Consider the following 55360-nt stretch of genomic DNA (forward strand, 5'->3'; position numbering starts at 1 on the left):
ATGGGCCCCCATCCAGGGCACGCCCAGGGGCAGCACGAGGGTGGCCGGAGTGCCCAGCATCCCCTGGACACCGAACACAAAAGCCGTCGCGGAGATGAGCGCGCTGGCGCCATAGACGAGGGGCCGGCCGAGGGGCGTGCGGGCCAGCGGCACGGCCAGCGCTGCCAGTGCGAACAGGGCGAGGATGCTCACCAGTGTGCCCGGCAGTGGGGCGATCAGGGGCCCGCCCATGGCTCAACCCTCCCGCTCCGGCGCCGGGCGCCGGGCGGTGAGCCGCACGCCGCGGCCGCCGCCGTCGCTGACGGTGCCTTCGCCGATCAGCTCGATGCCGGCGGTGCTGAGCGCGTCCACCAGCTTCATGAGGGAATCCACATTGCCGCGAATGACCTCCTCGCTGGCTTCCATGCGCTGGATGGTGGGCACCGAAAGGCTGGACAGCGCCGCGAGACCTTTCTGGTCGAGGCCGAGAAGGGCGCGGGCGGCACGGAGCTGGGCGGCGGTGATCACGAGCGGGGTGACCGGCATCAGGAGAGGATTGGTGAACGCTACGCCCCCTCTTCTCAGATTTCAACGACAAATAGTGATGTTTAAAACATCATGTGCCCGTCTGACGCAGGCGCCTGGGAGCCGCGAGCGGGCGGCGAAAGGCCGCCGCCCGCTCGCGGCTTTGTGTCCTGATACCGCCCTGGAGATTGAATGCCGGAGAGGAAGTGTGGTAGTCCCGGCCCTGCGGTCAGTGGGGCGACTGTTGAGCTAACCGAGCTCAACCTTAGGAGACGGTTCAGGCATGGGAGCCTGGCTCTTGCCATTCCTCCGACATCCCTTTGTGCAAGCATTCATCCGTTTCGTGATCTATGTCGGCATCATTTCTGGAATTTTTCTATTAATGTATGTCGACGCGATGACAACCAAGACGTTTGGTGAGACGTCTCTTGTCGAGATTTCTCAGTCGGTTATCTTAGTCGTGGTCACAGCGATTTTCGCGACCTGCGCGGTGCGGCTGCCGGCGTTGCGGGTGTCGGCGTGGCTTCTGGCCACCTTCACCGCAGCCTCGCTGATCCGCGAGAACGACGTCTGGCTCGACATGCTGCATGACGACGGCTGGCAGATCCTCGTCACGCCGGTCATTCTGGCCGGGCTCTTCTACACCTGGAAAAACCGCACGCGGTTTCTGGACGAGCAGGTCCACTATACCCAGACCAGCGCCTTCGGCCTTCTGATGGCAGCTTTGCTGACCACCTATGTCTTCGCGCGCTTCTACGGCATGGGGGCGTTCTGGAAGGCGGTGATGCAGGACGCTTACCTGCGGAATATCAAGGACATGAGCGAGGAATGCCTGGAACTGTTCGGCTATGGCATTCTGCTGTGCGCGGCCCTTGAGTTCGTGGTGGTGGCCCGGCGGCTGGTGCGCGGCACCGATCCGGCGGTGGCGGCCGGCGCCTGAAACGGCAGCGCCCCACCGATGTGCAATCGATGGGGCGCGAGCGTCGTACGGGTGAAGGGGCTTGGCCGCCTCAGGCGACGAGGCGATAGGCCGGCAGGGTGAGGAATTCGTCGAACGTGTCGGCCAGCGACATGTCGGCGAACAGGCCGATGGCCTCGGGGAAGCGGCCGGAATCATAGACGTCGGCGCCGAGCACGGTGCGCAGCTTGGCCATCTCGTCGTCCAGAAGCGCCTTGAACAGGTCGGCGGTCACGGTGCGGCCGTCGTCCAGCTGGGCGCCGAGGTGGATCCACTGCCACACCTGGGCGCGGCTGATCTCGGCGGTGGCCGCATCCTCCATGAGGTTGTAGAGCGGCACCGCGCCGCGACCGCGCAGCCACGCCTCGATATATTGCACGCCCACGCGGATGTTCTCCCGCAGGCCCGCCTCGGTGCGGGTGCCCTGGTGCACCTCCAGCAGATCGTCGCGGGTGACGTTGGCGGCGGGCTTCACCACATCACGCTGGTTGGCCGTGGGCATGAGGCGGTCGAACACTTCCATGGCCACCGGCACCAGATCGGGATGGGCGACCCAGGTGCCGTCGCAGCCGAGGCCCGCCTCGCGCTCCTTGTCCGCCTTCACCTTGGCGAAGGCGGCGGCGTTGGCGGCGGCATCGCCCTTCACCGGAATCTGCGCCGCCATGCCGCCCATGGCGAAGGCGTTGCGGCGGTGGCAGGTTTCCACCAGCAGCAGGCAATAGGCCTTCAGGAAGGCCTCGCTCATCACCATGCGGCTGCGGTCGGGGGTGAGGAAGCGGGCATTCTTGCCGAGCCGCTTGATGAACGAGAAGATGTAGTCCCAGCGGCCCATGTTGAGCCCGGCCATATGGTCCTTCAGCTCGAACAGGATTTCGTTCATCTCGAACACCGCCGGCAGGGTCTCGATGAGCACGGTGGCCTTGATGGTGCCGTGGGGGAGCCCCAGCTGCCGCTCGGTGAAGCTGAACACCTGGTCCCACAGCCGGGCTTCCAGGTGGCTCTCGGTCTTCGGCAGGTAGAAATAGGCGCCGGAGCCCTGCGCCAGCGCCGCCTTGGCGCAATGGAAGGCGTAAAGGCCGAAATCGAACAGCGCGCCGGACATTTCCGCCCCGTCCACCCGCACATGGGCTTCCGGCAGGTGCCAGCCGCGCGGGCGGATGATGAGCACGGCGGGGGTGGCGCCGAGCTTATAGGCCTTGCCGCTGGTGGCGTCGGTGAAGTCGATGACGCCGGCCCAGCGATCCTTCAGGTTCAGCTGGCCCTCGATCATGTTGGTCCAGGTGGGGGAGGAGGCATCCTCGAAATCCGCCATGAACACCTTCGCCCCCGAATTCAGGGCGTTGATGATCATCTTGCGGTCCACCGGGCCGGTGATCTCCACCCGGCGGTCCAGGAGGTCGGCGGGCAGGTCGGCGATGGTCCAGTCGCCCGCCCGCACGGCGGCGGTCTCGGGCAGGAAATCGGGCAGCTCACCGGCGTCGAAACGGACCTGGCGCTCGGCGCGACGGGCCAGCAGCGCCTCGCGGGTGCCATTGAAGCTGCGCTGCAGGCTGGCGACGAAGGCCAGCGCCTCGGGGGTCAGGATCTCCTCGAAGCGTGGGGCGAGCGCGCCGGTGATCTCGACGCCGGCGGGCAGCGCGGTGGGGGAAATGGATGCGGAAGCGACGGACGCGGACATGAGCGGCCTCCTTGAGCCGGATGAGACGGGAACGGAACGCCGGCGCATCGTGGCGCCGGAAAAGGGATCAGCGGGCGGCCGCGACGGCGGCGCGCAGGCGTTTGGCGGCCTCCGCGACGTCGTCCGCCGCGCACAGGGCCGAGACCACGGCGACGCCATCGGCGCCGGCACGGATCACCTGTGGAACCGCCGCGACGTCGATGCCGCCGATCGCCACCAAAGGCAGCGGCGTCAGGGCGCGGACCGCGGCGATGCCGGGCGCGCCGATGGCGGCGCCCGCATTCGCCTTGGTGCCGGTGGCCTTGACCGGGCCGACACCGAGATAGTCGACGCCGGTGAGGTCCGAGGCGGCATATTCCGCCGGATTTCCCACCGAGAGGCCGAGAATGCGGCCGGGCCCCAGCAGGCCCCGGGCATCGGCGGGGGCCATGTCGTCCTGGCCGAGGTGCACCCCATCCGCATCGGCCGCCACCGCCACATCCACCCGATCATTGATGATCAGGGGAATGCCGAGGGGGGCGAGCAGGGCCTTCAGCGCCCGTGCCTGCTCCACCAGGGCGCGGCCGTGGGCCTGCGGGTCCCGCAGCTGCACCAGGGTGGCGCCGCCCTTCACCGCCGCATCCACCGTCGCCACAAGGCCGCGCGCCGCGGTGAGGCGCGGGTCGGTGACGAGATAGAGGGTCAGATCGAAGGCGGGAGCCATGGCGCGACCGGGGTTGGAGCGGCGCGGCGGCAGCCGCCGCGTGTTGCTGCAGTGGTACCCTTGCGCGCGGGGGAAGTCTAACCCCCGCCCGGCAATGGACTTTCGCATTGCCGGCAACAATGGGTGCCGGCTCAGGCCGCGGCCTCGGCGAGGGCGCCGGGGCGGGGGCCGCCGGTGGCCCAGTCGAGCAGCTCCACCGTGTGCACCACGGGCAGCGCCGTGCCGGAGGCGATCTGGGTGAGGCAGCCGATGTTGCCGGCGGCGATCATCTGCGGCCGCAGGGCCTCCAGCGTGTCCACCTTGCGGGTCTTCAGCGCGTCCGCGAGCTCGGATTGCAGCATGTTGTAGGTGCCGGCCGAGCCGCAGCACAGGTGCGGGTCGAACGGCTCCACCACCTCGAACCCGGCCTGCCGCAGCAGCGCCACCGGCGGGCTTTTCACCTTCTGCCCATGCTGCAGCGAGCAGGCGGAATGATAGGCCACCCGCCCGCCGGGCCCGTGCGCCGCCGGCAGGTCCTGGGCGGCGAGGAATTCGGTGATGTCCCGCACCTTGCCGGCAAGCGCGGCCGCACGCCCGGCGAAGGTAGGATCGCCGGCCAGCATGTGGCCATAGTCCTTGAGGGTGGTGCCGCAGCCGGAGGCGGTGACCAACAGCGCATCGAGCGGGCCCGCCGTCTCGAACGCCCTGACATTGGCGCGGGCAAAGGCCCGGGCCTCCTCGGAGCGGCCCATGTGGTGGGGCAGGGCCCCGCAGCAGCCCTGACCGGCCACCCGCACCACCTCCACCCCCATGCGGTTGAGAAGGCGGATGGCGGCGGCGTCGATGGCCGGTTGCAGCACCTGCTGGGCGCAGCCCGCGAGCAGCGCCACCCGCGCCTTTCGCGGCCCCGCCGGGGCATGCACACCGCCATCCCGCGCTGCCGGCGGCACCTTGTGGGGCGCCAGGCGCAGCATGGCGGCGAGGGGGGCGAGCCCCGCCCGCTCCAGCAGGCCGGCGAACGGTCGCCCCAGGGCCGCCGCCTTCAAGGCCAGGCGGAAGCGGCGCGGATAGGGCAGCACCCGGGCGATGAGGGCGCGCACCAGCCGTTCGGAGCGCGGCCGCGCATAGGTTTCCTCGATATGAGCGCGGGCGTGATCGACGAGGTGCATATAGTCCACGCCCGAAGGGCAGGTGCTGGTGCAGGAGAGGCACGACAGGCAGCGGTCGATGGGCCCCACCTCCTCGGCGGTGGCGGGCCGGCCATTCTCCAGCATGTCCTTGATGAGATAGATGCGCCCGCGCGGACTGTCGCGCTCGTCCCCTTTCAGCACATAGGTGGGACAGGTGGCGGTGCAGAACCCGCAATGGACGCAGGCCCGCAGGATCCGGTCCACCTCGGCAAGCCGCGGATCAAGGAGCTGCGCGGGCGAAAAATGGGTCTGCATGGCTCAGCGTCCGGGGCGGGCGGGGAAGGGCGGGAGCGCACGGGATGGCATGTCACCAGCCCTCGTGCATGCGGCCGCGGTTGAGGAGGCCGGCCGGGTCGAAGCTGGATTTCACCCGGGCCGTCAGGGCGGCGAGTGGCTCGTCGAGGGGCTGGAACACGGCGGTCCGTGCCCGCTCCTCAGCTGTGGCGCGCAGGAGTGTGGCATGACCGCCTGAGGCTGCAAGGGCCGTCCGCACCGTGTCCGCTTCCGATCGCGGGCCCGGCAGCGCCAGCCAGATGAGGCCGCCGCCCCAGTCGCAGAAGGCTTCGGCATCGAGGGTGGCGCAGAGCCGCGCGGCCAGGGCGGGGCCGGCCATGGGGGCCGTGGAGAGGCGCCACAGGGCGCGCTCGGGAGTGCCGACGAAGGGCGCCACGTCCCGCACCGCGCTCCAGAGCGCCGCCGAGGGTGTTTCGCGCATCACCGTGCAGGGACCGAAGGGGATGAGGACGCGGGCCAGCATATCCCGCCGGGCCCGCACCGAGGGGCCGAAGCCCTCCAGCCGCAGCAGCACCGTCGCCGTATCCGGGCATCCCGGCAGCCGCGCCGCCACCGGGGCCGGGGCATAAGCGGCGCCGGAGACCTCGCAGGAGGAGCCCAGCGCCGCGCTCATGGCCGCCGCCGCCGCCTCCGGCGAGAGGCCCTCGAGCCGCACCGTCTCCTGGGTTTCGGGGCGCGGCAGCACCTTGAGGGTGATCTCGGTGGCGACGCCCAGGGTGCCGAAGGCGCCGGCGAACAGGCGCGGCAGGTCGTAGCCGGTGACGTTCTTCACCACCCGCCCGCCGGACTTGAACAGCTCGCCGCGCCCCGACACTGCCTTGAGGCCCAAAGTATGGTCGCGCACGGCGCCGGCGCTGATGCGGCGGGGGCCGGCGAGATTGGTGGCGACAAGCCCGCCGAGGCTGCCCGCCCGCGCCGCGCCGCCGAACAGGGGGGCAAGGTCCGCCGGCTCGAAGGCCAGCATCTGGCCGCTTTGGGCCAGCATGTCCTCGATGTCCCGGCGCGGCGTACCGCAGCGGGCGGAGAGCACCAGCTCTTCCGGCTCGTAGAGGGTGATGCCGGAGAGGGCGGAGAGGTCCAGCACCGTGTCGGCCACCACCGGGCGGCCGAGCGCCGTGAGGCTGCCGGTGCCGCGGATCTCCAGGGTGCGGCCGTTCGCACCGGCGGCGGTGACGGCGTCGACCACATCCTGCGGATCGCGGGCGAGGAGGGTTTGCGGCATCGTCACCTCAGAACCGCGGCAGGTCGGGGAAGGGCAGGGCGCCGCCGCTCACATGCATGCGGCCCATCTCGGCGCAGCGGTGGAGGGTGGGGAACACCTTGCCGGGATTGAGCAGGTTCTGGTCGTCGAACGCGCATTTGAGACGCAGCTGCTGGGCGAGATCCACCGCGTCGAACATCTCCGGCATGAGGTCGCGCTTCTCGATGCCGACCCCGTGCTCGCCGGTGAGCACGCCGCCCACCTCCACGCACAATCGCAGGATGTCGGCGCCGAACGCCTCGGCCGCCTCCAGCTCTCCGGGCGCATTGGCGTCATACCGAATGAGCGGGTGCAGATTGCCGTCGCCCGCATGGAATACATTGGCCACCCGCAGCCCGTGCCGGTGCGACAGCTCGCGCATGCGGGCCAGAACGAAGGGCAGCTGGCGGCGGGGAATGGTGCCGTCCATGCACAGATAGTCCGGGGAAATGCGCCCCACCGCGGGGAACGCCGCCTTGCGCCCGGCCCAGAAGCCGAGCCGCTCCTCTTCGCTCTGGGACACCCGCAGCGTGGTGGCGCCGCAGGCCTGCGCATGGGCGGTGACCGCATCGAGCAGATGGGCGCACTCGGCTTCCGGCCCGTCCAGCTCGATGATGAGCAGGGCCTCCACATCCAGCGGATAGCCCACGTTCACGAACGCCTCGGCGGCGGCGATGGCGTCCTTGTCCATCATCTCGATGCCGGCGGGGATGATGCCGGCGGCGATGATCTGCGCCACGCAGTCGCCGGCGCTCTCGGAGGTGGGAAAGCCCACCAGCACCGCCCGCGCCGTATCCGGCTTCTTGAGCAGGCGCACGGTGACTTCGGTCACCACCCCCAGCAGGCCTTCCGAGCCGATGATGACGGAGAGGAGGTCGAGCCCGCCGGCGTCCAGGTGCTTGCCGCCCAGGCGCACGATCTCGCCGGTGATGAGGGCCAGCTCCACCCCCAGCACATTGTTGGTGGTGAGGCCGTATTTGAGGCAGTGCACGCCGCCGGAATTCTCCGCCACATTGCCGCCGATGGTGCAGGCGATCTGCGAGGAGGGATCGGGGGCATAATAGAAGCCCAGGTGCTCCACCGCCTTGGTGATGCCGAGGTTGGTCACCCCCGGCTCCACCACGGCGCAGCGGTTGGCGGTGTCGATCTCGCGGATGCGGGTGAACTTGGCCATGCCCAGCAGCACCGCATCGGCCAGCGGCAGGGCGCCGCCCGAAAGGGAGGTGCCGGCGCCGCGCGGCACCACGCGGATGGCGTTGTCGTGGCAATATTTCAGCACCGCCGCCACCTCGTCCGTGGTGGCCGGCAGCACCACCACCAGGGGCAATTGCCTGTGGGCGGTGAGGGCATCGGATTCATAGGGGCGCATGGCCCGCTCGTGGGCGATCACGCTGTCCGCGCCCACCAGACGCGCCAGATCGGCGACGATCTGGTCCCGCCGCGCCAGCACCGCCGCATCGGGCGCGGGCATGACGAGGCGGGAGCCATCATGTGACCCGTCATGCATGCGCTGCTGAGCGCTTTCCTCCGCGCTTTCCTCCGCGCTTTCCTCCGCTGTTGCCGCCGTGCTCTCCTGCGGTCCGCCGTGCGGCCGCGCGCCCGCGTCTCCCATGCCGGCTCCCCCGCTCCATTCTGTTTGGTGCAATTATAATCGGTTCCGCGGAAAAGGTGGTCGCCGATTATTGCGCTGTCGGATAAAGTGAGTTGGAAAAACGGAATAATTGCCGGGCGACGCCGCGCCGATGATCGACAACCTCGCCGACCTTGAGATCTTCTCCCGCATCGTCACCGCCGGCAGCCTGTCGGCGGCCGGCCGCGAGATGGGCCTGTCGCCGCCGGTGGTGTCGAAGCGGGTGCAGCGGCTGGAGGAGCGGCTGGGCACGCGGCTGTTCCAGCGCACCACCCGCAAGGTCACGCTCACTGAAGCCGGGGAAGGCTTCTACGAGCGGGTGGTGGCAATCCTGGCGGCGGTGGAAGAGGCGGAGGACGCGCTGGCCCATGGCTCGGCCGATGCGCGCGGCCTTTTGCGGGTGTCGGCGCCCACCTCGTTCGGCCGCATGCACATCGCCCCCCATATCGGACCTCTGCTCAAGGCCAACCCCGGCCTGACCGTGGACCTCGAGCTCACCGACGCCTTCGTGGACATCGTCGGCGAAGGGTTCGACCTTGCCATTCGCATTGCCGATCTCGACGATTCCAGCCTGGTGGCGCGCCGCCTCGCTCCGGTGCACCGGGTGCTGTGCGCCACCCCCGATTATCTCGCGCGGGCGGGCACGCCCAGAGATATCGAGGCGCTCTCCGGCCATGTGCTGCTGGCCACCCATTCCCAGGATCCATGGCGACTGGAGGGGCCGGAGGGACCGGTGACCCTGCGGATCGCGGCGCCGCTGCGCACCAATTCCAACGAGGTGGTGCGCGCCGCCGTTCTCGCCTCTGTCGGCATCGCCCTGCGCTCCACCTGGGACGTGGGGCCGGAGCTGCGGTCCGGGGCGCTCCAGGTGGTGCTGCCGCAGTGGCATGCCTCCCGCCGGGTGGGGGTGTTCGCGGTCTATCCCAGCCGGCGGTTCCTGCCGCTGAAGGTGCGGCTGTTCATCGATCACCTGGCCGCCCGCTTCGGGCCGCTGCCGCCGTGGGACGAGGGATTGGGCGGCCTTTTGGCCGGCACCGCCAGCACAGCGTGAAAACGGGTTGGCCGCGCCGGGCATGTGCGCCATAAGGGCCGCATCCCTCCCAATTGGCCCCCATGCCCCAGACCTCACATTCCCCCACCACGTTCACCCTGGCCGGCACCGCCGAAGGGCTGCGCGCCATGATGCCCCTCATTCCGGGGCTGTTCGTGTTCGCCATGGCGTTCGGCGCGGCGGCGGCCCAGAAGGGGCTGACCCTCGTGGAGGCCAGCCTGTTCAGCGCCATGGTGTTCGCCGGCCTCGCCCAGATGGTGGCGCTGGAGGGCTGGACCCAGCATTGGTCGGTGACCGCCTTGCTCACCCTCGGCCTTTTGACCATGGCGGTGAACACGCGCCACGTGCTGATGGCGGCGGCCCTGCGGCCCTGGTTCGCGCCACTGCCGGCCTGGCAATCCTATGGCGCGCTGCTGCTGCTGGCCGATAACAATTGGGCGCTGGCCATGCGCTATCGGACCCAGGGCGGGTCGGACGCGGGCTATTTCGTCGGCGCCGGCTTCATCACCTGGCTGTTCTGGGTGATCGGCACCGCCGCCGGCCATGTGGTGGGCGGCGGCATTCCCGATCCCAAGCAGGTGGGGATCGACGTGGTGGTGCCGGCCTTTTTCATCGCCATCCTCATTCCCAATTGGAAGGGCCGGCGCGAGGCGGTGGGCTGGGGCGTCGCCGCCGCTGTCGCCATCGGCGTGTCGTTCGTGCTGCCGGGCTGGTGGTTCATCGTCATCGGCGCGCTGGCAGGCGCCCTGGCGGGGGGATTCACCGATGAGCGCTGAGCTTGGCACCCTGCTCGCCATCTCGGTGATGGCGCTGGCCACGGTCTTCAACCGGGCGGCGGGCTTCTTCCTCATGCGGCTGGTGCCCATCACCCCACGGGTGCGCCGGGTGCTGGATGCCCTGCCGGGCGCCCTGCTGGTGGCGCTGCTCGCCCCCGGGGCCGTGCGCGGTGATCGCGGCATGATCGCCGGGCTGGTGGCGGCGGTGCTGGTGGCCCGCTTCCTGCGCAGCGACATTCTGGCGGTGGTGGCCGCCATGGTGGCGGCGGCGGCGGTGCGCTTCTTCTGGCCCTGAGCCCGCGCGCCGAAGCGGGGTGGATTGACGGTCTGTCTTGCAGATCTGGGGCCATCCCGCCCCTGTGCTCCTTCCCCACCCGGAAAGACGAAGGCCGCGGATCCAGGGGGGCCGCGGCCTTCGTCTGATCTGAGGACCTCCCGTGCGGGTGGCCCGAGCGGCGTTCACATCGCCTTCTTGTCGCTGGTGGTGGCGGCCTGGCTGCCCGGCGCCGGCGTGGGGGCCGCGGGCTGGGACGGCTTGGCCACCGGCCGCGGCTTGGGCTTGCGCCGCACGCCGAGGGCGCGCACCTGGCTCACCACTTCCGAATGCAGCTGCGGCGACTTCTCGATGTTGAAATGATCGATGGCCGCCACCTGGTCGAGGTTGCGGTTGATCAGCTTGCCACGGAAGCCGGGGCCGGCGGTGAGCCGCTTTCCGTAGCCGTTATTGGACTGGTAGTAGTTCACGAAGCGCCCGGAGGCGGCACCCACGGTGTTCACGCCCACCGGATCGAAGGTGACCACAAGAGTGGGCGGGGTGCCGAGAGCGGTGAGGCGCTCGGCCATCTGGATGGCGGCATCGGCGCCCAGGGAGTGGCCGACCACCACGATGGGGAAGCGGCCCTTGGCGCGGCTTTCCGCAGAGGCCATGTCGGCCAGGGACTGCCATTGGCCATATTCATACACGGTGGCGGGAATGCCGCGGGCATTGAGCTTGGCCGCGAGGTCGTCCAGACCATAGGAAAACACATTGGCCAGGCCCCGCATGAGGTAGACATGCGGGGTGCCCTGGGCGGCGGCGGGCCGCACGGCGATGGTCAGGAACAGCGCTGCGAACAGCGCCACAGCGAAGCGCAAGCGGGACAACATAGGCACACCATCAATCGTGATCGCTGACTTCTGCCGTCAATTTGGCCGAGCGGCAACCCAAGTTTGGGGAATGGCCGCCGGCAGACCCGGCGCAAGGGGCGTTTTGTGTCAGGTCCGTGACCTCGCTGCATCAGCGCGGGGCCATCTGCCGCAAGGTCTGACGTTGGGACACTTCCGGCGGGGGCGCGCCAGCGGGGCCGGCCTCAGCTCGGTGCGCCCACCAGCAGCACGTGCAGGCTGCGCGGGCCATGGGCGCCCAGCAGCAGGGTCTGCTCGATGTCGGCGGAGCGCGACGGGCCGGTGATCATGTTGATGGCCCGCGGCAGCTGGCCATCGGGGAACTGCGCGCGCACCCGGGCCCAGGCGGTTTCATAGTCCGCCACCACGTCCTTCGCCTCCAGCACCACCAGGTGGTGGTCGGGCAGGAAATTGAGGGTGGTCGGGTTGTCGGCGCCGGAGAACAGCACCAGCGTGCCGGATTCGGCGATGCCGGCGAAGGCGTGGGACAGGCCCACCGGCTGGCGGCCGTCGGACGGGCCGATCCACACGTCGATCTGCGGCGCGCTGCTCCAGGGCAGAGCCGCAAGGCGGGGATCGGCGCCGCGCAGCAGCTTCAGGGGCAGGTCGCGGGTGGAGAGGTAGGCGGCGATGGCGCCGGGCACCTCGGCGGCGGAGGCCAGGTGATCGAGCGAGCTGGCGGCGCCGAGCGCCATGGCCTTGAACAGCTCCAGCCGTTCCGCCGGCGGCAGCTGGGCGCGGGCGGGGATGACGCCGGCCGGGTGGCTGGCGAGCCGCGCCTCCACCTCCTGGCGCCGCGGCGCCTCGCGGGAGGTGACGCCCAGGGCCCGCCGGACCGACGCCAGCACCGTATCGCGGGAAGACGGCGTTGATGTCATGGGGCGGGGCTCCGGCTGGTGGTCCCGGCGGCCTTGCGGGCGCGCCACTGGGCCTGGAAGGTGTCGCCCTCGGGGGCGGGGAAATCGCGGGTGGCGGTCCAGCCGCCGGCCAGGGGCATTGATGCGAAGCGGCCCTTGTCGCGGCCGAACAGCGACAGCGCCCGCATGGCGAGGCGGGTGGCGGGGCGATAGAGCCAGCCGTTGCGGGCGAGGAACGCCCACAGCTTCAGCCCATAGCGCTGGGGCGCCGGGGTGAGGTGGCGCTCGAACTCCTGCTGGCGCCAGTGCCGCAGCAGCTTGGGCAGGGGAATGCGCACCGGGCACACCTCCTCGCACCGGCCGCAGAAGGTGGAGGCGTTGGGCAGGTTGGCGCCCTTGTCGATGCCGATCATCGCCGGGGTGAGCACCGAGCCCATGGGGCCGGGATAGACCCAGCCATAGGCGTGGCCACCCACCGACTGGTAGACCGGGCAATGGTTCATGCAGGCCCCGCAGCGGATGCAGCGCAGCATCTCCTTCAAGGTGCCGCCCAGCATGGCGGAGCGGCCGTTGTCCAAAAGCACCACATGGAATTCGCCGGGCCCATCGGGATCGAGGGCGCGGCGCGGGCCGCAGGCGAAGGTGGTGTAGACGCTCATGTCCTGACCGCTGGCGGAGCGCGCCAGCACCCGCAGCAGCTGGTGGGCATCTTCCAGGGTGGGCACCAGCTTCTCGATGGAGGCCAGCACGATGTGCGCCTTGGGCAGGGTCTGGGTGAGGTCGGCGTTGCCCTCATTGGTGACGATCACCGCGGCGCCGGTCTCCGCCACCAGCACATTGGCGCCGGTGAGGCCCACGTCGGCGGCGAGGAAGCGCTGGCGCAGCTCGCCCCGCGCCTCCGCCAGCAGCGCGGTGGGCTCCACCAGGTCGCGATCCGCCGGCAGATCGGTGTGCACCCGGCGGAAGTCGGCTTCCACCTGATCCTTGTTGAGGTGGATGGCGGGGGCAATGATGTGGGAGGGGGATTCCCCGCGGATCTGGATGATGTACTCGCCGAGATCGGTCTCCACCGGGGTGATGCCGGCGGCGGCGAGGTGATCGTTGATGCCGATCTCTTCCGAGACCATGCTCTTGCTCTTGGTCACCGTGCGCGCGTCGAGACGCTGGCAGATGCCGGTGATGATCTCGCGGGCCTCCGCCGCATCCACGGCGAAATGCACCTGGCCGCCGGCCTCGCGGACCTTCTCCTCGAAGCGTTCGAGATAGAGGTCGAGATGGGCCAGGGTGTGGTTCTTGATGTCGCGCACGCTGTCGCGCAGGGCATCGAATTCCGGCAGCTTGGCGATGGCGTCCCGCCGCTTGCCGACGAAGCCCGGCCCGGCCTTGGCGAGGGCCGCCTGCAGCTGCGGATCGGCCAGGGCCTCGGTGGCGTTCTGCTTGAACTCGGGGGAGGTGATGGCGACGCTCATGGCCTCAACCCTTCTTGGCGGGCGCCGGCGCGCCGATGGCGGGGCCATCGCCCATGCCGGCCAGCACCTCGGCCACATGGCGCACCGCCACATCGCGGCCCTGGCGCTGCAGCTTGCCGGCCATGTTCATGAGGCAGCCGAGATCACCGGCCAGCAGCGTATCGGCGCCGCTGGCGAGGATGTTGTCGGCCTTCTTGCCGACGATGGCGTCGGAGACCATGGGATATTTCACGCAGAAGGTGCCGCCGAAGCCGCAGCAGGTATCGGAATCCGCGAGTTCCGTGAGCGCGAGCCCCTCGACGCTGGCCAGGAGCTGGCGCGGCTGCGCCTTCACCTGCAGCTCGCGCAGGCCCGAGCAACTGTCGTGATAGGTGACGGTGCCGTCATAGCGGGCCTCCACCCTGGTGACGCCCAGCACGTCCACCAGGAAGGAGGTGAGCTCGAACACCTTGGCGCAGAAGCGCTCCACCCGCCCCGACCAGTCGGGCTCGCCGACGAACAATTCGGGATAATGGGTCTTGATCATGCCGGCGCAGGAGCCGGAGGGGGCGACCACATAATCGAAGCTCTCGAAGGCGGCGATGGTCTTTTCCGCCAGGGCGCGGGTGGTGACCCGATCGCCGGAATTGAAGGCCGGCTGGCCGCAGCAGGTCTGGCGCGGCACGTCCACATCGCAGCCGGCATCCTCCAGGAGCTTCACCGCCGCGAACCCCACCGAGGGACGGATCGTATCCACGAGGCAGGTGACGAACAGCCCCACCCGGGGCGGACGGGACGAGGCGGCGTCGGACGCGGAAGAGGCGGTCATGGCAGCTCGGCTATGGGCGCGCCGGGCATAAAGCGCCGGCGCGCGGGGAAGGCCCGGTGGAACGGGGCGTCACTCATTTTGGAATGATCCTATATCACCTCGCTGATGCAGGTAAAATGGCGCCCGCGGACCCAGGGCGCGGCTTGACGGGGCCGGCGTCTTGGGTCCATGGGCCGGATATTCGGTGCGCGGGTGATGCGCGGGCGGTGGCCCGCCGGGAGGGGCCCCTTGTTCGTGAAATGGTCGGAACTCTCCACCACGGCGGTGGCGGCGCTCGACATGTCGCGGCTGGTGGCGGTGCTGCCCGTGGCGGCGGTGGAGCAGCACGGGCCCCATCTGCCCCTCGGCACCGACACCTTCATCGCCGAGGGCTATATCGCGCGCATCGCACCGCTGGTGCCGGATGGTCTCGCGGTGGCGATGCTGCCGGTGCAGAGCATCGGCAAGTCCGATGAGCACCAGAACTTCGCCGGCACCCTCACCTTGTCGCCCACCACCGCCATCACCGCCTGGGGCGAGATCGGCGCCTGCCTCGCCCGCGCCGGGGTGCGCCGGCTGGTGATCATGAACACCCATGGCGGCAATGTGCCGGTGATCGACCTCGTGGCCCGCACCCTGCGGCTCGACCACGGCATGCTGGTGGCGATGTCGTCCATGCACCGCTACGGCTATCCGCCCGGCCTGTTCAGCGATGCCGAGCGGGCCCATGGCATCCATGGGGGCGAGGTAGAAACGTCGCTGATGCTGGTGTTTCGCCCGGATCTGGTGGACATGGCCCAGGCGGCCGATTTCGCCCCCTATTCCATCGCCATGGAACATGACTTCAAGCGCCTCAGGGCCAACCACCCGGTGGGCTTCGCCTGGGCCAGCGAGGATCTGAGCGCGGCCGGCGCCATGGGCGATGCCCGCGGCGCCACGGCGGAGAAGGGGGAGGCGGCGGCGCAGTTCGGCGCCCGCGCCTTCGTGGAGCTGCTGGAGGATCTGGCGGCGTTCGACCTCGACCGGCTCGGCTGAGCTCAACCGTCGAGCAGGGCCGGCAGCCGCGCCCGGTTGAGAGCGAGCCACTGCAGGGCGATGATCAGATAGCCATTGGCGCAGCGCCCGGCCGCCAGCATGGCGAGGGCCTCGTCCACCGACAGCACCAGGGGACGGATGACTTCCGTCTCCTCCGCAAGGCCGGTGTGCGCGGGCACGGCAGCCGCGTCCACCTCGGCCAGGAACAGGGTGGCCTGCTCATCGGTGATGCCCGAGGTGGGCATGAACTGGAGAAAGGGCACCATGCGGCCGGGGGCGACGCCGATTTCCTCCAGGCATTCGCGGCGGGCGGCGGCCTCTTCCGGCTCGCCCTCCTCCACGCCGCCGGCGACGATCTCAACGAGCTCGCTGCGCGCCGGCCCCAGGGCGAGATAGGCCGGCAGGCGGAACTGGCGCACCAGCACCACCTGGTCGCGCACCGGATCATAGGCGAGCACCCCGACCACGCAGCCGCCACGCAGGATGTCGCGGGTCTGGCTCACCACCGTCCCGTCATCGGCGAGATGGGCGGTGTAGCGCTCATAGGGGCGGTAGCCATTGCCGAGGGGGGTGGGCCCCTCCACCGTGACGTCAGCGGGCCCGTCACCGGGCAGGGGCTTCAAGGGGGCGGTCATTGGCGCACCACGCCGGAGGTGTCGGTTTCCAGGGAGAAGGCGGCGGCGAACAGGGCGCGGGTGTAATCCTCCCGCGGCTGCTCGAACACCGTGCGGGCCGGGCCTTCCTCCACCATCCTGCCGTTGCGCATCACCAGGATGCGGCTCGCCAGCGCCGACACCACCCGCAGATCATGGGAGATGAACATGAAGGTGAGGTCGCGCTTCCGCTGCAGCGCCCGCAGCAGCTCGACGATCTGTGCCTGCACGATCATGTCGAGGGCGCTGGTGGGCTCGTCCAGCACCACGAAGGAGGGTTCGAGCGCCATGGCGCGGGCGATGGAGATGCGCTGGCGCTGGCCGCCGGAGAATTCATGGGGGTAGCGGTGGCGGGTCTCCGGGTCGAGCCCCACATCCGCCAGCGCCGCGATCACCCGCGCCTCCCGTTGGTCCGCATCGAGCTGGCGCTGGTGCACCAGAAGGCCTTCGGCGACGATCTCGCTCACCGACATGCGTGGCGACAAGGAGCCGTAGGGATCCTGAAACACGATCTGCATGTCGGCCCGGAGCGGCCGCAGGGCCTTGAAGCCGAGGCCGTCGATGCGCCGGCCGAGGAAGGTGACCGGCCCCGCCGAGGAGATGAGGCGCAGCAAGGCGAGGCCCAGCGTGGTCTTGCCGGAGCCGCTCTCACCCACCACGCCCAAGGTTTCGCCGCGGCGGATGGCGATGGTGATGCCGTCCACCGCCTTCACATGGCCGATGGTCTTGCGGAACACGCCGCGCTTGATGGGGAAATGCACCTTGAGATCGGTGGCCTCCACCACGATGGGCGCATCCGCCGCCACCGGTGCCGGATCGGGCTTCGGCTCGGCGCTCAACAGCGCCTGGGTATAGGGATGGCGGGGGGTGAGGAAGGTTTCCTCGGCGCCGCCCTGCTCGACGATCTCGCCTTTCTGCATCACGCACACCCGATCGGCGATCTTGCGCACGATGTTGAGATCGTGGGTGATGAACAGCATGGCCATGCCGAGCCGGGCCTGCAGATCCTTCAAGAGCTTGAGGATCTGCGCCTGCACCGTGACATCGAGGGCGGTGGTGGGCTCGTCGGCGATCAGGAGGTCGGGTTCGTTGGCGAGCGCCATGGCGATCATGACGCGCTGGCGCTGGCCGCCGGACAATTGGTGCGGATAAGCGGAGAGCCGGGCGGCGGGATCGGGAATGCCCACCTCGGCGAGCAGCTCCAGGGTGCGGGCGCGGGCGGCATTGGCGGAAAGGCCGCGGTGCAGAATGAGCATTTCGCCCACCTGCTGCTCGATGGTGTGCAGCGGGTTCAGGGAGCTCATGGGTTCCTGGAACACCATGGTGATCTTGTTGCCGCGCACCCCGCGCAGCTCGCGCTCGGACACCTGCAAGAGGTCGCGGCCCTGGAACAGGATCTCGCCGGTGGGGTGGCTGGCGGCGGGATAGTTCAGGAGTTTCAGCACCGACAACGCGGTGACCGACTTGCCGGAGCCGCTTTCGCCCACCAGGGCCAGGGTCTCGCCCTTGGTGATGTCGAACGACACGCCCTTCACCGCCAGCGCCTGGGTGCCCTCGCGGCGAAAGGCGACGGAAAGGTTGCGAACGGAGAGGAGGGGATCAGTCATCGGCGTTTCTCGATGAAGGTCGCAAAGTCGAAATCCGCTGGATCAGTCAGCTGAATGGCGGTCGCGTCGCGCCACCGTCTGTCGGCCGTGATGATCGCATCGCACGCGGCGTGTTCGGCAGTGGCGATATGGATGGCATCGGGCAGCTTGGTGCTCGGCTTCCTGTTTGGCACCCGGGCCGCCCGCCCGAGGATGTCGCGGGACACCGGATGCGCCTCGATCTGCCCGGCGGTGCCGCCGGCAAGAAGGCTATTGTAGCCGATGACGAGGTGCAGGTCCTGATCCCGCAGCGGCTTGACCAGGAGCTCCGCCAGCGACAGCTCGCTGGTGACGACCACTGCGCCGGTCTGACGGCCGCCGGCCAGCAGACCTGCGAAGCGATCCAGCGAGGCGCCCGGTCCCTCGACCAGCTCAATGATGGTGTTCACGTCGAAATAGAGGCGCACCGGCGGTCAATCCCACTCGTCTCGAAGGGCGCGGATGCGGGCGACGGCCTCCTCGGAGGTGACGTTGCGGGGGCCGACCAGTGCGCGGATTTCCTGGATCGTCATGGGTTGCGGATGGGCGAGGATGTCGGCGACCAAAGCGTCGAATGCGTCGCGATCGAGCTTCGTCTCCTCCTCCACCGTGATGGTGACGGTCTGGCCGGCCGTGAGGCCCTGCCGCAGGTCCTCCGGCAGCTTGTCCACCGGGTAATGCTCGCGCACGATCTTGTTCATCTCGTCACCCGAATAGCGTCACCTGCCTGCCCAACCCGCGCCAGTCTACCACAGCCCGGCCGAAGGTCGGGTCACTCGAACGTTTTGCGCGGGTCGAAGGCGTCGCGCACCGCTTCGCCGATGAAGATGAGCAGGCTCAGCATCAGCGCCACGGTGAAGAAGCCGGTGAGGCCGAGCCAGGGGGCCTGGATGTTGTTCTTGCCCTGGGACAACAGCTCGCCGAGGGACGGCGAGCCGGGGGGCAGGCCGAAGCCGAGGAAATCCAGGGCGGTGAGCGTCATCACCGAGGAGGAGAGGATGAAGGGCAGCATGGTCAGCGTCGCCACCATGGCGTTGGGCAGGATATGCCGCGTCATGAGCGTGAAATTGCCCACCCCGAGGGCCCGGGCCGCCTGCACATATTCAAAGTTGCGCGCCCGCAGGAATTCCGCCCGCACCAGCCCCACCAGCGACACCCAGGAGAACAGCAGCAGGATGCCGAGCAGCACCCAGAAGCCCGGCACCAGGATGGAGGAGATGATGAGCAGCAGATAGAGCGAGGGAATGGCCGTCCAGATCTCGATGAAGCGCTGGAACAAGAGATCCACCCAGCCGCCGAAATAGCCCTGCACCGCCCCTGCCGCGACGCCGATGATGGACGAGATGACGGTGAGCGCCAGGCCGAACAGCACGGAGATGCGGAAGCCGTAGATGAGCCGGGCCAGCACGTCGCGACCCTGGTCGTCGGTGCCGAGCCAGTTCCATTCAAGGCCCGCGCAGCCGGACACGCCCTTCTTTTCGGCCACCGCCTTGCACTGGTCCTCGGTGAGCATCCAGGTGGGCGGCGAGGGGGCCGGGGTGGGCAGGTCCAGATTGTGGGTGGAATAGGAATAGCGGATGGGCGGCCACACCATCCAGCCGCCCTTCTCGGCGATCAGCTTCTGCAGATAGGGGTCGCGATAGTCGGCGTCGGTCTCGAAGTCGCCGCCGAAGGCGGTCTCCGGATAGGCGTGCACCACCGGGAAATAATAATGCCCCTCGTAGGAGACGAGGATGGGCTTGTCGTTGGCGATGAACTCGGCGCCGAGCGACAGCACGAACAGCACCGAGAACAGGATGAACGAGCCATAGCCGCGCCCGTTGCGGCGGAAATTGGCGAGCCGCCGCCGGTTGAGGGGTGAGAGGGCGAAGCGGCTGTGGCGCCGGGTTTCGCCCGGCGGCGGCAGCGCGCCATGGGGCAGTTCGCGGGCGGCGGGCATGTCGGTGGGTTCGCCCGGCTGGAGCAGCGGCACGTTCTCCATGGCCTCACACCTCCCGCGTCTCGAAGTCGATGCGCGGATCGACCAGCATGTAGGTGAGGTCGGAGACGAGGCCGACGATGAGGCCGGCGAGGGAGAAGATGTAGAGGGTGGCGAACACCACCGGATAATCCCGGTTCAAGACGCTCTCGAACGACAGGAGGCCGAGCCCGTCCAGGGAGAAGATGGTCTCGATCAGCAGCGAGCCGGTGAAGAAGGCGGAGATGAAGGCGCCGGGAAAGCCGGCAATGACGATCAGCATGGCATTGCGGAACACGTGGCCATAGAGCACCCGGTTTTCGGTGAGGCCCTTCATGCGCGCGGTGGTCACGTATTGCTTGCGGATCTCTTCCAGGAACGAATTCTTGGTGAGCAGCGTCATGGTGGCGAAGGCGCCGAGCACCATGGAGGTGAGCGGCAGCACCAGGTGCCAGGCATAATCGGCGATGCGTTCCGGCCAGCTCATCTGCCAGAAATTGTCGGAGACCAGCCCGCGCAGGGGGAACAGGTCCAGGAACGAGCCGCCGGCGAACAGGATGATGAGCAGGATGGCGAACAGGAAGGAGGGGATGGCATAGCCGACGATCACCACCGCCGAGGTCCACATGTCGAACTTCGAGCCGTCGCGCATGGCCTTGGCGATGCCCAGCGGAATGGAGATGGCGTAGGTGATCAGCGTCATCCACAGGCCCAGCGAGATGGAGACGGGCATCTTCTCGGCGATGAGGTCGATCACCGAGATGTCGCGGAAATAGGAACGGCCGAAATCGAAGGTGGCGTAATCGGCGATCATCTTGAAGAAGCGCTCGTGCGGCGGCTTGTCGAAGCCGAACTGCTTCTCCAGCTGCTTGATGAAGGCCGGGTCGAGCCCCTGGGCGCCGCGATATTTGGAGGAGACGGCATCGGCCGTTCCCGCCGCCTGGGCGGCCGCCGCGCCGCCGGAGAAATCGCCGCCGCCACCGGAAACGCGGGAGGTGGCGGACACGTCGTCGCCGGTCAGTTGGGCGATCACCCGTTCCACCGGCCCGCCGGGGGCGAACTGGATGACCACGAACGACACCAGCATGATGCCGAGAATGGTCGGCACCATGAGGGCAATGCGGCGGATGATGTAAGCGAGCATCCCGTCTCCCGATCCAGCCGTGCGGCGGTCCCCAGTCTAGAGCATTCGCGCCGGGTGGACACTGGTGCGCGCGGGGAAAATGCGTGAACTCAAGACTCTAGCGACGCTCAGCCGCCATGCGTCGTCTCCGGGGTGGTGCTCCACCAGGTGTCGAGGACGCCGAGTTCGTAGCGCGGCTTGGTCTGCGGCCGGTCGAACACGTTCCAATAGGCGATGCGGTGCTCGCCCGAATACCATTGCGGCACCCAATAATGGCCGGCCCGCAGCACCCGGTCGAGGGCGCGGCAGCAGGTGGTGAGGGCCGCGGCATCCTGGGCCGCCAGCGCCTGGGCGATGAGGGCGTCCACCACCGGATCGGCGATGCCGGCCACATTGTAGGAGCCCGGCGTGCGGGCCGCCTCGGTGGAGAAATAGGCCCTCAGCTCGTCTCCCGGATAGGGCGCGAAGCTGTAGCGCCGCACCACCACATCGAAATCGAACGTCTGCAGCCGGGCCTGGAACTGGGCCGGATCGACGATGCGGAAGGTGGCGTCGATGCCCACCTTTTTCAGGTGGCCGATGAAGCGGGCGTGGTGGCGCTCCATGGCGCCGTCGTCGTCCAGGAACTCGATGGTGATGGTCTCGCCCTTCGGCCCCACCAGTTTGCCCTGGCGAAAGCCGTAGCCGGCCTCCTTCAGCAGCGCCACGGCTTTCAGCCGCAAGGCGCGGTCCTCGCCGGAGCCGTCGGAGACGGGGGGCACATAGGGTTCGCCGAACACCTCTTCCGGAACCTTGTCGCGGAACGGCACCAGGAGCTTCAGCTCGGCGGGGGAGGGCAGGCCTTCCGCCATCATGTCCGAATTCTGGAAGAAGGAGACGGTGCGGTGGTAGGAATCATACATCAGATTCCGCCGCGTCCAGTCGAAGTCGAACAACAGGCCAATGGCCTCGCGCACCCGCCGGTCAAAGAATTGCGGGCGCCGGGTGTTGAGGAACCAGCCCTGCACGCCGGAGAAGGATTCATCCGGCAGGGTCTCGGTCTTCACCCGGCCGTCATGCACCGCCGGGAAGTCATATTGTGTCGCCCATTCGCGGGCGGTGAATTCCTCACGGAACAGATAGACCTTGGCCTTGAAGCCTTCGAGGCCGGCGATGCGGTCGCGGAAATATTCGTAGCGCACCGTATCGAAATTGAAGCGGCCCTTCAGCGTCGGGAGGTTCTGGCCCCAATAGTCCTTCACCCGTTCGTATTCGATATAGCGGCCCTGCTCCAGCCGGGAGACCTTGTAGGGGCCGGATCCCAGCGGCGGCTCCAGGGACGATTGGTTGAACGGATGCCTGGCCAGAAATGCCTTGGAGAAGATGGGCATGCCGGCGGCGGTCAGCGGTACGTCGCGGGCCCGCCCGGCCTTGAAGCGCATCACCACGGCGTGGTCGCCATCGGCCTCCACCTCAATGAGGTCGCGCAGGGCCATGCGGATAGTCTCGTAGCCGTCCGCCTTCAGCGCCTCGAAGGTGGCGACCACATCGGCGGAGGTGAGCGCCGTACCGTCGTGGAAGCGGGCTTCGGGGCGCAGGGGAAAGCGATAGGTCAGCCCGTCGTCGCTGATCTCGGCGCCGGTGGCGAGGCGCGGATACAGCGCGCTCTTCTCGTCGCCGGCGGCGGTCATCAGCGTATCGTAGATGAGCTCGATGCCCTGGGCGCCGTTGCCCCGCTGGTTATAGGGGTTCAGCGTGTCGAAGGTGGTCAGCGACTGGTTGTAGAAGGTGGTCCGCCCCATCTGCGAGAACGGGCCGCCCTTGGGGGCGTCCGGGTTCACATAGTCGAAATGGGTGAAGTCGGCGGGATATTTCAGGTCGCCGAAGAAGGAGAGGCCGTGCTGCTTGAGGACGGCGGTGGGGCTGCCGCCCTCGTCGGCCGCCGCCGCCAGGGGCGATGGCCCCTCGGCGCGGGCGAGACGGGGGGCGAGCGCCGGTGCCAGCAGGCCCGCGCCGACGCCGATCCGCAACAGGGCACGACGGCTCAGGCTCATTTGCCGCCTCCGATCTTGGCCGCCTTGGCGGCATCGAACCACCAGATGTCGGGGAAGGCGAAGGAATAGGCCGGCAGCGGCGCGGGGTGGGAGAAGCGATCCCAGCGGGCGGTGCGGGTGTAGTTCAAGGTCCAGGCGGGAATGACGAACTCGTTCCACATCAGCACCCGGTCGAGGGCGTGGGTGGCGGCCACCAGATCGGCCCGGTCGGTGGCGTAGATCACCTTGTCGATGAGCGCGTCCACCGCCGCATCCTTGATGCCGGCATAGTTGCGCGAGCCTTCCCGATCCGCCGCCTGGGCGCCGAAGAAATCGCGCTGTTCGTTGCCGGGCGAGAGCGACTGGCCCCAGCCGGACACGATCATGTCGAAGTCACGCGCCCGCAGCCGGTTGATATATTGGGAAGAATCCACCATGCGGACGGTGACGGTGATGCCGAGCCGCTCCAGCGCCGGCTTGTAGAACACCGCCACCCGCTCCATGGCCGGGCTCGCCAGCAGGATCTCGATGGTGAAGGGCTCGCCGGCGGCATTCACCAGCTTGCGGTTCTTCACCTCGTATCCGGCGTCCTTGAGGAGCCGCGCCGCCTCGCGCAGGTTGGCGCGGCGCGCCTCCTCATTGCCGCTGACGGGGTTGGTGTAGGCGGTGGTGAACACCTCCTGCGGCACCTGGCCCTTCACCGTGTTGAGAATCTCCAGCTCGCGCCCCTCGGGCAGGCCGGAAAAGGCGAGCTCTGTGCCGGAGAAGAAGGAGGAGATGCGCGTGTATTGGTCGAAGAACAAGGTGTGGTTCATGCCCTCGAAATCCAGGGCATAGTTCAGGGCGCGCCGCACCCGCCGATCCTGGAACTTGGCGCGTCGCAGGTTGGGAATGAAGGCCTGCATGACGCCGGAGGCCCGGTTCTCGAACATTTCGAGGATCACCTTGCCGTCCTTGCGGGCGGGGAAGTCATACGCGGTGGCCCAGTTCTTGGCCGAGCTTTCCACCCGGAAATCGTACTGGTCCGCCTTGAAGGCCTCGAGCATCACCGTGTCGTCGCGGAAATACTCGTAGCGGATCTCGTCGAAATTGTTCCGGCCCACGTTCACCGGCAGATCCTTGCCCCAATAATCGGCGACGCGCTCGTAGACGATGGTGCGGCCGGGGGCCATGCTCTTGATGCGATAGGCGCCCGAGCCCAGCGGCGTCTCGAGGGTGCCCTGGGTGACGTCGCGCGGCTTGCCCGAAGCGTCCTGGCCGGTCCACCAGTGCTTGGGCAGCACGATGAACTGGCCGACGATCTGCGGCAGCTCCCGGTTGCCGGCCTGGTCGAAGGTGAAGGTCACGTCACGCGGGCCGGTCTGCTCGGCCTTCACCACGTGGCTGTAGTAGAAGCGCTGGTTGGGGTTGTTGGCCACCAGCGTCTCGAACGACCACACCACGTCCGCCGGGGTGATGGGGGTGCCGTCGTGCCAGCGGGCGTTTTCGCGCAGGCGATAGGTGACCTGCGAGAAATCCGGTGGATAGCTGACGCCCTCGGCCAGCAGGCCATATTCGCTCGCCACCTCGTCGAAAGCCGAGGTCATGAGCGTGTCGTAGATCAGGCTGAGGCCGGCGGCGGGGGTGCCGCGGGGCACCACGAAATTGAGCGAATCAAAGGTGCCGTCCTCGGCGAGCCGCAGCAGGCCACCCTTGGGGGCCTGCGGGTTCACATAATCGAAATGGGCAAAGCCGGCCGGATATTTGGGTTCGCCCATCAGCGAGACGCCGGTGCGGAACACCGGCGCGCCGCCGGCGGGCGCATCGGTGGTGGCCGGCGCGCTTTGTGCCGCGGCCCCGCGTGCCGCAAGGGCCGGCGCCAAGGCGGCGGCGAGGGCGAAGGTACGGCGGGTCATCAGCACAGGCATCGTCGACTCCGAGGAACAGGTCCGCTGCAGATCGGGATACCTGATTATGGCGCCGATCGCGACCGGGGGAAGATGGCGCCCCGGCTGGGCGCGAACGGTGGCGCTCGGCTGCGGCAACAAAAAGGGCCGGTCCGCGTGGACCAGCCCTTTTTCCATTCCGATGCCTGACAAATGCGTGAGGCGAGGTGCCGCTTCCGGTCTCAGCCCAACGGCCCGCGGCCGTCGCCGGCACTCCCCTCAACATCCGCGCCTCACACTCAGGCGCCTCACACTTACTTTGCGGCCTTACCTGGCGGCCTCACTTGGCAGCCTCACTTGGCGGCGGCCGCAGTGGGCAGCGGCTGCGGATTGTGCGACAGCGAGTTCAAATAGGCGATCATGTTGGCCCGATCCACGCCCTTGGGCAGGCCGGCAAAGCCCATGGCCGTGCCCGGCACCGCCTTCTTCGGCGCGGTGAGGAATTCGTTGAGCGCCTCGGGGGTCCATTCGCCGCCCTTGGCCTTCATGGCGTCCGAATACGAGAAGCCCTCGGTGCTGGCCACCTTGCGGCCCACAACGCCGTAGAGGTCGGGGCCCACCTTGGGGCCGGCGCCTTCGGCGAAGTTGTGGCAGGCGGCGCACTTCTTGGCGACGGTGGCGCCCTTTTCCACGGAGGCGGAGGCGAACAGCTCCTCGATGGGGGGCTCGGCCACCTTGGCCACCGCCGCGCCACCTTCGGTGATGACGATATCGTACCCGGGCTTGGCCGGAGCTTCCGGCGTGAACAGGACCTGCGACACCACGCCGATGCCCACGGCGAACGCCAGCGCGCCCAGCGTCGCACCTGCGATTTTGTTCAATTCAAAGAAGGTCATCGGCGCTTTGCCCCTCGAAGCCCTTTTTTCGGCGCACCCGGCCGCGAAATGGGCAGCGCGCGGCAGGATGCATCCAATCCCAACGACGGCGCGGACACACGCCGCGCATTCGTGGCGACACTAAGCACTTTGATTGGGGCCGCGCAACCCGTATTAAAGCGCGCGCCACTGCCCTTCTGCGCGCTCCGCCCGCAGCCCGCAGCACCGATCGAGGTCGTCATGTCCGGCGCTCAAACCGTTGTTCTCATTCCGGCCCGCATGGCCGCCACCCGCCTGCCGGGCAAGCCCCTGGCCGACGTGGGCGGGCGACCCATGATCGTCGAGGTGGCGCGTCGCGCCGCCGCAGCCGAAATCGGCCGCGTGGTGGTGGCGACCGACAGTCCGCAGGTGGCGGAGGCGGTCATCGCCGCCGGCTTCGAGGCGGCGATGACCCGGGAGGATCATCCCTCGGGATCCGATCGCATCTTCGAGGCGCTGTGCACCCTGGAGGACGCCGGCACCATCGAGACGGTGGTGAATGTCCAGGGGGATATCCCCACCATCGACCCCGCCAGCATCCGCCGCGCGCTGGAGCCCCTGCGCGACCCCGCGGTGGACATCGCCACCCTGGCGGCGGAAATCGTGCGCGCGGAAGAGAAGACCGACCCCAACGTGGTGAAGGTGGTGGGCTCGCCCATTGGCGAGGGGCTTATGCGGGCGCTTTATTTCACCCGCGCCACGGCCCCCACCGGCGAGGGGCCGCTCTACCACCACATCGGCCTTTACGCCTATCGACGGGCGGCCCTGACGCGGTTCGTGGCGCTGCCGCCCTCGCCGCTGGAGGTGCGCGAGAAGCTGGAGCAGCTCCGGGCGCTGGAAGCCGGCATGCGAATCGACGTCGCGGTGGTGGACACCGTGCCCCTGGGGGTGGATACCCCGGCCCATCTGGAACGGGCCCGCCAGCTGCTGGCCGCTGAGGCGGCCGGCCGCTGAAACCCGCGTGAGATCGAAAGCAGACCGAAAGCACCATGCAGCGCATCACCTTTCAGGGCGAGCCCGGCGCCAATTCCCACATCGCCTGCCGCGAGGCTTTCCCCGACTATGAGGCGGTGCCCTGCGCCACCTTCGAGGATGCGTTCGCCGCCGTGGAGAACGGCACCGCGGCGCTGGCCATGATCCCCATCGAGAATTCGGTGGCCGGCCGGGTGGCCGACATCCACAGCCTGATGCCGCAGTCGCGGCTCAACATCATCGGCGAATATTTCCTGCCCCTGTCGCACCAGCTCATGGCGGTGCCCGGGGCCAGCCTCGACACCCTCAAGACGGTGCAGAGCCATGTCATGGCGCTCGGGCAGTGCCGCAAGGCCATCCGCGCCCACGGGCTCACCCCGCTGATCGGCGCCGACACCGCCGGCTCCGCCCGCGAGATCGCCGAGGCCCACGACATCAGCCGCGCCGCCATCGCTTCGCGGCTGGCGGCGGAGATCTATGGGCTGGAGATCCTGGCCGAGAATATCGAGGATGAAGCCCACAACACCACCCGCTTCGTGGTGCTGGCGCGCAATGGCGAATGGGCGCCGGCGGACCAGGGGCCGGTGGTCACCACCTTCGTGTTCCGGGTGCGCAACGTGCCGGCGGCCCTCTACAAGGCGCTGGGGGGCTTCGCCACCAACGGCGTCAACATGACCAAGCTCGAATCCTACCAGATGGACGGCCACTTCACCGCCACCCAATTCTATGCGGACGTGGACGGCCACCCGGACGAGCGCGCGCTGAAGCTGGCGCTGGAGGAACTGGCCTTCTTCTCCCGCGAGATGCGCATTCTCGGCGTCTATCCCGCCCATGCTTATCGGCTGAAGCTGCGGGCCGAGGAAGCCGCGGAATAGGCGTCCGGCGTCTCAGTGGTCGAAGCGGAGCGCGATGCGGGCGCGCCCGCCGGAGCGGCCGAAGCGCACATGGTCGGACAGGCGCTGCAGCATATAGGCGGCGAAGGCCGCCACCTCCTTGGCATCGCCCAGCAGCGCCTCGGGAGAGGGCTGCTCCTTGGGCGGTTCCACCACTTCCCCGTCATAGAGCAGGAAGACGTCGAGATGGGTCTCGTCGAAACGGGCCCGCAGCTCGATGGGCCCTTCGGCAAGGCCGCTGTCGGTCACCAGCTCCAGCGCCTGAGCCACGGTGGGGATGGCGGCGGCGATCACGTCGCGCCGCGCCCCCCAGGCATCGCCCTGCTGCTCCAGGAAATCGCGCGCGAAGGGAAAGGCGTGGGCGTGCACCGGCACCAGCTGCCCCACCTCCCGCGAGATGCCGATGCGGAACAGCATGTTGAGCAGGATCGCGGTGCAGGCGGCGACGGTCAGCGGCGTGGAGAACAAAGGCTGCAGCGCCACCGGCAACTGTCCCTTCAGCGGCAGCAGCGCCACCGACAGGCCGGCCAGCACCGACAGGCCGACCAAGAACACCCGCCGCTCCGATAGCCGGCGGGAGGTGATCAGATCCATGCCGGCCACCACCAGATAGGCGGCGGTGTAGAGCAGGATGCCACCGATCACCGGTGAGGGGATCATGGTCAGGGCAACGATGGCCTTCGGGAAGAAGGCGGTGGCACAGATGAGGACGCCGGCGGTGATGCCGATCACCCGGGCGGTGGCCTGGGTGGCGAAGGCAAGGCCCACCGAGGAGGACGACAGGCCGGACTGGAAGCCGCCGGTGAGCCCGTTCAGCACGTTGCCGAGGCCGCAGGCGGTCACCGCGCGCTGCACCGCGCCCATGTCGGCCCGCCGCCAGTCCGCATCGTTCATCTTCTCCAGCGAAACGGTGACGGAGAGCACATCCACCAGATTCATCACCACAAGCAAGGCCATCAGCGGGAACAGGCTGGAGTCGAAGCGGAGGGGGGGCAGGCTCAGCTGTGGCCAGGCGAGGAGGGGCGCGGCGGCAATGGCATCGCCCGTGCCCGGATGGCCGGTGCCCAGGATCACCGCCAGCCCCCAGCCGAGCGCGGCGCCGGAGAAGACCGCGAACAGCTTCAGCCGGCGGGGGGCGAACACGGTGATGGCGACGATCGTTCCCAAGGTCGCTGCGCTGGTCAGCAAGGCATGCCCGCCGATGGTGAAGTCGGAGGTTTCGACGATGCCGAGGGCGCGGCGCAGGGCGGGTCCCGCCAGCGAGACGCCGAGCATGGTCACTGCGACCCCCGACACTTCCGGTGGCAGCAGCACCCGAAGGGGGCGCGCCAGGCGGGCGGCAAACAGCTGGCACAGGCCCACCAGAATGGTGCTCATGGCCATCAGCCCGATCCCGCCCAGGCTGATGGCCTGTACCGCCAGGGGAATCGCCGCGGGCGCGGGAATGTGGACGCAGAGATAGCCGCTGCCGAAGCGGCTGCGCAGGCATTGCAGAATGGTCGCAATGCCGATGCTGAGGGCGCAGGCCGACAGCAGGGCGGAGATCTGCCCGGCCGACAGCCCGGCTTCGGTGGCGGCGAGCAGCGGGTAGATGAGGAAGGTCACCGCCAGCATGGCGTGCTGGGTGGCCAGCGCCAGCAGCGGCCCCCGCGGCACCGGATCATTTAGCCCATAGACCAGGGTGGCGGGCCGGCGCGGCGTGCGGCCGAAGCCGCTGGGCGGGGGAAAGGCGAGGTCCAGAAGCCGGCGGAGCCGTTTGCGGAGCACCGGTGGGGGAGACATCGCCTCAGCCACGCGCGCCCTCCACGAAAGCCCGCATCAGATGGTGGGCGATGGCCGCCGGCGCTGGCGCGAACAAGCCGTCGGGATGGGTGTGGGCGATCAGTGCCGCCACTTCGTCGCGCCCGAACCAGCGCACGGCTTCGAGCTCGCCCGGATCCATGGTGATGGCGTCGCTGGTGGCCTCGGCAAAGCAGCCGATCATCAGCGACATGGGGAAGGGCCAGGGCTGGCAGCGGTGGTAATGGACGGCGCCCACATGGATTCCCGCCTCTTCCAGGGTTTCGCGGCGCACCGCGTCCTCGAAGGTCTCGCCGGGCTCCACGAAGCCGGCGAGGCAGGACCACATCCCCGGGGCGAACTGGGGCTGGCGGCCGAGCAGGCAGCGGTCGCCTCGGGTCACCAGCATGATCACCACCGGATCGGTGCGCGGGAAATGCTGGGCGCCGCAGGCGGGGCAATCGCGCCGCCATCCGGCGTCGACGATGCGCGAGGCGCCGCCGCAATTGGAGCAGAAGCGATGCCGCTGATGCCAGCCGAACAGCGCCTTGGCGCAGGCGAAGGCGCCCAGATCCGTCGGCGCCACCAGCCCGCCGGAGGCCACCGAGCGCAGGTCGGTGACGGCAAAACCCGCCGCTTCCATCTCCTCCCGCCGGCCGGGATCGAACGGGGTGGCAAAGCGCGGCGCGTCGGCCTCAAGCCCGAGGAACAGCGGTTCGCCACTGGCCCAGGGGGTGGCGGCGGCGCGGGAAAACAGGGCCGCGTGCGGCGGGCCGAGGGGCGCCAGGGCCACCAATTCCCCGCCCAGCAGGTAAGTGCGCGCCTCCGGATGGTCTCGCAAGGCGTCCGCCTGTGGCCGCACATGGCCGGCGCGGTCGATACGGGTCTCGACATAGCCGAGCGGCGGCGGCGCGCCGAGGGAAGGGCGGGGCGGAACGAACATGGCGGGCAGCGGCACCTGAGGTCTGCGGCGCAGGCCCGGGACGGTGGCACGGGGACCGAACCGAGGCAAGCCTGTTGACCTGATTGCGCCTGCTCCCGTGGCGAGAAAGAGGCGCGCGCAAAAGGCCGTGGTGCCCTAGGCGGGCGGCGCCAGGCGCTGCCGCAGGGCGGTGAGCCGCGCGTCCCGGGTGGCGGCGTCCAGCAGCACGCGGGTGCCGACGCCGAACACCGGGCCCGGCCAGGCGGCATCGCCGGGATTGCGGCCGACCACGTGCACGTGGAGCTGCGCCACCACATTGCCCAAGGCCGCCACATTGATCTTGGCGCAGCCGGAGGCGGCCTGCACCGCCGCCGCCACCACCGCGATCTCCTCCATCAGCACCGCCCGTTCCGCAGCGGCAAGGTCGGTGATCTCCACCAGGCCGGCGCGGCGCGGCACCAGCACGCCCCAGAAGAAGCGGGCATCGTTCACCAGCCGCAGGTGGCACAAGGGCAGGTCGAGGACGAAGGGCCCATCGCCTTCGAGGCGCGGGTCGAGGGCGAAGGGGGTGGGCGAGCTGGGATCGGACATGGCGCGGAGCGCTCCTGGCGGGCCGGCCGGGGGCCGGTGGCGCCCTGTCATGCCCCATGGGGGCGATCGCGGACAAGTCTGTCGCGGGCGGGGGCGAGGTGGCGCGATGGCGAACCCGCCTCCGGAACGCGACGAGGTTGCCCCCGCCGCCGCGAGCCGCTATGGAGGCGCCGCAATGCGCCGCGCTTTCCTGTCCGGCGGCGCGCATAAGGTTTTCGGGGATGGTCCGCAACGTCACTTCCGCCCGCTCGTTCTGGTGCGCCCTCTCGCGCCCGGGAGCGTCGAAACGTCGAAAATGACGCTGCGCTGACGGCGCCGGTGGCGCGCCGACCTGACGTTTCCCCTGTTCAGATCGAAGAAAGGCACGAGCGATGGCTCGGCTGGTGATGAAGTTCGGCGGCACCTCGGTCGCCAATATCGAGCGTATCCGCAATGTGGCGCGTCACGTGGCGCGCGAGGTGAAGGCCGGCCACCAGGTGGCGGTGGTGGTTTCCGCCATGGCCGGCAAGACCAATGAGCTGGTGGCCTGGTGCAAGGAGGCCGCGCCCCTCTACGATCCGCGCGAGTATGACGCGGTGGTGGCCTCCGGCGAGCAGGTGACCTCGGGGCTGCTCGCCATCGCTCTGCAGCAGATCGGCATTCCCGCCCGCTCCTGGCAGGGCTGGCAGATCCCGCTTCTGACCGACGATGCCCACGGCTCGGCCCGCATCATGGAGGTCGACGGCACCCGGCTCGGCGCCGCCATCGACGGCGGCGAGGTGGCGGTGATCGCCGGCTTCCAGGGCATCCATGCGGAGAGCGGGCGTATCACCACCCTGGGGCGCGGCGGCTCCGACACCAGCGCGGTGGCCATTGCCGCCGGCCTGAAGGCCGAGCGCTGCGACATCTATACCGACGTGGACGGGGTCTACACCACCGATCCGCGAGTGGTGCCCAAGGCCCGGCGGCTGGACCGCGTGGCCTTCGAGGAAATGCTGGAAATGGCGTCGCTGGGCGCCAAGGTGCTGCAGGTGCGCTCGGTGGAGCTCGCCATGGTGCACAATGTGCGCACCTTCGTGCGCTCCAGCCTGGTGGATCCCGATGCGCCGGAGATGGCCAACGTGGAGAAGGCCGGAACGCTCATCTGCGACGAGGAGGAGATCGTGGCAAACCAGATGGAAATGCAGGTGGTCACCGGCATCGCCTTCTCCAAGGACGAGGCCCAAGTGTCCATCCGCCGGGTGGCGGACAAGCCGGGCATCGCGGCCTCGGTGTTCGGCCCGCTGGCGGATGCCCACATCAATGTGGACATGATCGTGCAGAACGTGTCTGCCGATGGCTTCACCGACATCACCTTCACCGTGCCCACTGCCGATTACGAGCGGGCCAAGGCGGTGATCGAGACCGCCCAGCCGGTGATCGGCCACCAGATCGTGGAGGGGGCCACCGACGTCACCAAGGTGTCGGTGATCGGCATCGGCATGCGCTCACACGCGGGCGTTGCAGCCCAGGCGTTCGAGGCGCTGGCGGCCAAGGGTATCAATATCCGCGCCATCACCACCTCGGAGATCAAGATCTCCTTCCTCATCGATGCGGCATACACCGAACTTGCGGTTCGGACTCTGCATTCGCTATACGGGCTCGACAACTGACGGTGGACCTTTCAGGATCCCCCTTGGGATACCTTTGTTCGCCGTTGGCTCCGCGGGTGTGAAACCCGCACAATCTAAGGATGCGGCCGATGCGTGGCGCGCTCGGCGGTCCCCGCGTGCTGTTGCGCCGGCTCCGCGAAGTGATGGCGGAGCAGGTCAGCGCGCAGGATCGCCTCGACAAGATCGTGGTGCTGATCGCCGCCAACATGGTCGCGGAGGTCTGCTCGGTCTACGTGTTGCGCGTCGATCAGACCCTTGAGCTCTATGCCACCGAGGGCCTGAATCGCGACGCGGTTCACCAGACGGTGATGAGCGTGGAGGAAGGTCTCGTCGGCCATGTGGCCCGCGAGGCCGAGCCGCTGGCCCTGTCCGACGCCCAGGCCCATCCTGAATTCTCCTACCGTCCGGAGACGGGGGAAGAGGTCTACAATTCCTTCCTCGGCGTGCCGATCCTGCGGGCCGGCAACACCCTTGGTGTGCTGGTGGTGCAGAACCGCGCCCGGCGCACCTATACGGAAGAAGAGATCGAGGCGCTGCAGACCACCGCCATGGTGCTGGCGGAGATGATCGCCTCCGGCGAGCTCACCGCGCTCGCCCGCCCCGGCGCCGAGCCGGCGGTGCGCCGGCCGCTGCACCTCCAGGGCGTGGCGTTGGCCGATGGCCTCGGCCTCGGCCATGTGGTGCTGCACGAGCCGCGGGTGAAGGTGACCAACGTCATCGCCGACGACGTGCCGCGGGAAACCCACCGGCTGGATGCCGCCATCGGCAAGCTGCGCCACTCCATCGACATGCTCCTGGAGGACGACGGCCTCGCCAAGTCCGGCGAGCACCGGGACATTCTCGAAGCCTACCGCATGTTCGCCCACGACCGGGGCTGGATGCACAAGATGCGCGAGGCGGTGCTGTCCGGCCTCACCGCCGAGGGCGCGGTGGAGCGGGTGCAGTCGGATACCCGCGCCCGCATGATGCGCGCCTCCGACCCCTATCTGCGCGAGCGGCTGCACGACCTCGACGACCTCGCCAACCGGCTGCTGCGGGAACTGACCGGCCGTGGCCGCGGCGGTGGCCTGCTGGAGCGCGAGGCGCTGCCGGAAAACGCCATCCTGGTGGCGCGCAACATGAGCCCGGCGGCGCTGCTGGACTATGACCGCACCCGCATCCGCGCCCTGGTGCTGGAAGAGGGCGGCACCACCAGCCACGTGGCCATCGTCGCCCGCGCCCTGGGCATCGCCGCCGTGGGCCAGGTGGAGAATGTCACCGGCCTTGCCGATTCCGGCGATCCGGTGATCGTCGATGGCCAGGCGGGGGAGGTGCATCTGCGGCCCCCCGGCGACGTGGAAGAGGCCTATGCGGAGAAGGTGCGCTTCCGCGCACGCCGGCAGGCCCAGTATGCGGCGCTGCGCACCCGCCCGTCGGTGACCAAGGACGGGGTGCATATCAATCTGCACCTCAATGCCGGCCTGCTGGTGGATCTGCCCCATATCGCCGAGACCGGGGCGGCGGGCATCGGCCTGTTCCGCACCGAACTGCAGTTCATGATCGCCTCGGCCTTCCCGCGCATTTCGGAGCAGTTGAAGCTCTATCGCGCGGTCCTGGACGCCGCCGGCGAGCGGCCGGTGACCTTCCGCACCCTCGACATCGGCGGCGACAAGGTGCTGCCCTACATGCGGGCGGTGGAGGAAGAGAATCCGGCGCTGGGCTGGCGCGCCATCCGCCTCGGCCTCGACCGGCCGGGGCTGCTGCGCTCCCAGGTGCGGGCGCTGCTGCGCGCCGGCGCCGGGCGGGATCTGCGCCTCATGTTCCCCATGGTGGCGGCGGTGGACGAGTTCGATTCCGCCCGCGCCATCGTCGAGCGCGAATTGACCCATCTGCGCAAGCACGGCCATGGCCTGCCGGAGCGGGTCTATGTGGGCGCCATGGTCGAGGTGCCCTCGCTCCTGTTCCAATTGGACGAGATCCTGGCCCGGGCCGATTTCCTCTCGGTGGGGTCCAACGATCTGGTGCAGTTCCTGTTCGCCGCCGACCGCGCCAATGTGCGGGTGGCCGATCGCTTCGATCCGCTCTCGCCGCCGGCCCTGCGGGCCTTCCGCATGGTGGCCGAGGCCGGCGCCCGCCACGGCAAGCCGGTGACCCTGTGCGGCGAGTTGGCGGCCAGGCCGCTGGAAGCGGTGGCGCTGGCGGCGCTGGGCTATCGCGCCCTGTCGGTGTCGCCGGCCTCCATCGGCCCGGTGAAGGCGACGCTCTTGGAGCTGGACGTGTCCGCCGCCCGCAAGGTGCTGCTGCCGCTGCTGGACGACCATTCGGGAACCGCCGACATCCGCCGGGCCCTGCGCGGCTTCGCGGAAGCCACCGGCGTGCCGTTGTAGCGGGCGCGGCTCAACGGGCGTGATCGCCCCGCGCGCTCCGGTGGCGTGAACCGGAGGCCCCTTGCTCATCGGTTCAGGTTCCCATGTCGTCCTCCCTGCCCCTTGCCAAGCTCGACCAGCTGGTCGCGCGCCATGCCGAAATCGAGGCCGCCCTCGCCCATGGCGCCGAAGGCGACGAATATGTGCGCCTCGGCCGCGAGTTCGCCGATCTCGCGCCGGTGGTGGAGCAGGTCCGGGCCCTGAAACAGGCCGAGCAGGACCGCGCCGGCGCCGAGGAACTGCTCACCGAGGCCGCCGGCGACCCGGAGATGCGGGCCCTGGCGGAGAGCGAGGTGGAGCGGCTCGATGGGCGTATCGAGGAATTGACCCATCTGGTGCGGCTGGCGCTGCTGCCCAAGGACGCCATGGACGAGCGCGGCGTGATCCTGGAGATCCGCGCCGGCACCGGTGGCGACGAGGCGGCGCTGTTCGCCGGCGACCTCTACCGCATGTACACCCGCTACGCCGCCGAGCGCGGCTGGAGCGTGGAGGTGCTCTCCGAGAGCGAGGGCACCGTGGGCGGCTACAAGGAGATCATCGCCGCCGTGCACGGGCGCGGCGCCTATGCCCGCCTCAAGTTCGAGAGCGGCGTCCATAGGGTGCAGCGGGTGCCGCAGACCGAGAGCGGCGGGCGCATCCATACCTCGGCCGCCACCGTCGCCGTGCTGCCGGAGGCGGAAGAGGTGGATGTGGACATCAACGAGGCGGACCTGCGCATCGATGTGTTCCGTGCCCAGGGCGCCGGCGGCCAGCACGTGAACAAGACCGAGAGCGCGGTGCGCATCACCCATCTGCCCACGGGCACGGTGGTGGCGGTGCAGGACGAGCGCTCCCAGCACCGCAACAAGGCGCGCGCCATGGCGCTGCTGCGGGCCCGCCTTTTGGACGAGGAACGCACCCGCGCCGCCGCCGGCCGCGCCGCCGAGCGCAAGGGCCAGGTGGGCTCCGGCGACCGCTCCGAGCGCATCCGCACCTATAATTTTCCGCAGGGACGGGTGACCGACCACCGCATCAACCTCACCCTCTACAAGCTTGAGGAGGTGATGGCGGGTACCGCTCTTGACGACATTCTTGATGCATTGCTCACCGAACACCACGCGGCGTTGCTGGCGGCGGCGGATGAAGCCTGAAACACTTACAACCCGTCCTTGACCCACGCGCGGCGCGCGTGTGGCCACCAGCCCCAAGCAGATGATGATCGACGCCCGGCCTTTCACGGTTTGGAATTTCAGTCGGCAGATGGCTGCCGAGCTCTCTGTTTCCGGTGTCAGCGCGCCGGAGCTGGAGGCCGGCCTGCTGCTGGCCCATGTGCTGGGTTGCGCGCGTTCCGCCCTGCTGGCCCGCCGCGATGAGCCCATCTCTCCAGAGGTGGAGCGCCAGGCCCTGGCGCTGCTGGTGCGGCGCATTTCCGGCGAGCCGGTGGCGCGGATTCTGGGCCATCGCGAATTCTGGAGCCTCGATTTCCGCCTTTCGCCCGATACTCTGGTGCCGCGCCCTGATACGGAAACGGTGGTGGAGGAGGCTCTGGCGCTGTTTCCCGATCGCGCGGCGCCGCTGCGCATTCTCGATCTGGGCACCGGCTCGGGCGCCATTCTGGCGGCCCTGCTCAGTGAGCGGCCGCTGGCCATCGGCCTCGGGGTGGATCGCGCGGAGGGGGCGGCGCGCACCGCGCGCGACAATCTGGCGCACGCCGGGGTTGCGGATCGCAGCGCCGTGATGGTGGGGGATTGGGGGGCGGCCTTGTCCGGCGGCTTTGACCTGGTGGTGTCGAACCCGCCCTATATCGCCCACGGGGCGCTCGCCAACCTGCCGCGGGAGGTGCGCCTGCACGATCCGTCGTTGGCCCTGGACGGCGGCGCGGACGGCTTCGATGCCTACCGGGCCATCGCCGCGGACCTCGGGCGGCTGCTGGTGCCCGGTGGCGCGGTGGTGCTGGAACTGGGGGCCGGACAGGACAGCCAGGTGCGCGACATCCTGCGCGATGCGGGCCTTAAGGAGACCGGGCCCACCCGCCGTGATCTTGCCGGCATCGCCCGCGCGCTCAGTGCCCGCCGACCGTGAGGCCGGGGGCCGGCGCGATGGCGGGGGCTGAAAAAATCGCTTGGAAGGCGGCAGGGAACTGAGTAGTGTCCTTGCCAGGAATCGAACCGGGGCACCAGCCGAAGCGGCTGGTCCGGGTTTCCGCAAACTCCGGTTTCGGATGCTCGCGGAGCGGTGCGTGGCGGCGCGCAAGAGTGCAGCGCTCCCGTCAGCCTCCAAACGGAGCGATCGAATCACCAGGTTGCAGGCACTTCCGCTTTCTTGGGGTGCGGCGGGTTGGAATAGCCGTTTCCGGTGACCCCGGGCGGCGGTCCGCAGGCGTTCAGTTCCGAACCATGCAGATCCAAGCCAGAGCCTGGGTTGATATTGCCATCAGCAGCGCCCGATGCAGGCGGGCCTTGCGGGGAAGAGTTTCATCATCCTGCGATGAGAGACACGGTCGCTGATACCGAATTTTCGGTCTCCCGAGGGTCAGAGGATCCCACAGGATCAATGCATCCAGGGGCTTGGCGCACCGGACGCAAGCGGCGGCTTGAACGCCGAGCGAGTAGAGAACGATCCAGATGAGAAATGGTCAGCAGAAGCGTATGCGCGGCCGGAACAACAACCGCCGCAGCACGAATCCCCTGACGCGGGTCTACGAATCGAACGGTCCGGACGTCAAGGTGCGCGGCACCGCCCACCACATCGCCGAGAAATATCAGCAACTGGCGCGGGATGCCCAGTCGTCGGGCGACCCGGTGGCGGCTGAGAATTATCTCCAGCACGCCGAACATTATCTGCGCCTGATCGCCTCCCTGCAGGGCCAGTTCGCGCCCCAGACCGGGTTCGGTCGCGATGATGAGGGCGACGAGGACGATTTCGACGACGTCTCGGCGCTGGATGCGCCGCAGCCGTTCGGCCGGGCCGAGACGCCCTATCCGGCGCGTGAGGCCCGCGAACCGCGCGAGGCGCGGGAAAGCCGTGAGCCCCGCGAGGGACGCGAGCCGCGGGAAGGCCGTGAGCCGCGTGAGAATCGTGAGCCTCGAGAGGGGCGTAGCGAGGGGCGCGGGGACGGACGCTCGTCCCGCGACAATCGCCAGAACTACCGCCGCAATCGCGATGAGGATGGCGGCGACTATCGCAGCAATCGCAATCGTGACGACGCCGAGGGCGCCAGCGCCCCCCGGCCGGCGCGGGCGCCGCGCAGCAGCGAGGAGGGCGAGAGCCCGCGCCCGAGCCGAGCCAGCGCGCGCAGCTCGGCTGATGCCGAGGACCTGGGGCTGCCGTCCTTCATCACCGGCGCGCCGAGCGTCGCCAAGGTGAGCGTCGAGGCCAAGGCTGAGCCCAAGGCCGACACCAAGATCGAAGCGAAGAGCGAGACCAAGGCTGAAGCGAAGGCGAAGAGCGAGCCGGAAGCCAAGGCTGATCTGGAGGCCGCGCCGCCGGCCGGTGAGGATGACGCCGCTGCCGAGGGGCGCACCCCCACGCGCCGTCGCCGTCGGCTGCGCACCACCCGCACCGATCGCGCGGATGAGGCGTCCGCTGGCGGTGAGGCCGCGGGCGGCGAGCCGGAGCAGACCGCGCTGTTCGGCGAGTGAGCCGGCGCGGCGCTTCGCGATCCTGAGACACGACAACGCCCGGAGCGGTCCGCTCCGGGCGTTGTCGTGTCTGGACCCTATTGGCGCCGCTTCTGTCGATCCGCAGCCTGCGGCTCAGAGCCGGCGCAGGCTCACCTCCGCCACCTCATGGTCGCCGGCCTTGCGCAGGATCAGGTCGGCCCGTTGCCGGGTGGGCAGGATGTTGTCCTGGAGGTTGGGCAGGTTGATGGTGCGCCAGATGGACAGCGCCCGCTCCGTGGCCGCCTCTTCGGTCAGCTGCGAATAGCGGTGGAAGTAGGAGAGCGGATCCATGAAGGCGGTGGAGCGCAGCCGCATGAAGCGGTCCACGTACCACTCTTCCAGCACCTCCTCTTCGGCATCGATATAGATGGAGAAGTCGAAGAAGTCGGAGACGAAGGGGATGGCCTTGCCGTCCTTCGGCGGCCGCGTGGTCTGCAGCACGTTCAGCCCCTCGACGATGAGGATGTCCGGACGGTCCACCTCCACCATCTGGTCGGGCATGACATCATAGAAGAAGTGGGAGTAGAGCGGCGCCCGCACCGGCCGGCGGCCGGCCTTGATGTCGGTGAGGAAGCGCAGCATCAGCGGCAGGTCGTAGCTTTCGGGAAAGCCCTTCTTCTCCATCAGTCCTTCGCGCTTCAGCACCGCGTTGGGATAGAGGAAGCCGTCGGTGGTGATGAGGTCCACCTTCGGCGTGTTGGGCCAGCGTGCCAGCAGCGCCTGCAGCACGCGGGCGGTGGTTGACTTGCCCACCGCCACCGAGCCAGCGATGCCGATGATATAAGGCATCTTGCCCTCGCCGGGCCGTTCCACGTCCTTCTGGTCGAGGAAGTAGCTCATGGCGCGGAACAGCTTCTGGGTCGCCGCCACGTAGAGCGAGAGCAGCCGCGAGAGCGGCAGATAGATCTCTTCCACCTCGCGGATGGAGAGATGGGCGTTGAGGCCTTCCAGGCGCGCGATCTCGTCGGGCCGAAGGGTCATGGGCGTGTCGCGGCGCAACGTGGCCCAGGCTTCGCGCGAGAAGGTGCGATAGGGGGAGAGGCTGGCGTCGATACGGCGGTCCATCCGGTCCCTCGCCTCCGTGTCAGCCCTTGGCCCGGCTGGCTTTTTCTTCCAGTCCGGAACGGCCGGTGCGGCGCGCCAGCTCGGCATGCACCTCATTGAGGCTGATGCCGCGGGCGTTCAGCACCACCAGCAGATGGTAGAGCAGGTCCGAGCTTTCCGCGATCAGCTCTTCGCTGGGACCAGACACCGCCGCGATCACCGTCTCGACCGCCTCCTCCCCCAGCTTCTGGGCGCATTTGCCGATGCCGCGCTCCAGCAGCGAGCGGGTGTAGGAGGACGTGGCATCGGCTTTGGCGCGCACCGCGATGATGGCTTCAAGGTCGGCCAGGGTGAAATCGTCAGTCATGTCATCGCTCATGGCGCACCTCGTTCAGTCCGCGGTTGGCGCGGCGGACGGGAGGAAGGGGAGTGCGGCAGGCGGCAGGCCACGCGCGCCTCACACGTCGAGCCGCACCGGCAGGCCCGCCTCCGCCAGCCGGTCCTTGGCCTGGCGGATGGTGAAGGTGCCGAAATGGAAGATGGAGGCGGCCAGCACCGCCGAGGCGCCGCCGTCGACGATGCCTTCCACCAGATGATCGAGGGTCCCGACCCCGCCGGAGGCGATCACCGGCACATGCACCGCGTCCGACACCGCCCGGGTCAAGGCGCAGTCGAAGCCGCGGCCGGTGCCGTCGCGGTCCATGGAGGTGAGCAGGATCTCGCCGGCCCCCAGATCCACCACCTCGCGGGCGTATTGGATGGCGTCGAGCCCGGTGGGCTTGCGCCCGCCGTGGGTGAAGATCTCCCAGCGGTCGGCCTCGCCGGGGCCGGACACCTTCTTGGCGTCGATGGCCACCACGATACACTGCTCGCCGAACTTCTCGGCCGCCTCGCCCACGAAGGCTCGGCGGTGCACGGCGGCGGTGTTGATGGAGACCTTGTCGGCCCCCGCATGCAGAAGGGTGCGCACGTCGTCCACGGTGCGCACGCCGCCGCCCACGGTGAGCGGCATGAAGCATTGCTCCGCGGTGCGCTGGACCACGTCGAGGATGGTGCCCCGGTTCTCGTGGCTGGCTGTGATGTCGAGGAAGGTCAGCTCGTCGGCGCCGGCGGCGTCATAGGCGCGGGCTGCTTCCACCGGGTCACCGGCGTCGCGCAGGTCCACGAACTGGACACCCTTCACCACGCGGCCGTCCTTCACGTCGAGACAGGGGATGACCCGGACTTTCAGCATGGCATACCTATCGTCCGGCCACCAGGGCCAGGGCCGCGCGGGGATCGAGCCGGCCATCATAGAGGGCGCGGCCGGTGATGGCGCCTTCGAGCTTCTGCGCCCGCGGCTCCAGCAGGGCCTCGATGTCCTTCAGCGAGGCGAGCCCGCCGGAGGCGATCACCGGGATCGAGACCGCGTCGGCGAGTGCGATGGTGGCCTCAAGGTTCAGCCCCTTCAGCAGGCCGTCGCGGGCAATGTCGGTGTAGATGATGGCGGCGACCCCGGCATCCTCGAACCTTTTGGCGATGTCTTCAGCCGGCAGGTCCGAGGTCTCGGCCCAGCCGTCCACCGCCACCCGCCCGTCGCGGGCGTCGAGGCCGACCGCGACGCGGCCGGGATGGGCCTTGGCGGCGGCCTTGACGAACTCGGGATCGCGCACCGCGGCGGTGCCGAGGATGACCCGGTTGATACCCTTTTCCAGCCAGGTCTCCACGGTCGCCCTATCGCGGATGCCGCCGCCGAGCTGCACCGGGATCGAGACCGTCTCCAGGATCCGCTCCACGGCGGCGGCGTTCACCGGCTTGCCGGCGAAGGCGCCGTTGAGGTCCACCAGATGCAGGTAGCGGAAGCCCAGGGTCTCGAACTCGGCGGCCTGGGCCGCGGGATCGTGGTTGAACACGGTGGCTCGCGCCATGTCGCCCTGTTCGAGGCGAACGGCGAGGCCGTCTTTCAGATCGATGGCCGGAAAAAGGATCACGGATGCCACTTCAGGAAATTCGCGAGCAGGGCCAGGCCGAGGGTCTGGCTCTTCTCAGGGTGGAACTGGGTGCCGGCCACGTTGTCACGGGCCACCATGGCGGTGATGGTTCCGCCATAATCGGTGGTGGCCACGAGGTCGAGCCCGTCGGCCGGCTTCAGGTGATAGGAGTGCACGAAATAAGCGTTGAGGCCGCCTTCTCCGGTGCGGATGCCGGTGAGCAGCGGATGCTCGCGGGCCGGGTTCAGCGTGTTCCAACCCATGTGCGGGATCTTCAGCTGCGGATCGGTGGGGGCGATGCGGTCCACCTCGCCCTTGATCCAGCCGAGGCCGGCGGTAACGCCGTGCTCCAGGCCCCGCTCCGCCAGCAGCTGGGCGCCGACGCAGATACCCAGGAAGGGCCGGCCCTTTTGGTGCACCGCCTCGGTCATGGCTTCCACCATGCCGGGCACGGCATCAAGCCCCGCGCGGCAATCGGCGAAGGCGCCGACGCCGGGCAGCACCACCCGGTCGGCGGCGCGCACCACATCGGGGTCATGGGTGACCACAACGGCTTCGCCACCCACGGACTGGGCGGCCCGCTCCATGGCCTTGGCGGCCGAGTGCAGATTGCCGGAATTGTAGTCGATGATGGCGACGGTCATGAAGGATTTCCCGGATCAGGGTCCTGGATCAGTGGCCCGGAAAGGCGCCGATGACGGGTGCGGCCCCGGCGCCCGGCAGCACGGGCGCGCCGCTGGCCCGGCTTGGCCGCAGCGCCGCCGGCGGCGCTGGGCGCCGCGGGCTCCAGGCCGCGAAGAAGCGCTGTTCGGCGAGATCGCGATGGGGCGCGATCACCACCCCCTCGTCCTCATAGCCGAGCCGGCGCAGCTTGCGCGCCCGCAGGTCCGACAGCTCGAACGCCAGCAGCAGGTTGAAGCCGAGCATCACCACCTGGGTGCTGGCCTCGGGCGCGCCGAGGGCGGTGGCCAGCGCCATCAGTCCCAGTACCGCCACATAGGCGGCGAGCGCCAGCCAGAGCCGGTGGGCGAGCAGCACCAGCGGAGCGAACAGCAGGGTGAGCCAGGAAAAGCCCTCGCGCACGAACACCACGCGCCCCTCCGCTGCCGCCCGCAGATCCTGGGGGCGGGCGCGGGAGAAGACCGTAAAGGTCGCCATGGCTAGCTCCGTCCGCGCCTAATTGCCCAGCGCGCCCTTGGTGGAGGGGATTTCCCCCGCCGCCCGGGCGTCGATGGCCACCGCTGCCCTGAGCACCCGCGCGAGGCCCTTGAAGCAGCTCTCCGAGATATGGTGCGCGTTGAGACCGTACAACGTCTCCACATGCAGCGTCACCCCGGCGTTCATGGCGAATGCCTGGAAGAACTCGCGCACCAGCTCGGTGTCGAACGCGCCGATCTTGGCCACCGGGAAGGTGGTGCGGAACACCAGGAACGGCCGGCCGGAAATGTCGATGGCCACCCGGGTGAGGGTCTCGTCCATGGGCAGCAGGCAGTCGGCGTAGCGGGTGATGCCCCGCATGTCGCCCAGCGCCTTCTTCACCGCCTGGCCGAGCACGATGCCCACATCCTCGGTGGTGTGGTGAAAATCGATGTGGAGGTCGCCCTTCGCCTTGATGGTGAGGTCGAAGCGGGCATGACGCGCGATGGCATCCAGCATATGGTCCAGGAACCCGATGCCGGTCGAGATGTCGGACTGCCCCGTCCCGTCGAGATCGACGGCGACGGAGATCTGCGTCTCCTTCGTCTCGCGAACGATGTCTGCCTTGCGCATGAACGCCTCCAAGGCAGCGGGTTCTAGCAGCATCCCCGCTGCAACGCCATATGGCGATGAGATGACGGACCCACGAACAGGAGTTGTGATGCCCACCGCCGCCAATGCCGGGATCGAGCTCGACTATGAGGTGAGCGGGGAGGGCCCGCCGCTGCTGCTGATTTCGGGCCTGTCGGCCCAGCGTCCGTTCTGGTCGCTGGCCCGGCCGCGGCTCAAGGGCTTCCGCCTGGTGGAGTTCGACAATCGCGACATCGGCAAGAGCGGCCGCGCCACCGGCCCCTATGAGATTGCCGACATGGCGCGGGATGCGCTGGCGGTGCTGGATGCCGCCGGCATCGACCGGGCCCATGTGGTGGGCCATTCCATGGGCGGGGTGATCGCCCAGGAGCTGGCGCTCTTGGCGCCGGCCCGGGTGGACCGGCTGGTGCTCTCTAATTCCTTCGCCCGCAACGATCTCTACACCCGCGAGGTGTTCCGCCTCATCGCCGATCTGCGGCGCGCCGTGGACGACGAACTGCTGTTCGGCGCGGCGCTCACCTCGTTCGTCATCGGTATGCCCACCCTCAAGCACACGGCGCTGTTCGGCTTCGTGCAGGCCGCCCTTGATGCCGGCCTGCTGCAGGAGAAGGACGCCTTCCTGCGCCAGCTCGACGCCTGCCTCGGCGCCGACACCTTGGACCGGGTGAACGGCATCACGGCGCCCACACTGGTGCTGTTCGCCGATGGCGACCGCCTGTTTTCCTCCACCATGGCCCGGGAGCTCGCCACCCTCATTGCCGGCGCCGACATCGATGAGATCGTCGACAGCGGCCATTGCCCCATGGTGGAACAGCCGGTGGCCTTCGCCGAGGTGGTGACGAGCTTCCTTCACGGCGGACGCGGCTGAACATTGCGTCCGGCGCAGAACGGCATAAGTAAGCCTTCGGGTGGAGCCCCACCCGAGGCCCGCTGTCCCGTCCGTATGCCACGGCGGTGGCCGGGCCGTCAGGGCATTGCCCTGTGAATTTGGACTGAGGCCCCATCGCCCCAGGCTGGCCCACATGCGGCCGGGGCGCAGGCTTCTCGCGGAGCGCTTGATGCATTCTTCCCCGGATACCATTTACGGCACCACCATCGTCTCCATCCGCAAGGGCAACCGGGTCGCCATCGCCGGTGATGGCCAGGTGACGCTTGGGAATACGGTGCTGAAGGCCAATGCCCGCAAGGTGCGGCGGCTGGGGCGGGGGGATGTGATCGGCGGCTTCGCCGGCGCCACCGCCGATGCCTTTACGTTGTTCGAGCGGCTGGAGGCGAAGCTGGAGCAGTATCCCGGCCAGCTGCAGCGGGCCGCCGTGGAATTGGCCAAGGACTGGCGCACCGATCGCTATCTGCGCCGGCTGGAAGCCATGATGATCGTCGCCGATGCGTCGGTGACCCTGGTGCTCACCGGCACCGGCGACGTGCTGGAGCCGGAGGCGGGCATCGCCGCCATCGGCTCGGGCGGGCCCTATGCCTTGGCCGCAGCCCGGGCGCTGGTGGACCACCAGGACGACCCCGAAAAGATCGCCCGGCGGGCGTTGGAGATCGCCGCCGACATCTGCATTTACACCAACGGCAACATCGTCATCGAGACCATCGGCGCCTGACGGCTGCCGCTTCCCGATGTCCCGGCCCTTCCAACAGAAGCCTTTTTCCCATGAGCAGCGACTTTTCCCCCCGCGAGATCGTCTCCGAGCTCGATCGCCACATCGTCGGCCAGGCCAATGCCAAGCGGGCGGTGGCCATCGCCCTGCGCAACCGCTGGCGCCGGTTGAAGCTGGACGACAAGCTGCGTGAGGAGGTTCTGCCCAAGAACATCCTGATGATCGGCCCCACCGGCGTCGGCAAAACCGAGATCTCCCGCCGCCTCGCCCGGCTGGCCGGCGCCCCCTTCATCAAGGTGGAGGCCACCAAGTTCACGGAAGTGGGCTATGTGGGCCGCGACGTGGAGCAGATCGTGCGTGATCTGGTGGAAGTGGCCATCGGCCTTGCCCGCGAGGTGAAGCGCAAGGACGTGCAGGCCAAAGCCCATCTCGCCGCCGAAGGCCGGGTGCTCGACGCTCTGGTGGGCGCCAACGCCTCCGCCGCCACCCGCGATGCGTTCCGGAAGCGCCTGCGGGCCGGCGAGCTGGACGACAAGGAAGTGGAAATCGAGGTGCAGGCGGGTTCCGCCGGCATGCCCATGTTCGAGATCCCCGGCATGCCGGGGGCACAGATGGGCGCCATCTCGTTGGGCGACATGCTGGGCAAGGCCTTCGGTGGCCGCGCCAAGCCGCGCCGGGTGACGGTGAAGGAGGCCCATCCGCTGCTCCTCAATGAAGAGGCCGACAAGCTCATCGACCAGGATGCGACGGTGCAGGATGCCATCCACGCGGTGGAGAACAACGGCATCGTGTTCCTGGACGAGATCGACAAGATCGCCGGCCGCGAGGGCCGCTCGGGCGCCGACGTCTCCCGCGAGGGCGTGCAGCGCGACCTGCTGCCCTTGATCGAGGGCACCACCGTCTCCACCAAGCACGGGCCGGTGAAGACCGACCACATCCTGTTCATCGCCTCCGGCGCCTTCCATGTCTCCAAGCCGTCCGACCTGTTGCCGGAGCTGCAGGGCCGCCTGCCCATCCGGGTGGAGCTGGAGGCGCTGACCCGCGCCGATTTCGTGCGCATCCTCACCGAGACCGAGGCGAGCCTCGTCAAGCAGTCGGTGGCGCTGATGGAGACCGAGGGTGTCACCCTCACCATCACGGCTGATGCGGTGGAGGCCATCGCCGACGTGGCGGTGGAAGTGAACGCCACGGTGGAGAATATCGGCGCCCGCCGCCTGCAGACGGTGATGGAGCGGGTGCTCGACGATCTCTCCTTCACCGCGCCCGATCGCTCGGGCGAAGCGGTGGTGGTGGACGCCGATTATGTGCGCACCCGGGTCGCCGATCTCGCCAAGAACGCCGATCTCAGCCGCTACATCCTCTGAACGGTTGCCGGTTCAGCGTGCGCCTTCGCCGGCGGCCATGATGTCGGCGAGGGCGGGAATGATGTGGGTGCGCATGGCGCGGCCGTAGAACAGGGCGAAATGGCCGGCGCGGGGCACCACAAGATGCCGGCGCAGCGCCTCCGGCACGTTGGCGCACAGGTCATGGGCGGCCTCGGTCTGGGTGAGGGCGGAAATGTCGTCCTCATCCCCTTCCACGGTGAGGAGGGCGGTGCGCTCCAGCCGCGCCGGCTCCACCCGGTGGCCGGCGATGTCGAGGGTGCCGCGGGCCAGCGCATTGGCGCAGAAGATGGTGGCCACATTCTCCATGAAGAAGTCACCCGGCACGTCCATCAAGGTCCAGCACAGGCGGGCCAGGGGAAAGCGATAGGGATCGGCGCCCTCGTCGAACGCCAGCTGCAGCGGCAGCCGGCCGCCGCTCATGGTCTGGCGCCAGAGGTAGAGGGCGAAGGTGTCGGTCTGCCGCCAGGCGGGAAACACCAGGCGCCCGGCGCCGGCGAATGGCGGCGGCACGGCCTCCAGCACCTCCTGCCGCAGGGCCTCCAGGGAGCGGCCCTGCAGCATGCGCCACAGTCGCGTGGGGTTGCGCGAGGGATCGATGGGCCCGCCCACCAGGGTCAGGCTGGCCGGTGGCGCCCCCAGCTCCGACAGCAGCAGCGACCCCACCAGGGCCGGCACCGTCCCCTGGCACACCCCCACCACATGGGTGAAGGCCATGGTCTTGTGACCCAGGGCCCGGATCATCTGCGTGGTTTCGAGGGCGTTTTCGGCAAAGCCGAAGCGGCCGGCCTCAAGCGGCACATGGCGGGCATCGGGCCAGTCGGTGATGGCCACCTCATCGGCAATGGTGAGCAGCGCCACCACCAGATCGCGCATGAGGAAGGGAAAGCCCCCCGCCATGGGCGCCACCACCAGCACCCGCCGGCGCGCGCCCTGCGCCGCCACGGCATTCGCCGGCGCGCGGGAGAAGGTGCGCAGGCGGCCGAAGGGCAGGTAGCCGCCGATCTCCTCGGTCACGGGGCAGGCGTGTCCCGCAATGTCCACCGCGCCGATGCTGAATGGCTGATACGCCTTGTCGGCGGGTCGCCGCTCCGATGCGGGGGCCTCGTGCGTGAAGGGACGATGGTCGTCGAGCCACATGGGGGATTCCTACGGCAGCTCGCCTCAGGGTCGCAAGAGAGGAGGGGATGCCGCAAGAGGGGTGTCGTGTCGGCGATCAGGCGGGTGGGCCGAACAGGATCCGCAGGCGGGCCCGGACGCCGCGGGCGCGCCAGGCGTCGCGCAGCATGGGGGCCCATTCCACCACCACGATCTTCAAGGGGTTGGCGGGGACAGTGGTGCCGGCGAGGCCGAAGCGCAGGGGCTCGGCCCCTGGGGCTTCGGCGAAGGTGCCGAACAGCCGGTCGAACACGATCAGCACACCGCCGAAGTTCCGGTCGAGACAATCCGGGTTGGAGGCGTGGTGCACCCGATGGTGCCGCGGCGTGTTCAGCACCCATTCCAGGGGGCCCAGATGCGGCGGGCGCGAGAGGTGCAGCAGGAATTGATAGGCGAGGCCGAGACCCAGCATGCCGAACACGGCAAGGGGCGGGAAGCCGAGCGCCACCAGCGGCAGATAGAACAGGAGGCCGCCGGTCAAAGGTCCGCCCCAGGCCAGCCGCACCGCCGCGGTCAGGTTGATGCGGCGCGCGGAATGGTGGACCGCATGGCTCGCCCATAGCCAGCGCACCCGGTGCATGGCGCGGTGGTGGAGGTAATAGGTGAAGTCCACCGCCAGGAACAGCAGGCCGGCACGCAGCGGGCCCTCGATGGGGATGTCGAACAGGCGGTGCTGGGAGACGAACAGCACCGGTACCGCCAACAGCCCGGCCGATGCGACGCCGATCACCTTGTTGCCGGTGGCGATGACGAGCGAGGCGGCGGCTTCGCGGGCATCATGGCTGTCGGCGCCGTGTCGGCGCAGGATCAGGTATTCGCCGAGCATGAGCAGTAGGGCGAGGCCCGCGCCGAGGCCCGCGCCGTTGCCGGCAGAGCTGGAAAACAAGGAGATCACCTTACGGCCCTCCGGCGCTGGTTCCGCCCCGCTCCAGGCTCACTGCTTGGCGTTGGCGCGGGCCTGGGCGGCCGTGGCGAGGGCGGTCTTGCAGGCCGGCGAGATCTGGTCGGATTTCTCCATGATGCATTGCTTGATGCGTCCGCCGCCGGGCTGCACGCCGGCGCACAGGGCCTTGATGTCGGCGCCGCAGGCCTTCTGCAGTTCGGCGATGGACTGGGCCAGCGCCGGGGTGGCGAGCAGGGTGCCGCTCACGGCGAAGAGGATGAAGGATGTACGGATCATCGGAGCACTCCAGTGGGGACGGAAGGGGTGGCTCAGGCTGGCGGAACGCGCCGGACCGTGGCTTTGGGGCGGCTCGCCACGGTCCGGCGCCCGCGATGGCGTCATTTTGGGGTGACGCTCACCGAGCCGGATCGGGTGATGCTGGTGCCGGCGGGGCCGATGGTGGTGCGGCCGTAGGACAGCGTGCCGGTGCCGGTGCGGGTGGCATAGCCCGACCGTGTGGCGCTGGCGCCGGCCGCGCCGGTAACCTGGACGCTGCGGGAGCAGGTGCCCGCCGCGCAGCCGCCGGAGCCGCTGGCGGTCGCGGTGCCTCGTGCGGTGGTGACGGTGCCGGAGCGGCTCCAGGCCGACGCTTCGGAGGCGGCGGCCAGGGACAGCAGGGCGGCGACGGTGAGGGACAGGGCGGCGCGCTTCATCTTCATCTCCTGCGCGGCGCCGGTGGGACGGGGGCTTCAGGGCGGAGCCGCGCTGTGATGGGGAGGACGATGGCGGCGCCCCGTTGCCGACGGATTGCAGGGCGGCGGCGCGCTGTAACGTTTTGTAACCGGCGGCACCATGCGTATTGAAGCCGGCGGCAAGCCCCGCGACACTGGCGCCATGTTGCCTTCGTCGTCCCAGACCGCGTCACACGCCCGCACCCTGCTGCTGGTGGAGGATGATCGCGAGATCCGATCCCTGCTGGCCGATTTTCTCACCCGCGAGGGCTTTGCGGTGCTGGTCGCCGAGGACGGCGGCGCCATGGACCGTCTGCTGGCCGGCACTCGGCCCGATCTGGTGGTGCTCGACCTCATGCTGCCCGGCGAGGACGGGCTGTCCATCTGCCGCCGGCTGCGGGCGCGCGGCGGGCTGCCCATTCTGATGCTGACCGCCAAGGGCGACGAGGTGGATCGCATCGTCGGGCTGGAGATGGGTGCCGACGATTACCTGCCCAAGCCCTTCAACCCGCGCGAGCTGCTGGCGCGCATCCGGGCGGTGCTGCGGCGCGCCGACGGCACCGTGGCGGCGCCCGCCACCCGCCGGGTGGCGTTTGCCGGCTTCCTGGCCGATCTCGATGCCCGCAGCCTCAGCCATGCCGAGGGCGGGGTGGTGGAGCTGACCTCGGCGGAATTCGAGCTGCTCACCTGCTTTGTGGAGCGGCCGAAACGCATCCTCTCCCGCGATCAGCTGCTGGACTGGACCCGGGGCCGCAATGCCGATCCGTTCGACCGCACCATCGACGTCTCGGTGAGCCGGCTGCGGCGCAAGCTGAGCCAGGTGGACGCCGAGGCGGGCCAGCTGATCAAGACGGTGCGCAACGGCGGCTATCTGTTCGCCGCGGACGTGCGGGTGCTGTAGGCCCATGCTCCGCTTCGGCATTGGCGCGCGCATCGCGCTGATCACGCTGGTGGCCCTGGTGGCCGCCCAGGTGCTGATGCTGGCCGCCTACATGATGGAACGGCGCCGGGCCGACGCCGCCAGCGCGACGTTCCTGCCGCTCATGGGCCAGATCGCGGCGGTGGTGCGGCTGGTGGACCAGATCGATCCGGCCCAGCGGGACCTGGCGCTGCAGGCCACCACCAGCGCCGGCTTTCTGCCGCGCTATCTCAAGACCCCCCCGGCCATTCACACGCCACTGCTGCTTCAGACGGTGGAGCGCCGGCTGCGCGCGCTGATCGGTGCCGATGACGGGTGGCTCATCGCCGTGACGATCATCGGCTCCGACCGCAATGGCGGTCAGCCGGTGCGCCGGCTTGGCGAATTGTCCGGCGCGCGGCTGCAGGCGGTGGTCGCGCTGCGGTCCGGGGGGTATCTGGAGATCCTGGCCGGTGGTGATCTCACGGTGCGGCTCCTGGGCCTGCCGGTGGGGCTGCTGGCGGGCGTTCTCGGTTTCCTGGTGGCTCTGGCGGCGCTGCTTGCGGTGCATCGGGAAATGCGCCCCTTGACCGCGCTCGTTGCCGCCGTGAACCGGTTCGGCGCCGCCCTGGAGGTGCAGCCGGTGCCCGAGCGAGGCGCGCCGGACGTGCGGGCGGTTATTCGTGCCGTCAATGTCATGCAGGCCCGCATCGCCGATCTGGTGCGCACCCGCACCCTGGTGCTGGGCGCCATCAGCCACGATCTGCGCACCTACCTCACCCGCCTGCGCCTGCGGCTGGAATTGCTGCCGGCCGATCCCCATGTGGCCAAGGCGAACGCCGATCTCGACGGCATGCAGGCTCTGGTGGACGACGCGCTGGCCTATGCCCGGGCCACCTTTTCGGGCGCCTCGGACGAGGTGGTGGATCTCTCCGTGCTCGCCCGCGCCGAACTGGAGGCCCGCCAGACCCAGCAGGCCAAGGTTCGGGGCGCCGAGGTTCAGGGGGCCAAGGTTCAGGGGGCCGACGGGGCTGCAGAGCCGCGGCTCGCGCCGGTGCGGCTCACCGGTGCCGACACGCCGCATCTGGTGCGTGGCGCACCCGGCGCCCTGGCGCGGGTGGTCGCCAATCTGGTGGGCAATGCCCTGGCCTACGGCGGGTGCGCGGATATCAGCCTGTTCACCGGTCGGGACACGGTGGAACTGCGCGTGGAGGATCGCGGACCGGGCATTCCGCCGGCGGCGCGGGAGCTGGTGTTCGAGCCGTTCCAGCGCCTGGAGCCGTCCCGCAACCGGGACAGCGGCGGTGCCGGCCTCGGCCTCACCATCGTGCGCCAGATCGTGGCGGGGCATGGCGGCCAGGTCATCATCGCCGATCGCCCCGGCGGCGGCGCGCAGGTGCGTGTGCTGCTGCCGGCGCTGGCGTTGGGTGAGGGGCCGGCCTGAACGACAAGGCCCCCGGCACGTGGGTGCCGGGGGCCTTGTCGGACAAGCGTCAGTGGTCGGTCAGCGCCGCATCTGCTGCAGCAGGGCGACGTCGGGGTACCCGTCCGGCAGCAGGCCCTTGCGCACCTGGAAGTCCTGGATGGCACTCTTGGTCTTCTGGCCGAGGATGCCGTCCACATTGCCGATGTCGTAGCCCATCTGGCTCAGCCGGCCCTGGATCTCCAGCCGCTCCGCCTTGGACAGGCCGCGCTCCTCATTGGGCCAGGCCTGGGCGAAGTGTCCGCCGCCGCGCAGCCGGTCGGCCAGATGGCCGATGGCGAGGGCGTAGGCATCGGCCGGATTGTACTTCAAGATGGCGTTGAAATTGCCGAGCATCAGGAAGGCCGGGCCGTTGGCGCCCGCCGGCAGCAGCAGGAAGGCCTGGTCGGAGGCGCGGGGAAAGCCCTTGCCACCCGGGCGGGCCACGCCCAGCGACGCCCACTGGCCGAGCGATTGCTTGAAGGTGCGATTGACGTAGCGGTAGTCGAAGCCCTTGGGCAGCACCACCTCATAGCCCCAGGCCTTGCCGAACTCCCAGCCGTCCAGCTTTAGGTTGTTGGCGGTGGAGGCGATGATGTCGGGGATGGAATCCACCACGTTGCGCTTGCCGTCGCGGTCGAAGTCCACGGCGAAGCGCTGGAACGAGGTGGGCATGAACTGGGTGGGGCCGAACGCGCCCGCCCACGACCCCTTCAGGTGGTCATACGGCACGTCGTCCTTGTCGAGGATCTGCAGGGTGGCGATGAACTCGTCGCGGAAATAGTCCTGCCGCCGGCCGATGCAGGCCAGAGTCGCGGTGGACACCAGCACGTTGCGGCTGCCGATGCCCTTGGGGTCGCCATAGGTGGATTCGATGCCCCAGATGGCCGCCACCGCATAGCGGTCGACGCCATAGGCCTTTTCCACCTGATCGAAGATGGGCTTGTAGCGGGCCAGGATCTCCCGGCCCTTCTTCACCCGCCAGTCGCTCACCAGCATTTCCACATAGGCCCCGGTGGGCTTGGAGAATTCCGGCTGGCTGTCGAGATAGTCCATGATCTTCATGTCGGGCTCGAGCCGGCTGGTGTAGCGCTCGAAGGTCCGCCGCGACACGCCCTTGGACTGTGCCAGGGGCCACATGGAGGCAATGCAATTGGGGAAATTGGCCTGCGCCTGGGCGATGGCCTGGGGGGTCATCAACGGATGGCCACCGCCGGTCGCCTGGGGCTGCGGCGCGGTGAAGCCGCCGAAGATGGAGCCGGTGGTCTGGGCCTGGGCGCGGGCCGGCGTGATCAGCGCAACAGCCGCGAGTGCCAGGACCGCGCCCAGGGCGCTCTTGGTGATCGGTGAAGCCATTACGCGAACCCTCGTCATCTCATCTGCCGTTACGGCAGCCGCAGGAGCCAAAGCGATGTGTCGTGCGTTAGTGGGCAGGCAAGACGGTTGAGCCGAGGTTAACAAGGGCCAGCAATTTGTGCCTTTTGCAGGGCGTGGGCCCGGCTGGAGGGCGGCGCGCGCATGGTCGCATGACGATTTCGATGCCGTTAGGCAAACATCAACCATGGCACGCCAGATTTCGGCCGGTATTCCCGATGATAGGTGCGTGGCACCCAAGGCCGGGAGCGGCGCTTCCGGAGGATCAAGGCGGACATCTTGATGCGTAAGCCCATTCGCAAGGCGATTTTGCCCGTGGCCGGACTCGGCACTCGGTTTCTCCCGGCCACCAAGGCGGTGCCGAAGGAGATGCTGACCGTGGTGGACCGCCCAGTGGTTCAGCACGTGGTGGACGAGGCACGGGCTGCCGGCATCGAGCACATCGTTTTCGTCACCGGCCGCAACAAGGCGGTGATCGAGGATCATTTCGACCGTCAGTTCGAGCTGGAGCGCACCCTGCAGGAGCGCGGCAAGCTGAAGGAGCTGGAGCAGCTCGATCGCGATACGCCGAAGGCGGGCACCACCTCCTTCACCCGTCAGCAGCTGCCGCTGGGCCTCGGCCATGCGGTGTGGTGCGCCCGTGACATCATCGGCGACGAGCCGTTCGCGCTGCTGCTGCCGGACATGCTGCACATGGCCAAGGACGGCAAGGGCTGCCTCGCTTCCATGGTGGAAGCCTATGACGAGACCGGCGGCAACGTGCTCGCGGTCTATGAGGTGCCGGAGGACCAGGCCTTCCAGTACGGCATCGTCGGCACGGGTGCCGTGCACGGCAAGGCCCACGCCATCACCCAGATGGTGGAGAAGCCCAAGCCCGGCACCGCCCCCAGCAACCTCGCCATTTCCGGCCGCTATATCCTGCAGCCCACCATTTTCGATCTGCTGGCCAAGCAGGGGCAGGGCGCCGGCGGCGAGATCCAGCTCACCGATTCCATGCTGAAGCTGAAGGAGAGCGAGCCGTTCTATGCGGTGACCTTCGATGGCGCGATCTATGATTGCGGCTCGAAGATCGGCTTCCTGATGGCCAATGTGGCCTATGCCCTGTCGCGGCCAGACATCGAGGACGAGTTCCGTGTCGCGCTGGGGCAGGTGCTGGAGCGCAAGTGACCGTGCAGTGACGGCGCAGTGACCGGGGCCGGAGGCGACGGGTGGCCACCATTCCGTCGCCTTCGTCGGGCACAGCTGCGGTGAGGATGGAACGGGAGCACTCATGGTCCGATTCGCGCTGCTGGCGGCCGCGCTGGCGTTCTGGGTCGCCGCGCCGAGGTCGGCGCTGGCCCATCCGCACGTGTGGGTCACCATGTCCACCGAGGTGGTCTACGACGCCCAGGGCCAGTTCACCGGCCTCAAGCAGGCCTGGACCTTCGACGAGGCGTTCAGCGCCTTCGCCTTGCAGGGGCTCGACAAGACCAACAACGGCACCTACGGCGACGACGTGCTGAAGCCGCTGGCCGAAGTGAATGTCACTTCCCTCAAGGAGTATGATTACTTCGTGACGGCCAAGTCGGCGACGGCCAAGCTCGCCTTCAAGGATCCGACCGACTATTACCTGACCTATGACAACGACGTGCTGACGCTGCATTTCACCCTGCCACTGGTGAAGCCGCTGCCGGCCAAGGGCACGCTGTCCATCGACATCTACGACCCCACCTATTTCGTGTCCTTCGGCTTTCGGGAGAAGGATCCGGTGACGCTGGTGGATGCCCCCGCCGGCTGCATCAAGGCGGTGGTGTCGCCGGAACGCTCGCAGACCATGCAGCTCAGCGAGAGCTTCTTTTCCAGCCTGACCGCGTCGAGCAATTTCGGCGCCCAGTATGCCGATAAGATCACGGTGAAATGCCCGTGAGCGCCGATGCGCCCGTTCGCGGCGCGGGGGCGCCCCTGCGCTGGCTTCTCACCGCTGTGCTGGTGGCGCTCGGTTGCGCCGGGGCGGTGCTGCTGCTGGCGCTGCTGCTCTACCCCGAATTCGCCTTCGCGCAGGCCTTCGGCGCCTCGGGCGCCAAGCCGACGCCGTTCGGGCTCGGCTCCGCCCCGCCCCCCTCGGGCATCGGCGGCTATATCATCGCCCGCCAGGCGGAATTCTATCAGGCCCTCATCAAGGCGGTGCGCGCGGCCAAGGCCGATGGCCATGGGGCCTGGCTGCTGGCCGGCCTGTCGTTCGCCTATGGGGTGTTCCATGCCGCGGGGCCCGGCCACGGCAAGGCGGTGATCTCTTCTTATCTGCTGGCCGATGGCGGCACCCTGCGCCGCGGCGCGGCCCTCGCCTTGGCGGCGGGCCTCGTGCAGGCGGTGGCGGCCATCGCCTTCGTCGGCATCCTGGCGGTGCTGCTCGGTGCCACCGCCGTGTCCATGGCCCGGGCCATGAACGTGGTGGAGATCGCCGCTTATGGCGGCATCGCGCTGTTCGGCGCTTATCTCGCCTTCACCAAGGGACGGCGGCTGCTGGCTCTGGTGCGGGGCGACGCCATCCATGCCGCCGATTGCGATTGCGGCGATGCTCATGCGCCTGATCCCGCCCTGCTTGCGGGGCAGGGCGGGCTGCGCCGCATGGCGGTGGCGGTGGTCTCCGCCGGCGCGCGGCCGTGCTCGGGCGCCATCCTGGTGCTCACCTTTGCTTTGTCCCAGGGCGTGTTCATGAGCGGCGTCATGTCCGCCTTCGCCATGGGGCTCGGCACCGCGCTCACCGTCACCGGCATCGCCGCGTTGGC

General features: G+C 68.9%; 55 protein-coding genes (2 of these 55 cut by a window edge). 20 read left to right on the top strand and 35 right to left on the bottom strand.

All coding sequences use genetic code 11. From position 1 onward, the window contains the following. On the bottom strand, nt 1-231 hold the 5' end (the start) of the coding sequence (gene hyfB, locus MEU52_RS15900; protein WP_238122168.1) for a hydrogenase 4 subunit B. 1788 nt of this gene lie to the left of the window's left edge; the window shows 231 of its 2019 coding nt (coding positions 1-231); its start codon is at nt 229-231; its stop codon lies beyond the left edge, outside the window. Nucleotides 232-234: 3 nt separating this feature from the next. Next, on the bottom strand, nt 235-507 hold the full coding sequence (locus tag MEU52_RS15905) for a helix-turn-helix domain-containing protein (RefSeq protein WP_238122454.1): 273 nt from the start codon (nt 505-507) through the stop codon (nt 235-237). Between the two features lie 280 nt (nt 508-787). Between MEU52_RS15905 and MEU52_RS15910 the strand changes: the two genes are divergently transcribed. Then, nucleotides 788-1444: a hypothetical protein gene (locus MEU52_RS15910; protein WP_238122167.1), complete on the top strand. Its 657-nt coding sequence runs from the start codon at nt 788-790 to the stop codon at nt 1442-1444. Between the two features lie 70 nt (nt 1445-1514). Here the strand turns inward: MEU52_RS15910 and aceB are convergent, their stop codons facing one another. The 5 genes from aceB to MEU52_RS15935 form a co-directional block, all read right to left on the bottom strand. Then, nucleotides 1515-3140, bottom strand: a complete 1626-nt coding sequence (gene aceB, locus MEU52_RS15915) for a malate synthase A (RefSeq protein WP_238122166.1) — start codon at nt 3138-3140, stop codon at nt 1515-1517. A gap of 67 nt (nt 3141-3207) precedes the next feature. Next, entirely contained in the window at nt 3208-3843 is a 636-nt protein-coding gene (thiE, locus tag MEU52_RS15920) for a thiamine phosphate synthase (protein ID WP_238122165.1), read from the bottom strand. Nucleotides 3844-3974: 131 nt separating this feature from the next. Further along, nucleotides 3975-5267 carry a glycolate oxidase subunit GlcF gene (gene glcF / locus MEU52_RS15925; protein WP_238122164.1) on the bottom strand — a complete coding sequence of 431 codons (1293 nt, stop codon included), beginning with the start codon at nt 5265-5267 and terminating at the stop codon, nt 3975-3977. Between the two features lie 52 nt (nt 5268-5319). After that, nucleotides 5320-6528, bottom strand: coding sequence for a glycolate oxidase subunit GlcE (gene glcE, locus MEU52_RS15930; protein WP_238122163.1), 1209 nt, complete (start codon nt 6526-6528; stop codon nt 5320-5322). 7 nt (nt 6529-6535) lie between these two features. After that, complete coding sequence (locus tag MEU52_RS15935) at nt 6536-8053, bottom strand: FAD-linked oxidase C-terminal domain-containing protein (protein WP_238122453.1); 1518 nt, start codon at nt 8051-8053, stop codon at nt 6536-6538. 235 nt (nt 8054-8288) lie between these two features. Here MEU52_RS15935 and MEU52_RS15940 point away from each other — a divergent pair, with 235 nt between their 5' ends. The 3 genes from MEU52_RS15940 (at nt 8289) to MEU52_RS15950 (ending at nt 10298) form a co-directional block, all read left to right on the top strand. Beyond that, on the top strand, nt 8289-9227 hold the full coding sequence (locus MEU52_RS15940) for a LysR family transcriptional regulator (RefSeq protein WP_238122162.1): 939 nt from the start codon (nt 8289-8291) through the stop codon (nt 9225-9227). Nucleotides 9228-9289: 62 nt separating this feature from the next. Beyond that, the gene (locus MEU52_RS15945; protein WP_238122161.1) at nt 9290-10003 is read left to right on the top strand and encodes an AzlC family ABC transporter permease; all 714 of its coding nucleotides are present in this window, start codon (nt 9290-9292) and stop codon (nt 10001-10003) included. Then, nucleotides 9993-10298, top strand: a complete 306-nt coding sequence (locus tag MEU52_RS15950) for an AzlD family protein (protein WP_238122160.1) — start codon at nt 9993-9995, stop codon at nt 10296-10298. Before MEU52_RS15945 ends, MEU52_RS15950 begins: the two co-directional genes overlap by 11 nt. A gap of 164 nt (nt 10299-10462) precedes the next feature. Here the strand turns inward: MEU52_RS15950 and MEU52_RS15955 are convergent, their stop codons facing one another. From MEU52_RS15955 to MEU52_RS15970, 4 genes are all read right to left on the bottom strand, one after another. Next, nucleotides 10463-11149 carry a thioesterase domain-containing protein gene (locus MEU52_RS15955; protein ID WP_238122159.1) on the bottom strand — a complete coding sequence of 229 codons (687 nt, stop codon included), beginning with the start codon at nt 11147-11149 and terminating at the stop codon, nt 10463-10465. Nucleotides 11150-11352: 203 nt separating this feature from the next. Next, nucleotides 11353-12045 (bottom strand): LutC/YkgG family protein, encoded by a 693-nt coding sequence (locus MEU52_RS15960; protein WP_238122158.1) that lies wholly within the window; start codon nt 12043-12045, stop codon nt 11353-11355. Next, nucleotides 12042-13493 (bottom strand): LutB/LldF family L-lactate oxidation iron-sulfur protein, encoded by a 1452-nt coding sequence (locus MEU52_RS15965; protein ID WP_238122157.1) that lies wholly within the window; start codon nt 13491-13493, stop codon nt 12042-12044. Before MEU52_RS15965 ends, MEU52_RS15960 begins: the two co-directional genes overlap by 4 nt. A 4-nt stretch (nt 13494-13497) precedes the next feature. Beyond that, entirely contained in the window at nt 13498-14301 is an 804-nt protein-coding gene (locus tag MEU52_RS15970) for a (Fe-S)-binding protein (RefSeq protein ID WP_238122156.1), read from the bottom strand. Nucleotides 14302-14529: 228 nt separating this feature from the next. Here MEU52_RS15970 and MEU52_RS15975 point away from each other — a divergent pair, with 228 nt between their 5' ends. Continuing rightward, on the top strand, nt 14530-15315 hold the full coding sequence (locus MEU52_RS15975) for a creatininase family protein (protein WP_273546260.1): 786 nt from the start codon (nt 14530-14532) through the stop codon (nt 15313-15315). Nucleotides 15316-15317: 2 nt separating this feature from the next. Here MEU52_RS15975 and MEU52_RS15980 read toward each other — a convergent pair whose 3' ends face one another. From MEU52_RS15980 to MEU52_RS16020, 9 genes are all read right to left on the bottom strand, one after another. Next, a complete protein-coding gene (locus MEU52_RS15980) occupies nt 15318-15950 on the bottom strand; it encodes an NUDIX domain-containing protein (RefSeq protein ID WP_238122155.1) in 633 nt (210 codons plus the stop codon). Further along, nucleotides 15947-17575: an ABC transporter ATP-binding protein gene (locus MEU52_RS15985; RefSeq protein WP_238122154.1), complete on the bottom strand. Its 1629-nt coding sequence runs from the start codon at nt 17573-17575 to the stop codon at nt 15947-15949. Before MEU52_RS15985 ends, MEU52_RS15980 begins: the two co-directional genes overlap by 4 nt. Further along, nucleotides 17572-18021 (bottom strand): type II toxin-antitoxin system VapC family toxin, encoded by a 450-nt coding sequence (locus MEU52_RS15990; protein ID WP_238122153.1) that lies wholly within the window; start codon nt 18019-18021, stop codon nt 17572-17574. The genes MEU52_RS15985 and MEU52_RS15990 overlap by 4 nt, the downstream gene beginning before the upstream one ends. A gap of 6 nt (nt 18022-18027) precedes the next feature. After that, nucleotides 18028-18294: a hypothetical protein gene (locus MEU52_RS15995; protein ID WP_238122152.1), complete on the bottom strand. Its 267-nt coding sequence runs from the start codon at nt 18292-18294 to the stop codon at nt 18028-18030. Between the two features lie 71 nt (nt 18295-18365). Beyond that, nucleotides 18366-19532: an ABC transporter permease gene (locus MEU52_RS16000; protein ID WP_238122451.1), complete on the bottom strand. Its 1167-nt coding sequence runs from the start codon at nt 19530-19532 to the stop codon at nt 18366-18368. Nucleotides 19533-19578: 46 nt separating this feature from the next. Next, entirely contained in the window at nt 19579-20694 is a 1116-nt protein-coding gene (locus MEU52_RS16005; RefSeq protein WP_238122151.1) for a microcin C ABC transporter permease YejB, read from the bottom strand. Between the two features lie 107 nt (nt 20695-20801). Next, nucleotides 20802-22706: an extracellular solute-binding protein gene (locus MEU52_RS16010; protein WP_238122150.1), complete on the bottom strand. Its 1905-nt coding sequence runs from the start codon at nt 22704-22706 to the stop codon at nt 20802-20804. After that, nucleotides 22703-24592 (bottom strand): extracellular solute-binding protein, encoded by a 1890-nt coding sequence (locus tag MEU52_RS16015; RefSeq protein ID WP_238122149.1) that lies wholly within the window; start codon nt 24590-24592, stop codon nt 22703-22705. Before MEU52_RS16015 ends, MEU52_RS16010 begins: the two co-directional genes overlap by 4 nt. A 311-nt stretch (nt 24593-24903) precedes the next feature. Beyond that, entirely contained in the window at nt 24904-25446 is a 543-nt protein-coding gene (locus tag MEU52_RS16020) for a c-type cytochrome (protein ID WP_238122148.1), read from the bottom strand. 219 nt (nt 25447-25665) lie between these two features. Here MEU52_RS16020 and MEU52_RS16025 point away from each other — a divergent pair, with 219 nt between their 5' ends. After that, complete coding sequence (locus MEU52_RS16025) at nt 25666-26418, top strand: 3-deoxy-manno-octulosonate cytidylyltransferase (protein WP_238122147.1); 753 nt, start codon at nt 25666-25668, stop codon at nt 26416-26418. A gap of 35 nt (nt 26419-26453) precedes the next feature. Then, nucleotides 26454-27311: a prephenate dehydratase gene (locus MEU52_RS16030; RefSeq protein WP_238122146.1), complete on the top strand. Its 858-nt coding sequence runs from the start codon at nt 26454-26456 to the stop codon at nt 27309-27311. 12 nt (nt 27312-27323) lie between these two features. Here MEU52_RS16030 and MEU52_RS16035 read toward each other — a convergent pair whose 3' ends face one another. From MEU52_RS16035 to MEU52_RS16045, 3 genes are all read right to left on the bottom strand, one after another. Continuing rightward, nucleotides 27324-29123, bottom strand: a complete 1800-nt coding sequence (locus MEU52_RS16035; RefSeq protein ID WP_238122145.1) for a uracil-xanthine permease family protein — start codon at nt 29121-29123, stop codon at nt 27324-27326. Further along, complete coding sequence (gene nudC / locus MEU52_RS16040; RefSeq protein ID WP_238122144.1) at nt 29116-30051, bottom strand: NAD(+) diphosphatase; 936 nt, start codon at nt 30049-30051, stop codon at nt 29116-29118. The genes MEU52_RS16035 and nudC overlap by 8 nt, the downstream gene beginning before the upstream one ends. Before the next feature lie 135 nt (nt 30052-30186). Then, a complete protein-coding gene (locus MEU52_RS16045) occupies nt 30187-30621 on the bottom strand; it encodes an HIT domain-containing protein (protein WP_238122143.1) in 435 nt (144 codons plus the stop codon). Between the two features lie 371 nt (nt 30622-30992). Between MEU52_RS16045 and MEU52_RS16050 the strand changes: the two genes are divergently transcribed. The 5 genes from MEU52_RS16050 to MEU52_RS16070 all read left to right on the top strand — a co-directional run bounded on the left by MEU52_RS16050 (nt 30993) and on the right by MEU52_RS16070 (nt 38277). Next, a complete protein-coding gene (locus MEU52_RS16050) occupies nt 30993-32252 on the top strand; it encodes an aspartate kinase (RefSeq protein WP_238122142.1) in 1260 nt (419 codons plus the stop codon). An 89-nt stretch (nt 32253-32341) separates the two neighbouring features. Then, complete coding sequence (ptsP, locus tag MEU52_RS16055) at nt 32342-34618, top strand: phosphoenolpyruvate--protein phosphotransferase (protein WP_238122141.1); 2277 nt, start codon at nt 32342-32344, stop codon at nt 34616-34618. A gap of 83 nt (nt 34619-34701) precedes the next feature. Further along, nucleotides 34702-35787 (top strand): peptide chain release factor 1, encoded by a 1086-nt coding sequence (gene prfA / locus MEU52_RS16060; protein WP_238122140.1) that lies wholly within the window; start codon nt 34702-34704, stop codon nt 35785-35787. 64 nt (nt 35788-35851) lie between these two features. Then, nucleotides 35852-36718, top strand: a complete 867-nt coding sequence (gene prmC, locus MEU52_RS16065) for a peptide chain release factor N(5)-glutamine methyltransferase (RefSeq protein WP_238122450.1) — start codon at nt 35852-35854, stop codon at nt 36716-36718. Nucleotides 36719-37284: 566 nt separating this feature from the next. Beyond that, nucleotides 37285-38277, top strand: a complete 993-nt coding sequence (locus MEU52_RS16070) for a DUF4167 domain-containing protein (RefSeq protein WP_238122139.1) — start codon at nt 37285-37287, stop codon at nt 38275-38277. 114 nt (nt 38278-38391) lie between these two features. Here MEU52_RS16070 and coaA read toward each other — a convergent pair whose 3' ends face one another. The 7 genes from coaA to hisB form a co-directional block, all read right to left on the bottom strand. Beyond that, nucleotides 38392-39363, bottom strand: a complete 972-nt coding sequence (coaA, locus tag MEU52_RS16075; protein WP_238122138.1) for a type I pantothenate kinase — start codon at nt 39361-39363, stop codon at nt 38392-38394. 19 nt (nt 39364-39382) lie between these two features. Then, nucleotides 39383-39721 (bottom strand): phosphoribosyl-ATP diphosphatase, encoded by a 339-nt coding sequence (locus MEU52_RS16080; protein ID WP_443267294.1) that lies wholly within the window; start codon nt 39719-39721, stop codon nt 39383-39385. Nucleotides 39722-39799: 78 nt separating this feature from the next. Next, complete coding sequence (gene hisF, locus MEU52_RS16085) at nt 39800-40576, bottom strand: imidazole glycerol phosphate synthase subunit HisF (protein WP_238122137.1); 777 nt, start codon at nt 40574-40576, stop codon at nt 39800-39802. Nucleotides 40577-40583: 7 nt separating this feature from the next. Next, nucleotides 40584-41321: a 1-(5-phosphoribosyl)-5-[(5-phosphoribosylamino)methylideneamino]imidazole-4-carboxamide isomerase gene (hisA, locus tag MEU52_RS16090; protein ID WP_238122136.1), complete on the bottom strand. Its 738-nt coding sequence runs from the start codon at nt 41319-41321 to the stop codon at nt 40584-40586. After that, a complete protein-coding gene (gene hisH / locus MEU52_RS16095) occupies nt 41309-41956 on the bottom strand; it encodes an imidazole glycerol phosphate synthase subunit HisH (RefSeq protein WP_238122135.1) in 648 nt (215 codons plus the stop codon). The genes hisA and hisH overlap by 13 nt, the downstream gene beginning before the upstream one ends. Nucleotides 41957-41984: 28 nt before the next feature. Beyond that, nucleotides 41985-42470 (bottom strand): DUF2628 domain-containing protein, encoded by a 486-nt coding sequence (locus MEU52_RS16100; RefSeq protein WP_238122134.1) that lies wholly within the window; start codon nt 42468-42470, stop codon nt 41985-41987. Nucleotides 42471-42488: 18 nt separating this feature from the next. Next, complete coding sequence (hisB, locus tag MEU52_RS16105) at nt 42489-43082, bottom strand: imidazoleglycerol-phosphate dehydratase HisB (RefSeq protein WP_238122133.1); 594 nt, start codon at nt 43080-43082, stop codon at nt 42489-42491. Nucleotides 43083-43170: 88 nt separating this feature from the next. On the opposite strand from hisB, the gene MEU52_RS16110 reads away from it, so the two are divergent. The 3 genes from MEU52_RS16110 to hslU all read left to right on the top strand — a co-directional run bounded on the left by MEU52_RS16110 (nt 43171) and on the right by hslU (nt 46068). Next, nucleotides 43171-43968, top strand: coding sequence for an alpha/beta fold hydrolase (locus tag MEU52_RS16110; RefSeq protein WP_238122132.1), 798 nt, complete (start codon nt 43171-43173; stop codon nt 43966-43968). A 190-nt stretch (nt 43969-44158) separates the two neighbouring features. Then, nucleotides 44159-44707, top strand: coding sequence for an ATP-dependent protease subunit HslV (gene hslV / locus MEU52_RS16115; protein ID WP_238122131.1), 549 nt, complete (start codon nt 44159-44161; stop codon nt 44705-44707). A 50-nt stretch (nt 44708-44757) separates the two neighbouring features. After that, nucleotides 44758-46068, top strand: a complete 1311-nt coding sequence (hslU, locus tag MEU52_RS16120; protein ID WP_238122130.1) for an ATP-dependent protease ATPase subunit HslU — start codon at nt 44758-44760, stop codon at nt 46066-46068. Between the two features lie 12 nt (nt 46069-46080). Here hslU and MEU52_RS16125 read toward each other — a convergent pair whose 3' ends face one another. The 4 genes from MEU52_RS16125 to MEU52_RS16140 all read right to left on the bottom strand — a co-directional run bounded on the left by MEU52_RS16125 (nt 46081) and on the right by MEU52_RS16140 (nt 48840). After that, entirely contained in the window at nt 46081-47226 is a 1146-nt protein-coding gene (locus MEU52_RS16125) for a hypothetical protein (protein ID WP_238122129.1), read from the bottom strand. A 76-nt stretch (nt 47227-47302) separates the two neighbouring features. Then, nucleotides 47303-48130 (bottom strand): sterol desaturase family protein, encoded by an 828-nt coding sequence (locus MEU52_RS16130; protein WP_238122128.1) that lies wholly within the window; start codon nt 48128-48130, stop codon nt 47303-47305. A 48-nt stretch (nt 48131-48178) separates the two neighbouring features. Next, nucleotides 48179-48424 (bottom strand): cysteine rich repeat-containing protein, encoded by a 246-nt coding sequence (locus MEU52_RS16135; protein ID WP_238122127.1) that lies wholly within the window; start codon nt 48422-48424, stop codon nt 48179-48181. A gap of 101 nt (nt 48425-48525) precedes the next feature. After that, nucleotides 48526-48840 carry a hypothetical protein gene (locus MEU52_RS16140; protein ID WP_238122126.1) on the bottom strand — a complete coding sequence of 105 codons (315 nt, stop codon included), beginning with the start codon at nt 48838-48840 and terminating at the stop codon, nt 48526-48528. Nucleotides 48841-49021: 181 nt separating this feature from the next. Here MEU52_RS16140 and MEU52_RS16145 point away from each other — a divergent pair, with 181 nt between their 5' ends. Continuing rightward, entirely contained in the window at nt 49022-49759 is a 738-nt protein-coding gene (locus tag MEU52_RS16145; RefSeq protein ID WP_238122448.1) for a response regulator, read from the top strand. A gap of 4 nt (nt 49760-49763) precedes the next feature. Further along, on the top strand, nt 49764-51200 hold the full coding sequence (locus MEU52_RS16150) for an ATP-binding protein (protein WP_238122125.1): 1437 nt from the start codon (nt 49764-49766) through the stop codon (nt 51198-51200). A gap of 60 nt (nt 51201-51260) precedes the next feature. Here MEU52_RS16150 and MEU52_RS16155 read toward each other — a convergent pair whose 3' ends face one another. Further along, the gene (locus MEU52_RS16155) at nt 51261-52574 is read right to left on the bottom strand and encodes a lytic murein transglycosylase (protein ID WP_238122124.1); all 1314 of its coding nucleotides are present in this window, start codon (nt 52572-52574) and stop codon (nt 51261-51263) included. Between the two features lie 300 nt (nt 52575-52874). Between MEU52_RS16155 and galU the strand changes: the two genes are divergently transcribed. From galU to MEU52_RS16170, 3 genes are all read left to right on the top strand, one after another. Continuing rightward, a complete protein-coding gene (gene galU, locus MEU52_RS16160; RefSeq protein ID WP_238122123.1) occupies nt 52875-53759 on the top strand; it encodes a UTP--glucose-1-phosphate uridylyltransferase GalU in 885 nt (294 codons plus the stop codon). Between the two features lie 103 nt (nt 53760-53862). Beyond that, on the top strand, nt 53863-54498 hold the full coding sequence (locus MEU52_RS16165; protein ID WP_238122122.1) for a DUF1007 family protein: 636 nt from the start codon (nt 53863-53865) through the stop codon (nt 54496-54498). Next, nucleotides 54495-55360, top strand: the 5' portion of a protein-coding gene (locus MEU52_RS16170; protein WP_443267306.1) for a nickel/cobalt transporter. It continues 163 nt past the right edge of the window; the window shows 866 of its 1029 coding nt (coding positions 1-866); its start codon is at nt 54495-54497; its stop codon lies beyond the right edge, outside the window. The genes MEU52_RS16165 and MEU52_RS16170 overlap by 4 nt, the downstream gene beginning before the upstream one ends.

This window comes from Xanthobacter sp. NM-25 (assembly GCF_022138605.1).
GTDB lineage: Bacteria > Pseudomonadota > Alphaproteobacteria > Rhizobiales > Xanthobacteraceae > Xanthobacter.

What these genes read in the sequence shown, in the direction of transcription:
- MEU52_RS15910 (WP_238122167.1), top strand. Translation starts at nt 788, where the DNA reads ATGGGAGCCTGGCTCTTGCCATTCCTCCGACATCCCTTTGTGCAAGCA.
- aceB (WP_238122166.1), bottom strand. Translation starts at nt 3,140, where the DNA reads ATGTCCGCGTCCGTCGCTTCCGCATCCATTTCCCCCACCGCGCTGCCC.
- thiE (WP_238122165.1), bottom strand. Translation starts at nt 3,843, where the DNA reads ATGGCTCCCGCCTTCGATCTGACCCTCTATCTCGTCACCGACCCGCGC.
- glcF (WP_238122164.1), bottom strand. Translation starts at nt 5,267, where the DNA reads ATGCAGACCCATTTTTCGCCCGCGCAGCTCCTTGATCCGCGGCTTGCC.
- glcE (WP_238122163.1), bottom strand. Translation starts at nt 6,528, where the DNA reads ATGCCGCAAACCCTCCTCGCCCGCGATCCGCAGGATGTGGTCGACGCC.
- MEU52_RS15935 (WP_238122453.1), bottom strand. Translation starts at nt 8,053, where the DNA reads ATGCATGACGGGTCACATGATGGCTCCCGCCTCGTCATGCCCGCGCCC.
- MEU52_RS15940 (WP_238122162.1), top strand. Translation starts at nt 8,289, where the DNA reads ATGATCGACAACCTCGCCGACCTTGAGATCTTCTCCCGCATCGTCACC.
- MEU52_RS15945 (WP_238122161.1), top strand. Translation starts at nt 9,290, where the DNA reads ATGCCCCAGACCTCACATTCCCCCACCACGTTCACCCTGGCCGGCACC.
- MEU52_RS15950 (WP_238122160.1), top strand. Translation starts at nt 9,993, where the DNA reads ATGAGCGCTGAGCTTGGCACCCTGCTCGCCATCTCGGTGATGGCGCTG.
- MEU52_RS15955 (WP_238122159.1), bottom strand. Translation starts at nt 11,149, where the DNA reads ATGTTGTCCCGCTTGCGCTTCGCTGTGGCGCTGTTCGCAGCGCTGTTC.
- MEU52_RS15960 (WP_238122158.1), bottom strand. Translation starts at nt 12,045, where the DNA reads ATGACATCAACGCCGTCTTCCCGCGATACGGTGCTGGCGTCGGTCCGG.
- MEU52_RS15965 (WP_238122157.1), bottom strand. Translation starts at nt 13,493, where the DNA reads ATGAGCGTCGCCATCACCTCCCCCGAGTTCAAGCAGAACGCCACCGAG.
- MEU52_RS15970 (WP_238122156.1), bottom strand. Translation starts at nt 14,301, where the DNA reads ATGACCGCCTCTTCCGCGTCCGACGCCGCCTCGTCCCGTCCGCCCCGG.
- MEU52_RS15980 (WP_238122155.1), bottom strand. Translation starts at nt 15,950, where the DNA reads ATGACCGCCCCCTTGAAGCCCCTGCCCGGTGACGGGCCCGCTGACGTC.
- MEU52_RS15985 (WP_238122154.1), bottom strand. Translation starts at nt 17,575, where the DNA reads ATGACTGATCCCCTCCTCTCCGTTCGCAACCTTTCCGTCGCCTTTCGC.
- MEU52_RS15995 (WP_238122152.1), bottom strand. Translation starts at nt 18,294, where the DNA reads ATGAACAAGATCGTGCGCGAGCATTACCCGGTGGACAAGCTGCCGGAG.
- MEU52_RS16000 (WP_238122451.1), bottom strand. Translation starts at nt 19,532, where the DNA reads ATGCCCGCCGCCCGCGAACTGCCCCATGGCGCGCTGCCGCCGCCGGGC.
- MEU52_RS16005 (WP_238122151.1), bottom strand. Translation starts at nt 20,694, where the DNA reads ATGCTCGCTTACATCATCCGCCGCATTGCCCTCATGGTGCCGACCATT.
- MEU52_RS16010 (WP_238122150.1), bottom strand. Translation starts at nt 22,706, where the DNA reads ATGAGCCTGAGCCGTCGTGCCCTGTTGCGGATCGGCGTCGGCGCGGGC.
- MEU52_RS16015 (WP_238122149.1), bottom strand. Translation starts at nt 24,592, where the DNA reads ATGCCTGTGCTGATGACCCGCCGTACCTTCGCCCTCGCCGCCGCCTTG.
- MEU52_RS16020 (WP_238122148.1), bottom strand. Translation starts at nt 25,446, where the DNA reads ATGACCTTCTTTGAATTGAACAAAATCGCAGGTGCGACGCTGGGCGCG.
- MEU52_RS16025 (WP_238122147.1), top strand. Translation starts at nt 25,666, where the DNA reads ATGTCCGGCGCTCAAACCGTTGTTCTCATTCCGGCCCGCATGGCCGCC.
- MEU52_RS16030 (WP_238122146.1), top strand. Translation starts at nt 26,454, where the DNA reads ATGCAGCGCATCACCTTTCAGGGCGAGCCCGGCGCCAATTCCCACATC.
- nudC (WP_238122144.1), bottom strand. Translation starts at nt 30,051, where the DNA reads ATGTTCGTTCCGCCCCGCCCTTCCCTCGGCGCGCCGCCGCCGCTCGGC.
- MEU52_RS16045 (WP_238122143.1), bottom strand. Translation starts at nt 30,621, where the DNA reads ATGTCCGATCCCAGCTCGCCCACCCCCTTCGCCCTCGACCCGCGCCTC.
- MEU52_RS16050 (WP_238122142.1), top strand. Translation starts at nt 30,993, where the DNA reads ATGGCTCGGCTGGTGATGAAGTTCGGCGGCACCTCGGTCGCCAATATC.
- ptsP (WP_238122141.1), top strand. Translation starts at nt 32,342, where the DNA reads ATGCGTGGCGCGCTCGGCGGTCCCCGCGTGCTGTTGCGCCGGCTCCGC.
- prfA (WP_238122140.1), top strand. Translation starts at nt 34,702, where the DNA reads ATGTCGTCCTCCCTGCCCCTTGCCAAGCTCGACCAGCTGGTCGCGCGC.
- prmC (WP_238122450.1), top strand. Translation starts at nt 35,852, where the DNA reads ATGATCGACGCCCGGCCTTTCACGGTTTGGAATTTCAGTCGGCAGATG.
- MEU52_RS16070 (WP_238122139.1), top strand. Translation starts at nt 37,285, where the DNA reads ATGCGCGGCCGGAACAACAACCGCCGCAGCACGAATCCCCTGACGCGG.
- coaA (WP_238122138.1), bottom strand. Translation starts at nt 39,363, where the DNA reads ATGGACCGCCGTATCGACGCCAGCCTCTCCCCCTATCGCACCTTCTCG.
- MEU52_RS16080 (WP_443267294.1), bottom strand. Translation starts at nt 39,721, where the DNA reads ATGAGCGATGACATGACTGACGATTTCACCCTGGCCGACCTTGAAGCC.
- hisF (WP_238122137.1), bottom strand. Translation starts at nt 40,576, where the DNA reads ATGCTGAAAGTCCGGGTCATCCCCTGTCTCGACGTGAAGGACGGCCGC.
- hisH (WP_238122135.1), bottom strand. Translation starts at nt 41,956, where the DNA reads ATGACCGTCGCCATCATCGACTACAATTCCGGCAATCTGCACTCGGCC.
- MEU52_RS16100 (WP_238122134.1), bottom strand. Translation starts at nt 42,470, where the DNA reads ATGGCGACCTTTACGGTCTTCTCCCGCGCCCGCCCCCAGGATCTGCGG.
- hisB (WP_238122133.1), bottom strand. Translation starts at nt 43,082, where the DNA reads ATGCGCAAGGCAGACATCGTTCGCGAGACGAAGGAGACGCAGATCTCC.
- MEU52_RS16110 (WP_238122132.1), top strand. Translation starts at nt 43,171, where the DNA reads ATGCCCACCGCCGCCAATGCCGGGATCGAGCTCGACTATGAGGTGAGC.
- hslV (WP_238122131.1), top strand. Translation starts at nt 44,159, where the DNA reads ATGCATTCTTCCCCGGATACCATTTACGGCACCACCATCGTCTCCATC.
- hslU (WP_238122130.1), top strand. Translation starts at nt 44,758, where the DNA reads ATGAGCAGCGACTTTTCCCCCCGCGAGATCGTCTCCGAGCTCGATCGC.
- MEU52_RS16125 (WP_238122129.1), bottom strand. Translation starts at nt 47,226, where the DNA reads ATGTGGCTCGACGACCATCGTCCCTTCACGCACGAGGCCCCCGCATCG.
- MEU52_RS16135 (WP_238122127.1), bottom strand. Translation starts at nt 48,424, where the DNA reads ATGATCCGTACATCCTTCATCCTCTTCGCCGTGAGCGGCACCCTGCTC.
- MEU52_RS16140 (WP_238122126.1), bottom strand. Translation starts at nt 48,840, where the DNA reads ATGAAGCGCGCCGCCCTGTCCCTCACCGTCGCCGCCCTGCTGTCCCTG.
- MEU52_RS16145 (WP_238122448.1), top strand. Translation starts at nt 49,022, where the DNA reads ATGTTGCCTTCGTCGTCCCAGACCGCGTCACACGCCCGCACCCTGCTG.
- MEU52_RS16150 (WP_238122125.1), top strand. Translation starts at nt 49,764, where the DNA reads ATGCTCCGCTTCGGCATTGGCGCGCGCATCGCGCTGATCACGCTGGTG.
- MEU52_RS16155 (WP_238122124.1), bottom strand. Translation starts at nt 52,574, where the DNA reads ATGGCTTCACCGATCACCAAGAGCGCCCTGGGCGCGGTCCTGGCACTC.
- galU (WP_238122123.1), top strand. Translation starts at nt 52,875, where the DNA reads ATGCGTAAGCCCATTCGCAAGGCGATTTTGCCCGTGGCCGGACTCGGC.
- MEU52_RS16165 (WP_238122122.1), top strand. Translation starts at nt 53,863, where the DNA reads ATGGTCCGATTCGCGCTGCTGGCGGCCGCGCTGGCGTTCTGGGTCGCC.